At 73.3% G+C, this 43789-nt stretch carries 32 protein-coding genes and 3 tRNA genes (1 of these 35 only partly in view); 13 read left to right on the plus strand and 22 right to left on the minus strand.

All coding sequences use genetic code 11. From position 1 onward, the window contains the following. A protein-coding gene (locus ACFZB9_RS26540; protein WP_391451145.1) for a sensor histidine kinase crosses the window boundary here: on the plus strand, positions 1–664 show its 3' portion. It extends 491 nt beyond the left edge of the window; 664 of the gene's 1155 nt are visible here — the last part of the coding sequence; its start codon lies off the left edge, out of view; its stop codon occupies positions 662–664. 17 nt (positions 665–681) lie between these two features. On the opposite strand, the gene ACFZB9_RS26545 is transcribed toward ACFZB9_RS26540, so the two are convergent. Both ACFZB9_RS26545 and ACFZB9_RS26550 read right to left on the minus strand, forming a co-directional pair. Then, a complete protein-coding gene (locus ACFZB9_RS26545; RefSeq protein WP_391451147.1) occupies positions 682–1287 on the minus strand; it encodes a response regulator in 606 nt (201 codons plus the stop codon). Between the two features lie 190 nt (positions 1288–1477). After that, a complete protein-coding gene (locus tag ACFZB9_RS26550; RefSeq protein ID WP_391451149.1) occupies positions 1478–1927 on the minus strand; it encodes a hypothetical protein in 450 nt (149 codons plus the stop codon). Positions 1928–2072: 145 nt separating this feature from the next. On the opposite strand from ACFZB9_RS26550, the gene ACFZB9_RS26555 reads away from it, so the two are divergent. Next, positions 2073–2264, plus strand: a complete 192-nt coding sequence (locus tag ACFZB9_RS26555) for an acyl-CoA carboxylase subunit epsilon (RefSeq protein ID WP_391451151.1) — start codon at positions 2073–2075, stop codon at positions 2262–2264. Positions 2265–2363: 99 nt separating this feature from the next. Here ACFZB9_RS26555 and ACFZB9_RS26560 read toward each other — a convergent pair. Beyond that, a tRNA-Lys gene (locus tag ACFZB9_RS26560) sits at positions 2364–2437 on the minus strand. A 161-nt stretch (positions 2438–2598) separates the two neighbouring features. Here ACFZB9_RS26560 and ACFZB9_RS26565 point away from each other — a divergent pair. Both ACFZB9_RS26565 and pgi read left to right on the plus strand, forming a co-directional pair. Beyond that, the gene (locus ACFZB9_RS26565; protein ID WP_391451153.1) at positions 2599–4179 is read left to right on the plus strand and encodes a Na+/H+ antiporter; all 1581 of its coding nucleotides are present in this window, start codon (positions 2599–2601) and stop codon (positions 4177–4179) included. Between the two features lie 98 nt (positions 4180–4277). Then, positions 4278–5927 carry a glucose-6-phosphate isomerase gene (gene pgi, locus ACFZB9_RS26570; RefSeq protein ID WP_391451155.1) on the plus strand — a complete coding sequence of 550 codons (1650 nt, stop codon included), beginning with the start codon at positions 4278–4280 and terminating at the stop codon, positions 5925–5927. A gap of 160 nt (positions 5928–6087) precedes the next feature. Here pgi and ACFZB9_RS26575 read toward each other — a convergent pair. From ACFZB9_RS26575 to ACFZB9_RS26600, 6 genes are all read right to left on the minus strand, one after another. Next, positions 6088–6161, minus strand: a tRNA-Lys gene (locus tag ACFZB9_RS26575). A 30-nt stretch (positions 6162–6191) separates the two neighbouring features. Next, positions 6192–6818, minus strand: a complete 627-nt coding sequence (locus ACFZB9_RS26580; protein WP_391451157.1) for a bifunctional DNA primase/polymerase — start codon at positions 6816–6818, stop codon at positions 6192–6194. Between the two features lie 142 nt (positions 6819–6960). Next, positions 6961–7308 (minus strand): hypothetical protein, encoded by a 348-nt coding sequence (locus ACFZB9_RS26585; protein WP_391451159.1) that lies wholly within the window; start codon positions 7306–7308, stop codon positions 6961–6963. A 176-nt stretch (positions 7309–7484) separates the two neighbouring features. Further along, positions 7485–8990, minus strand: coding sequence for an AAA family ATPase (locus ACFZB9_RS26590; protein ID WP_391451161.1), 1506 nt, complete (start codon positions 8988–8990; stop codon positions 7485–7487). Continuing rightward, positions 8987–10678: a hypothetical protein gene (locus ACFZB9_RS26595; RefSeq protein WP_391451163.1), complete on the minus strand. Its 1692-nt coding sequence runs from the start codon at positions 10676–10678 to the stop codon at positions 8987–8989. The genes ACFZB9_RS26590 and ACFZB9_RS26595 overlap by 4 nt, the downstream gene beginning before the upstream one ends. Then, the gene (locus ACFZB9_RS26600) at positions 10675–12123 is read right to left on the minus strand and encodes a hypothetical protein (RefSeq protein ID WP_391451165.1); all 1449 of its coding nucleotides are present in this window, start codon (positions 12121–12123) and stop codon (positions 10675–10677) included. Before ACFZB9_RS26600 ends, ACFZB9_RS26595 begins: the two co-directional genes overlap by 4 nt. Positions 12124–12171: 48 nt before the next feature. Between ACFZB9_RS26600 and ACFZB9_RS26605 the strand changes: the two genes are divergently transcribed. Then, entirely contained in the window at positions 12172–12822 is a 651-nt protein-coding gene (locus ACFZB9_RS26605) for a histidine phosphatase family protein (RefSeq protein ID WP_391451167.1), read from the plus strand. A 7-nt stretch (positions 12823–12829) separates the two neighbouring features. Here ACFZB9_RS26605 and ACFZB9_RS26610 read toward each other — a convergent pair whose 3' ends face one another. Further along, a complete protein-coding gene (locus ACFZB9_RS26610) occupies positions 12830–14182 on the minus strand; it encodes a tetratricopeptide repeat protein (protein ID WP_391451212.1) in 1353 nt (450 codons plus the stop codon). Between the two features lie 610 nt (positions 14183–14792). Here ACFZB9_RS26610 and ACFZB9_RS26615 point away from each other — a divergent pair. Together ACFZB9_RS26615 and ACFZB9_RS26620 are read left to right on the plus strand one after the other, a co-directional pair. Further along, the gene (locus tag ACFZB9_RS26615) at positions 14793–15194 is read left to right on the plus strand and encodes a hypothetical protein (RefSeq protein WP_391451169.1); all 402 of its coding nucleotides are present in this window, start codon (positions 14793–14795) and stop codon (positions 15192–15194) included. A gap of 123 nt (positions 15195–15317) precedes the next feature. Beyond that, complete coding sequence (locus ACFZB9_RS26620) at positions 15318–16220, plus strand: spermidine synthase (protein WP_391451171.1); 903 nt, start codon at positions 15318–15320, stop codon at positions 16218–16220. A gap of 54 nt (positions 16221–16274) precedes the next feature. Here the strand turns inward: ACFZB9_RS26620 and ACFZB9_RS26625 are convergent, their stop codons facing one another. The 6 genes from ACFZB9_RS26625 to ACFZB9_RS26650 form a co-directional block, all read right to left on the minus strand. Further along, complete coding sequence (locus ACFZB9_RS26625) at positions 16275–17372, minus strand: hypothetical protein (RefSeq protein WP_391451173.1); 1098 nt, start codon at positions 17370–17372, stop codon at positions 16275–16277. Positions 17373–17662: 290 nt separating this feature from the next. Continuing rightward, positions 17663–18109, minus strand: coding sequence for a DUF4442 domain-containing protein (locus tag ACFZB9_RS26630; RefSeq protein ID WP_391451175.1), 447 nt, complete (start codon positions 18107–18109; stop codon positions 17663–17665). A 121-nt stretch (positions 18110–18230) separates the two neighbouring features. Next, a tRNA-His gene (locus ACFZB9_RS26635) sits at positions 18231–18306 on the minus strand. A gap of 160 nt (positions 18307–18466) precedes the next feature. Then, entirely contained in the window at positions 18467–19069 is a 603-nt protein-coding gene (gene orn / locus ACFZB9_RS26640) for an oligoribonuclease (protein ID WP_391451177.1), read from the minus strand. A gap of 374 nt (positions 19070–19443) precedes the next feature. Further along, positions 19444–21840 (minus strand): helix-turn-helix domain-containing protein, encoded by a 2397-nt coding sequence (locus ACFZB9_RS26645; protein ID WP_391451179.1) that lies wholly within the window; start codon positions 21838–21840, stop codon positions 19444–19446. Positions 21841–23162: 1322 nt separating this feature from the next. After that, positions 23163–24035 carry an HAD family hydrolase gene (locus ACFZB9_RS26650; protein ID WP_391451181.1) on the minus strand — a complete coding sequence of 291 codons (873 nt, stop codon included), beginning with the start codon at positions 24033–24035 and terminating at the stop codon, positions 23163–23165. Positions 24036–24758: 723 nt separating this feature from the next. Between ACFZB9_RS26650 and ACFZB9_RS26655 the strand changes: the two genes are divergently transcribed. Next, entirely contained in the window at positions 24759–25220 is a 462-nt protein-coding gene (locus ACFZB9_RS26655) for a universal stress protein (RefSeq protein WP_391451213.1), read from the plus strand. A gap of 466 nt (positions 25221–25686) precedes the next feature. Here the strand turns inward: ACFZB9_RS26655 and ACFZB9_RS26660 are convergent, their stop codons facing one another. The 4 genes from ACFZB9_RS26660 to ACFZB9_RS26675 form a co-directional block, all read right to left on the minus strand. Beyond that, complete coding sequence (locus tag ACFZB9_RS26660; protein WP_391451215.1) at positions 25687–26874, minus strand: acyl-CoA dehydrogenase family protein; 1188 nt, start codon at positions 26872–26874, stop codon at positions 25687–25689. Between the two features lie 175 nt (positions 26875–27049). Next, a complete protein-coding gene (locus ACFZB9_RS26665; RefSeq protein ID WP_391451216.1) occupies positions 27050–28015 on the minus strand; it encodes a hydroxymethylglutaryl-CoA lyase in 966 nt (321 codons plus the stop codon). A gap of 92 nt (positions 28016–28107) precedes the next feature. Continuing rightward, positions 28108–30495, minus strand: a complete 2388-nt coding sequence (locus ACFZB9_RS26670) for an acetyl/propionyl/methylcrotonyl-CoA carboxylase subunit alpha (RefSeq protein WP_391451183.1) — start codon at positions 30493–30495, stop codon at positions 28108–28110. 79 nt (positions 30496–30574) lie between these two features. Continuing rightward, positions 30575–32350 (minus strand): carboxyl transferase domain-containing protein, encoded by a 1776-nt coding sequence (locus ACFZB9_RS26675; RefSeq protein ID WP_391451185.1) that lies wholly within the window; start codon positions 32348–32350, stop codon positions 30575–30577. 128 nt (positions 32351–32478) lie between these two features. Here ACFZB9_RS26675 and ACFZB9_RS26680 point away from each other — a divergent pair, with 128 nt between their 5' ends. From ACFZB9_RS26680 to ACFZB9_RS26690, 3 genes are all read left to right on the plus strand, one after another. Beyond that, positions 32479–33117 (plus strand): TetR/AcrR family transcriptional regulator, encoded by a 639-nt coding sequence (locus tag ACFZB9_RS26680; RefSeq protein ID WP_391451186.1) that lies wholly within the window; start codon positions 32479–32481, stop codon positions 33115–33117. Between the two features lie 236 nt (positions 33118–33353). After that, positions 33354–37334 (plus strand): ABC transporter ATP-binding protein, encoded by a 3981-nt coding sequence (locus ACFZB9_RS26685; RefSeq protein ID WP_391451188.1) that lies wholly within the window; start codon positions 33354–33356, stop codon positions 37332–37334. 208 nt (positions 37335–37542) lie between these two features. Beyond that, positions 37543–39078 carry an MFS transporter gene (locus ACFZB9_RS26690; RefSeq protein WP_391451190.1) on the plus strand — a complete coding sequence of 512 codons (1536 nt, stop codon included), beginning with the start codon at positions 37543–37545 and terminating at the stop codon, positions 39076–39078. Between the two features lie 34 nt (positions 39079–39112). On the opposite strand, the gene ACFZB9_RS26695 is transcribed toward ACFZB9_RS26690, so the two are convergent. Both ACFZB9_RS26695 and ACFZB9_RS26700 read right to left on the minus strand, forming a co-directional pair. Further along, on the minus strand, positions 39113–40099 hold the full coding sequence (locus ACFZB9_RS26695) for an ATP-grasp domain-containing protein (protein WP_391451192.1): 987 nt from the start codon (positions 40097–40099) through the stop codon (positions 39113–39115). A gap of 189 nt (positions 40100–40288) precedes the next feature. Continuing rightward, positions 40289–41284 carry a hypothetical protein gene (locus ACFZB9_RS26700; protein WP_391451194.1) on the minus strand — a complete coding sequence of 332 codons (996 nt, stop codon included), beginning with the start codon at positions 41282–41284 and terminating at the stop codon, positions 40289–40291. A 333-nt stretch (positions 41285–41617) separates the two neighbouring features. Between ACFZB9_RS26700 and ACFZB9_RS26705 the strand changes: the two genes are divergently transcribed. Together ACFZB9_RS26705 and ACFZB9_RS26710 are read left to right on the plus strand one after the other, a co-directional pair. Beyond that, positions 41618–42568, plus strand: a complete 951-nt coding sequence (locus ACFZB9_RS26705) for an LD-carboxypeptidase (RefSeq protein WP_391451195.1) — start codon at positions 41618–41620, stop codon at positions 42566–42568. Between the two features lie 27 nt (positions 42569–42595). Continuing rightward, a complete protein-coding gene (locus ACFZB9_RS26710) occupies positions 42596–43294 on the plus strand; it encodes a nucleoside/nucleotide kinase family protein (protein WP_391451196.1) in 699 nt (232 codons plus the stop codon). The last annotated feature ends 495 nt before the right edge of the window (positions 43295–43789 follow it).

The following is a 43789-nucleotide window of genomic DNA, read 5'->3' on the forward strand; positions in this document are numbered from 1 at the left end:
CGCTCAGGAGCGGCTGCGGTTCGCCCGTGACCTGCACGACCTGCTCGGCTACAGCCTCTCGGCGATCACCCTGAAATGCGAACTGGCCTACCGGCTGGTGCCGGCACAGTCCGCCCTGGCCCAGGCTGAGTTGACGGAGATCCTGCAGACGGCGCGGCAGGCGCTGGCCGATGTGCGGGCGGTGGCCCGCGGCTACCGGGACATGTCGCTGGAGGCGGAGGTCGAGGACGCCCGCTCGATGCTCACCACACTCGGCATCCGCACCCGGGTCCGGCTGGACCACGGGCCGCTGCCGCAGAAGGTGGAGACGGTGCTGGCCACCGTGCTGCGCGAGGGGCTGACCAACATGCTGCGGCACAGCAAGGTCGAGCAGTGCCGGATCGAAGCGGTGGGACAGGGCGGGCTGATCCGGTTCTGCCTGGAGAACGACGGCACCGCCCGGGTGCCGGAGCCGCGCGATCGCGAGCAGGGCAACGGTGGCGGCGGCATCGGCAACCTCACCACCAGGGTCGGCGCGCTGGGCGGCACGCTGAGCGCGGGCCATGACACGGACGGCTGGTTCCGGCTGCGGGCCGAGATCGACCTGGCGGCGGTGCCGACGCAGACCGCCGACGATCCGGTGCTGTCCGGCGCGGGTGCGGGCGCGGGGGCCCAGTCCGGCTGACCCCCGGCCCCCGCCCGCTAGAGCCAGCCGGCCTCGCGGGCGATCCGGATGGCGTCCACCCGGTTGCGCGCGTTCAGCTTGCTGACCACGGTGGTCAGGTAGTTGCGCACGGTCCCCGCGGACAGGAAGAGCTTGGCCGCGATCTGCCGGGCCTCCGCCCCCTCGGCGGCCAGCCGCAGCACCTCCAGCTCGCGGCTGGTCAGCGGGGTCGCCTCGGTGTCCAGCGCGGCGAGGGCCAGCACCGGGTCGACCGCCCGGCCGCCGGCCGCCACGGTGCGGATCGCGGCGGCCAGTTGGGCGGGCTCGATGTCCTTCAGCAGGAAGCCGGCCACCTGGGCCGACATCGCGCGGCGCAGGTTGCCGGGCCGGCCCAGGCTGGTGAGGATCAGGGTGCGGCAGTGCGGCGCCGCGGTGTGCAGGGCCGCGGCCGCGCTGATGCCGTCCAGCCCCGGCAGGTCGATGTCCAGCACCGCGACGTCCGGATTGGTGGCCAGCGCCCGGGGGACCACGTCGTCGCCGGACCCCAACTCGGCCACCACACGCAGGTCGTCCTCCAGTTCCAGCAGCGCGACCAGCGCTCTGCGAAGCACGTGCATGTCCTCGGCGATCAAAATGTTGATCACGTTTTCCCCTCATACGACGCACTACGTCACGACGTGGTTACTACGGCGTTGACTCTAAACCCCTCGGCCGCGCGGTTGGAGGGGAAAGTCGAGCACACCAGAGGAGGTTGCGCGTCAGCTCTTCCCGGGCGGCCCACAGCGGCCCCGACGGCCCCGCGGCGGTCCGTGGCGGCTCCCGATGGCCCGCACCTCAGCGCAGCGCCGGCCGCTCGCTGCCGGTCGGCCACACCTCGTGCACCCAGAGCCCGGCCCGGCGGGTCAGCGCCGCGATCTCGGCGGGCTCGCCACCGGGCGTGCCGTCCCAGACCGCGATCAGCTCGTCCACCATGCCGACCAGCGCCCGGCCGAGGTCGTCCCCGAGCCCGCCGGCCGCGACGGGTGCCAGCCGGTGCACGGCGGTGGCCTCGCGGGCGAGTTCGCCGCGCGGCAGCGGCCCGGCACCGGCCGGCAGGATGATCTCCACCTTGCCGCCGTGCTCGCGCACCGCATGGGCGAACCAGGTCTCGGGACCGGGCCGCAGTGCGGTGACGCCGACCAGCTCGTACGGTCCGAACGTGGTCACCAGGCGCCACAGCTCGCCGCGCACCAGCAGTTCGGTCAGGTCGGAGAGCCCCTGGTACCCGGTGATTCCGACGCGCATTCTCGTGCCCTTCGGTCAGGGCCGTGCCGTCGCCCAGGATAGCCCCGGCGGGCGATCGGCGCCCGGCCCGTCAGTGCGGCGGCAGTGCTGCGGTGTTCAGGAAATCTTGATGGTTCTCCGCCCCGCGCGATGTCATGCTCGTCGGATGACCGGGACCATCACGCTGCGGGTGCTGTGCGGCAACCCCACCGCCGAGGAACTCGCCGCCGTCATCGCCGTCCTGCTCGCCCGGCCGGCGGCGCGGCAGCCGGCCGGCCCGGCCCGGCTGCCGCGCCGCCGCAGCGCCTGGCAGGCGGCCGTCGACTACCGGGCACCGGCCGCCTGGGCCTCGGTGTAGGCCGCCTCGCGCAGCCGCGCCGGCCGAGCGGGAAGCATGCCGGAAACGACTGAGGGCTCTCCTTCGCCGAAGCGAAGGAGAGCCCTCAGTACTGACAGGTGCGCCGCCAGGGACTCGAACCCCGGACCCGCTGATTAAGAGTCAGCTGCTCTAACCAACTGAGCTAGCGGCGCCTGCTGACGAAGAGAACATTACCTGGTCAGCAGCCGATTCTCCGAATCGGCCGGTGCCCCCGACGGGCCCTGGGCCGTCGGCCCCCGTCGGCGCGGCGGGGCGGGTCGCCTAGGTTTGTCATATCTACACTCGCCCTGTCCCGATAGGAGAGGATCCGCGCGTGGCACAGCTGTCCCTGCTCTTCCTGGTGCTGCTCGCCTCCGTGGTCACCATGCCGCTGGGCCGCCGCACCGGCGTTCCGCAGCCGGTGCTGATGACGGTGCTCGGCCTGGTGATGGCGCTGGTCCCGCAGATCCCCAACATCGCGGTCGACCCGGACCTGATCCTGCCGCTGGTGCTGCCGCCGCTGATCTTCGCGGTGGCCCGGCGCGCCTCGCTCGCCTACTTCCGGGCCAATCTGCGCTCGATCCTGCTGCTGGCCGTCGCCCTGGTGGTGGTCACCACCACGGTGGTCGCCGCGTCCTTCCACTGGCTGGCGCCCGCGCTGCCGGTGGCGGCCGCGGTGGCACTGGGCGCGCTGGTCTCGCCGCCCGACCCGGTGGCCGCGGTGGCGGTGGCCGGCAGCGTCGGCCTGCCCCGGCGGCTGGTGTCGGTGCTGGAGAGCGAGGGGCTGTTCAACGACGTGACCGCGATCGTGGTCTACTCGCTGGCCGTCGAGGCGGTGGTGGACGGCGACTTCTCGGTGCCGCACGCGCTGCTGCGCTTCGTGCTGTCGGCGGTGGTGGCCGTGGTGGTCGGGGTCGTGATCGGCTGGCTGGCCACCAGGATCGGCGCCCTGCTCGACGACCCCACCCAGCAGGTCGCGCTCAACCTGCTGGTGCCGTTCGCCGCCTACACCCTGGCCGAGGAGATCGAGGGCTCGGGCGTGCTGGCCGTGGTGGTGGTCGGCCTCTACCTGGCCGACCGGGCGGCGGACGCCGACGACGTCTCCTACCGGCTGGTGGGCAGCGCCTTCTGGGACATCGTGGAGACCCTGATCACCGGTGTCGCCTTCGGTCTGATCGGCCTGGAGCTGGCCACCGTGCTCAAGGACGCCGGGGCCGGCTGGCACTCGATGCTCGGCGACGCGGCGGTGGTGATCACCGTGGTGGTGCTGGTCCGGCTGATCTGGCTGCTGCCGGCCGCCTGGCTCTCCAAGCGGCTCAGCCGCGGCGAGGAGGACACCCCGCTCAGCTGGCGCGAGACCGTGGTGCTCTGGTGGTCGGGCATGCGCGGGGTGGCCACCGTGGCGCTCGCCCTGGCCATCCCGTTCACCACGCACGGCGGCCACGACTTCCCCGGGCGCGGGCGGATCGTCTTCACGGCGTTCAGCGTGGTGCTCTTCACCCTGCTGGTGCAGGGGCTCTCGCTGCCCTGGCTGGTGCGGCGGCTCGGCATCGATCCGCACCTGGACCTGCGCGAACAGAAGCAGCGGGAGCTGTGGGGCCGGGCGGCCCACGCGGCGCTGGCGCGGCTGGCCGAGCTGGAGGAGGAGGACCGGCTGCCGATCGAACTCGTGGAGAAGCTCCGGGAACGCCAGCATGACCGGCTGGCGCGGCTCTGCCCGGAGCAGTACGAGGAGGAAGAGGCGAACGAGGCCCGGCAGCGGGTCTCGCGGCTGCGCAAACTGCGCGAGGTGGAGCAGGAGTTGCTGGCCGCCTCGCGCCGCGAGGTGCTGCTCGCCCGCGGCGAGCCGGGCGCGGACCCGGAACTGGTCGACCACGTGCTGCGCGGTCTGGACCTGCGCTCGGAACGGAAATGACGGCACTGTGTCAGGTGCGGGTGGCACGACCAGCCCTGACTGTTCCGTAGGCTGTGTCCGACTGACGACAACCCGGCGCAGAGACCGAGGAGACACCTATGGCCGACGGCCGTACCCCCCTGGACCGTACCCCGCAGTGGGCCGCCCTCGGCAAGCACCGGGAGGAGATCGGTGAGCTGCACCTGCGTGAGCTGTTCGCCGCCGACCCCGAGCGCGGCAGCCGCTACACCCTGCAGGTCGGCGACCTGTACCTGGACTACTCCAAGCACCTGGTGACCGACCGGACCCTGGAGCTGCTGCGCGAGCTGGCCGAGGCGATGGACGTCGCGGGCCTGCGCGACGCGATGTTCCGCGGCGAGAAGATCAACGTCACCGAGGACCGCGCCGTGCTGCACACCGCGCTGCGCGCTCCGCGCGGCGCGGTGGTCGAGGTGGACGGCGTCAACGTGGTGCCCGAGGTGCACGCGGTCCTGGACAAGATGGCCGGCTTCGCCGACCGGGTGCGCGGCGGCGCCTGGACCGGGCACACCGGCAAGCGGATCAAGAACGTCGTCAACATCGGCATCGGCGGCTCCGACCTCGGCCCCGCGATGGCCTACGAGGTGCTGCGCTCCTACACCCAGCGCGACCTCACCGTCCGCTTCGTCTCCAACGTGGACGGCGCCGACCTGCACGAGGCGGTGCGCGACCTGGACGCGGCCGAGACGCTCTTCATCGTCGCCTCCAAGACCTTCACCACGATCGAGACGATCACCAACGCCACCTCGGCCCGGGACTGGCTGCTGGGGCAGCTGGGCGCCGGCCAGGAGGCGGTGGCCAAGCACTTCGTGGCGCTGTCCACCAACGGCCCGGGCGTGGCCGACTTCGGCATCGACGTCGAGAACATGTTCGAGTTCTGGGACTGGGTCGGCGGCCGCTACTCCTACGACTCGGCGATCGGCCTGTCGCTGATGATCGCGATCGGCCCGGAGCGCTTCCAGGAGATGCTGGAGGGCTTCCGCCTGGTCGACGACCACTTCCGCACCGCCCCGGCGGCCGAGAACGTCCCGCTGCTGCTCGGCCTGCTCGGCATCTGGTACGGGCAGTTCTTCGACGCCCAGTCGCACGCGGTGCTGCCCTACTCGCACTACCTCTCCAAGTTCACCGCCTACCTGCAGCAGCTGGACATGGAGTCCAACGGCAAGTCGGTGCAGCGCGACGGCAGCCCGGTCGGCTGGACCACCGGGCCGGTCGTCTGGGGCACCCCCGGCACCAACGGCCAGCACGCCTACTACCAGCTGCTGCACCAGGGCACCAAGGTGATCCCGGCCGACCTGATCGGCTTCGCCAAGCCGGTCGCCGACCTGACCCCCGGCCTGGTCGCCCAGCACGACCTGCTGATGGCCAACTTCTTCGCCCAGGCGCAGGCCTTCGCCTTCGGCAAGACCGCCGAGGAGGTCCGCGCCGAGGGCGTGGCCGAGTTCCAGGTCCCGCACCGCACCTTCCGCGGCAACCACCCGACCACGGTCTTCCTCGCCGAGGAGCTGACCCCCTCGGTGCTCGGCCAGCTGATCGCGCTCTACGAGCACAAGGTCTTCGTGCAGGGCGCGATCTGGAACATCGACTCCTTCGACCAGTGGGGCGTGGAGCTCGGCAAGGTGCTCGCCAAGAAGATCGAGCCGGTGCTGCTGACCGGCGAGGGCGGCGACCACCTGGACAGCTCCAGCGCGACGCTGGTCGCCAAGTACCGCACGCTGCGCGGGCGCTGATCACGGCTCCGGCCTGAGCGAAGGGGGTTCCGGGCAGCCGCCCGGGGCCCCCTTCGGCCATGTGGCAGTGTCGGGACGGCTGGGGACGGCTGGGGACGGGAGAACGGTGCGGGAGAACGCCGAAGGCCCCTCGCTCTCGCGAGGGGCCTTCGACCGTCGGTGCGCCGCCAGGGACTCGAACCCCGGACCCGCTGATTAAGAGTCAGCTGCTCTAACCAACTGAGCTAGCGGCGCCTGCTGACAGAGAAGACTCTAGCAGCGGCCTCAGGCGGAGCCAAAATCGAATACCGCCAGGGGGGCGCCCGGGCCGGCCGGGCCGTCCAGCGGCTCGTCGGCCGGCTCGTCGGCCGGCCCGGTGCCCTGTCCGGCGGCCCCCCGGGCCGCCCGCACGCAGGCCCAGAGCAGCACCCCGGCGCTCGGCAGCCAGGGCTCCCGGGTGTCCGGGGCGACGATCCAGCGCCCCGCCGCCACGCCCGGGGCGGCAGGCGGCTCCGGCGCCCGCCGCACCGGCGGCACGGTGACCGCGTCGCCCCGGCCGTGGCAGAGCAGCGGCGGAACGTCCCGGGCCCACTCCTCCCAGGCGAGCAGTGTGCGCAGCCGGGGCGCGGCACCGGGCTGGACGAAGAGCAGGGTGCGCCCCCGGTGCTCGGCCACCGGTCCACAGCCCGGGCCCGAGGACCACAGTTCGTCCAGCACCCGGCGGCCGAACAGGGCCGGCAGGCTGATCACATCGAAGGCCCGGCCGCAGGGCAGCACGGTCGGTGCCCAGGGGCGGGCCTCCCACAGTGCCCGCAGGCTGCGCGGGTACTGGCTGGCCGAGGCCAGCCAGGCCTCGCCCGCCGAGGTGAGGTGCGCCACGGACCGCTCTGATTGCTCCGTCCAGATATCCACGCGCAGCAGGGTGCGCCGAGTCGCGCCGGGCCCGCAACGAAAGCCGGATTCGCCGGACAGGGCCAGGACGGGCGGCGTACGCTTCCCCGCCGCATATGCCAGCGGCCCGGTGGGGGCCGGTACGCGCGCCCCGGCGCCGCGCTCAGTCCTCGTCGGGTCGACGCGGGCGCAGCAGACCACGGCCGTACTCGACCATCCGGGCCGCGTAGTCCGCCGTCCAGTCCGCCCGGGCCGCCACCTCGGCGGGGGTCAGGGCGTCGAACCGGCGCGGATCGGCGAGCTGGGCGGCCGCGATGGCCTGGAAGTCGGTGGCCCGCTCGGCCGCCGTCCGGAACGCGAGTGCCAACTCGGTCGATCGGCGCAGCAGTTCCGCCGGGTCCTCGATGCTCTCCAACTGGAAGAACCGCTCCGGTTCGGCGACCAGGGCATCGGGCTCGAAGAGCAGCGGAGCCGGCCGCAGGCGGCGCGGCGGGTCTTGGCGATCGGGCATGCGAGGGCACCTTTGATGACGGGGACCGGCAGCATCGCCGGTCGGCGAGTGGCCGTCGTCCGTTCGGCCGTCGTCCATTGTCGCTCGTGCCCCACCCCGGACGGAACGGTGCCAAGACAGGCGCTCCCGCGGATACCGCGCCGGGGGGCGCGTGCCCGGGCCCGCCGGACAGGGCCTTACAGGCGCACCCGGTGCTCGCCCAGGTGCTGGAGCACCTGGTAGTTGGCCTCCCAACCATCGGGGAAGTGCGCCCCGACCCGCTCCAGCAGCGGGATCAGCCGGCCGCCGATCTTCTCCTCCCAGCCGGGCGGGATCCGCACCGCGCTGCCCAGCTGCACCGGCTCGGTGGCCGGATGCTCGTCCAGCAGTTCGGGAATCCCGGCCCTGGCCACCACGATGCAGGCGTGCCGGTGGCGCGAGGCCAGCACGCAGAGCCGGCCGGTCTCCAGATGGAAGGCGGTGGCGTCCGGGCGCCCGGAGAGCGGGTGCAGCACCACCGTCACGTCGTACTCGCGCCCCTGCAGCCGGTTGGCGGTGTCCACGGTCACGGCCGGGCCCACCACCGGGTCCACCGGGACGCCGAGCGCGGTGAGCGCGGCCCGCACGGCGGCCGCCTGGTCGCGGTGCGCGGTGCCGACCGCGATCCGCCCGGGGGTCAACGGCAGCCGCCCCTGCTCCGAGCCGGCCGTGAGACCCCGGTCCAGCAGCCGGCGCACGGTGGCCGCGACCGCCGCCACCGCCTGCGGGTCGGTGCGCACGGTGCGCCGGGCCGGCAGTTCGAGCAGCGCCCAGCCGTGCTCGGCGGCCTCGTCGATCGCCGCGTCCACCGGGCCGCCGTCGGCCCGCTCGCGCGGGATCAGCAGCCGGTCGCCGGGCCCGGTCCCCGAGCGGAACGGCGTGTACGGGTAGAAGGCCTGCGAGATCAGCGGCGCCGCCGAGGCCGGCAGCCGCCAGGAGACCGGCAGCCGGTGCGGCACGATGGCCGGGTTGTGCGCGAGCAGGGTGACCACCGCACTGCTGGAGGGGTCGTAGGACAGCCCCGTCCACTGCTCGGTGCCGACCACGGTGAACGGGTCGAGCTGCCCGGGATCGCCGACGAACAGCGCCCGCTCGAAGAGCCGGGCGACGGCCAGCAGCGCGTCCGAGCGCATCTGGTACGCCTCGTCCACGATCGCGTGCCGCCAGGGCTCGACATCCTTGACCCACTGCCACTTGGCGGCGGTGGATACCACCACGTCCAGCTCCAGCAGGTCGCCCGGCTTGCTGCTCGCCGTCACGTTCGGGTGGCGCAGCGCCTCGGCCGCCGGGCGGGCCTCACCGCTGTGCAGCCGGCCGATGGTCAGCTCGGGGCTCTTGGCGGCCAGCCGGTCGACCAGGTCGTCGACCTGACTGTTCGTCTGGGCCACGATCATCAGCCGCTCGCCGGCCGCGACCAGCTCCCGGGCCGCCTTGACCACGAGCGTCGACTTGCCGGCGCCTGGGGGCGAGTCGACCACCACCCCGCGCGGCGCGCCCGGGGCCGGGTGGACGGTGGCCGCCAGGATCGCCGCGACGGCGGCGTCGGCGGCCGCCGACGGGTCGGCGGTGGCGGTGGCGATGGCCGTGGCAGCCGATAGGCCGCCGGTGGCGGGGTCAGCCGGGTCAGCGGGGCCGGGCGTCAGAAGGCTCACAGTGCTGCTCATGCCCACTCCTCCAGTCCGGAAGTCGAATTCCGGGCGGCCGACGGCGGACCGCCGTGTGTCCACGGAGTGTCGGCCGGCTCGGGCAGCGGGGCGGACTGACGCGGTGTCAACTCGAAGAGGGTGAACACCACCGTCTGCCCGGGCTCGGGCAGGCTGCCCGGCTCGGGCTCCTTGCGGCGCCCCATCCCGGTCAGCACCCGCAGTGTGACCAGGCCCGCCGCCGGGTCGAACGCCACCACCTCGGCCTTCTGCGCGGTGGGCGCCGAGGCGCGGTGCACCTCCCGGCCCGGATCGGCGTGCGGCCGGTCGCCGGTGCGCAGCGTCAGCAGCGGGCGCGGCTTGGGGGAGCGGCCGCTGGTGTCGTACTCCGGTACCACCTCGACCACCACCGCGCTGAACGCCTCACCGGCCAGCCGCCGTTCGGCCATCGCCAGCGGATCGTCCAGCGCCTCCTGCACCTCGACCCGGACCTGCTCGCGCTCGCGCTGGGCGAGCTTGCGGGCCGCCGTCACCGCGTCGTCCACCCGCGGCTGGGGCGGCTCACCGGCTGCGAGACGGTCCCGGTGGCCGGTGTAGGACCAGCGGTCGCCCTCCCAGCGCTCGGCGACGTGCCCGCCCGGCGGCAGCGTGCGCAGCAGGTCGAGCCCGTGCCAGACGTCCTGCCAGGTGGGCAGCAGGACGTCGAGCAGCAGCCGGCGCAGCTCGGCGATGCTGTGCCGCAGGGCGGCCTCGGCCTCGCGGACCGGCGTTCCGTCGCCGGCGAGGTGCTGCCCGGGGGCGCCGTGGTCGGTGGGCTGGGTGGCTTCCGCGGCCCCGATGGCCTGGACGGCCTGGGGCGCCTTGGTACTGCCCTGACGGCTGCGGGCCTGGCGCAGCGCCGCCAGTGCCGCGTCATAGCGGGCGATCGCCGGGGCCAGCAGCTTCTCGTCGAAGCGCGGATCGGTGGCCGGCCCGGCCGGCGGGTGCAGCAGCTGGCCGCGCTCGTCCCTGGCGGTCTCGGCCAGCTCGGCCTGCTCGGCGCCGGTGCGCCCGGGCGGCGGGCTGTGCCAGGCCAGCTGGGCGGCCAACTGCTGGTCCTCCAGCAGGCTCTGGCCGGTGGCCCAGTGCCGGGCCAGCAGCCCGGTCATCGGCAGCAGCAGGCCCGCGCCGGGCACCTGGGCGCGCTCGGTGAGATGGGTCAGCCAGCGCCCCAGCAGCGGCACCCGGGCCGGCGCGGGGTAGGGGCCCGGGTCCGGCTCCTCGGCCGTGCGACGGAACCGGGTGGCCCGCCCGAGCAGCGCCAGGTGCCGCACCGAGCCGGCGTTGGGCACGATCAGCTGCGGTGCGTCGGCGCACAGCTCGCGGGTGACCGGGGTCTTCTCGCCGGTGGCCGGGTCCTTCTCGGAGCCCTCGATCAGCTCGACCGCCTCGGCGAAGGACTCCAGATAGGGCAGCAACTCGTCGGCCAGCGCGGCCAGGAACTCCGCGCGGCCGTCCCGGTTGAGCGGCTGCGGCACGAAGTGCAACCGGGGCTCGGCGCGGTCGGTGCCGAGCAGCACGGCCAGTGGCGCGCCGTCCTCCGCCGCGGTGGCCAGGGGGATCAGCACCATCGGACGGTCCGAGAGGTACCGGTGCCGCACGGTGGCCAGCGGCTCGGCGTGCCCGCTGCGGATCGCCTCCAGCCGGGCGAGCGTGGTCAGCAGGCTCACCCGGACACCGCCGCCGGCTCGGCATCGGCGGCTGGCGCGGTGGCGGCGCCGGTGACCAGGGGCGGCCCGCCCAGCGCCTCGGCGCGCAGCGCGGCGGCGTACCGCAGCCGCTCGGCCGCCTCGTCGCCGTTTCCGTCGCCGTTTCTGTCGCCGTTTCCGGGGTGCCGGGTCTCTGCCCGCGCCCCCGGGCAGGCCACCGCCAGGACGCCGTCCACGGTGCGCAGGTCGCCCAGATCGGCCCGCACCCCGCGCCCCAGCTGCTCGACCGCGCCGGCTGCCCGCGCCTGCGCCCGGCAGTGGAACCCCAACTCGCAGGCCGACAGGCACTCCGGACCGTAGACGGCGGGCACGGTGTCCACCGCCGTCGCCAACTCGGCCACCGGCCTGGTGGGCCGGCCCGCGTCGTCCGGCGCGAGATCGAAGCTGATCCCGGGCGGCAGCGTGTCCAGCAACTCCTCGATCCGGGTCATCCGGGCCAGCTGGCGCCGGGTGGTGGCCAGTTCGCGCCGGACGTCGATCGCGGCGGCCACCGGCGTCTGCCCGAAGTCCTTGGGGCAGACCAGCAGGACCACGGGCTCCGGGCCGCCGGGCAGCGCGGCGGCCGGCGGCTCGGGGAAGGCCGGCCCGTGCCCGTCGTACCCGGCCGCCTCCAGCAGCGCCAGCACGTAGACCGCGGCCTGCCGGGTGGCCGCACCGACCTTCGCGGGGTCGGCCGAACCGTCCAGCACCGGGAAGGACTTGATCTCGACCACGGTGCACCGCCCGCCGTGCACCAGCACCGCGTCCGGCTCCAGGTAGGCCGGCGCGCCGGCCACGGTGAGCCGCAGCAGCGGGTGGTCGAGCAGCGTCCAGCAGTCCGGGTCGGCCAGCGAGGCGGCGACCGCCTCGGCCAGCGCCTCGGTGGTGCGCGCCGCCCGCACCGCCGGACCGGAGCGCGGCAGCAGGTCCGGGATGGTCAGCCGGCTGCCGTCGTCGGCGGGCAGACCGAGGTGCTGGCGCAGCGGGGTGAGCAGCGCCGCGCAGCCGTCGGCCTTCAGCCGGGCCTCGAAGACGGTGCCGCGGGCGATCGCGAAGGGCGAGCGGCCGAACGGCGCGGGACGGCCGAGCCGACCCGCCACGGCGCCCTTGTCCACCCCGGCGGCGTCCAGCAGGGCCCGGCGGCGGCAGCCGGGGTTGGCCGCCAGCGCGGCCAGGGCCCGGGCGTCCAGCCCGCGCTGCTCGGCGGCGCCGCGCAGGGCCGCCAGACGCGGGCCGTGTGCGTGCGGGCCGTGCGCGTGCGGACCGTGAGCGTGCGGACCGTGATCGGGGAGCGAGACGTTCATGGTGCTCGCCAGTCTCGCACCCGGTACCGACAACCCGGGCAGCACCCCGCCGGACCTCGCGCAGTGCCCGGTGACCACCGCGGCAGGGGTGTACCGGTCGGTAACCAGTGGGTAGGGAATCATGGCCAGTGCACCTACCGCTACGCCGCACCTAGTCCTCAGGAGTCCGCGATGCCCGCTCGACTGATCCTTGTCCGCCATGGTGAGACCGCCTGGTCGGCGAGCGGCCAGCACACCGGTCGGACCGACATCCCGTTGACCGAGGAGGGCCGGCAGATGGCCCGCGCCGTCGGTGCCCGGCTGCGCCGCGCGCCCTGGTCGGGGCTGCCGGAGGCCGATGTCTACACCAGCCCGCTCTCCCGCGCCCGGGAGACCTGCGAGCTGGCCGGCTTCGGCGACCGCGCGGTGGACCGGCCCGAGCTGCTCGAATGGGACTACGGCGCCTACGAGGGCCGCACCGGTGTCGACATCCGCGAGCACGACCACCCCGGCTGGCTGATCTGGCGCGACGGCGTGCCGCAGGGCGAGAAGCTGGCCGAGGTCGGCGCCCGGGCCGACGCCTTCCTCGCCCGGATCGAGGAGGACCACGGCGCCCCGCACCCCGAGACCACCACGATGCACGCCGCCGACCGCGATGTGCTGGTCTTCGCCCACGGCCACCTGCTGCGGATCCTGGCCGCCCGCTGGCTGGGCCAGGCACCGGAGTTCGGCCAGCGGCTCAAGCTCGGCACGGCGGCGCTCTCGGTGCTCTCCTGGGAGTACGGCCTGCCCGCCATCGAGATCTGGAACGACCACAGCCACCTGGACACGCTGACCGCCTGAGCCGCTGTCAGGCCGCCGCGCGGTCGAAGCCGGTCAGGAACGCCCCGACCTCGCGCACTCCCCGGAAGGGGCGCAGCCGCTCGGCCGTGTCCGCGAGCATGCCGCGGATCCGCGCCGAGCGGACGTCGCCGAGCAGCGCGACCGCCGCGCTGCCGTGCTCGGCGGCGCCGGCCAGATCGCCGCGGCCGAGCCGGTCGTGGGCCAACTCGGCGGTGTACAGGGCCCGGTTGCGCACGAAGTGCGGCTCCTGCAGCGCTATGGCCAGCCCGGCCCGCTCGCTGGCCAGGTCCCACTCGCCCAGCGCCGACCAGCACTGCGCCTCCAGGCCGGCGATCTCGGCCTCCCCGTAGAAGGACATCCACTCCGGGTCGGACTCGCTCTCGCCGCGCTCGAAGAGCGTGTACGCCCGGGACAGCGCCCGCTCGCAGGCCCCCCGGTCGCGCAGCAGCGCCCAGCCGCCCGCCTCGCGCATCACCAGCAGCGAGAGCAGCCGGTCGGAGTCCAGATGACGGGCGGCGCTCTGGCCGGCCTGGGCGGCCCGCAGCGCCTCGCGCGGGCGCCCGGCGTCCCTGGCCAGGAAGGCACTGTTGCAGAAGACATGGGCCTCCAGCGCCGAGTCGTTCGCCATCCGGGCGGTGGCCAGCGCCTCGGCGTAGAACGAGCGCGCGTCGGCCAGCCGCCGCGAGTCGTGTGCCAACCAGCCCACCGAGATGGCCAGTTCGCCGGCCGTGGACTGCAACCGCCGTTCGGTGTCGAGGCTGTACTCGCCTTCGTTGAGCAGCACGTACGCCTGTCGCAGCGACTGCCCGGCCTGCTCGAACAGGGTGTCGCCGCCGCGTGCGTCGTCGGCCAACCGGATCTCCCGGACGGCGTCTTCGACGATCTGGACGTCGGCTCCGCCGACTCTGCGCGGCGCTGGCAGGGGCTGCAGTGGGGGCAGGCCGGGCAGCGGCAGCGCGGCGGGCAGGGCGGCCGCGCGGGCCGGCGCGTCGAGGCCGAGCACGGCGGCCAGGGCGGTCGGGCCGCCACTCAGGAACGTACGGCGACGCACGTCGTCGTTCTCCTCGTCGGGATGGTGCGGGGAGAGCCGCGGGGCGGCCGGCTGGGCCGGCACGACCCCGGCGGGCGGGCGGCCGCGGACGGCCGTCCTGGGGGAGAAGCCGAGGTCCTGCAACGAACGGTCCGGCCAGATATGGCGGAACACCCGCTCGTACGCGTAGTTGGGACAGCGGATCGCGCCGGCCTCGACCCGGCCGATGTGCCGGGCGTCGCAGGAGACGTGCTCGCCGATCTCCCGTGCGGCGCGGCGGATCACGGTGGCGAACTCGGCGGGGGAGAGGTCGCCGCGCAGCTCGCGCATAGCAGTGTTGGGCCTGGGCGTGGGAGTGGTCGCGGTGGTGGTCGCGGTGGTGCTCGCGACGGTGGTCGCGGTGGTGCTCGCGACGGTGGCCACAGTGGTGGTCACCGTTGTGCTCACCGCGGGGGTCACACATGCGGGCGCGGCGGTTGTGGGGGCCATGATGCGCTCCGGGGCGAGACGGTGCTAGCCGTCAACGGGCGGGCGGCTGCGCCTCGATGGACCGAAGCGGCCCGGTGAGGCACAGATCGACAGTACCGGCTGTCATCAGGTGATCACGATGGGTTTCCGGGAAAATAGCCACTATTCAGTGGCAAATCCGACATATCTCAAGGGTTCTGCCATGAAATGCCATGGCTTGCTGTAGGAAGCCCCGTGGCTAATCCGGGCTCGGTTCCGTTGTGTTGATATCGGGCGGCCGCTGGGGTCGGCTCCCCGATGCACCACCCATCCATCGTTCAGCTTCAGTAGCCATTCATACCATCAGTTCACTTCTCTCACTGACAGCCCCTCAGTCTGTCCTGTACGAGGGGAAGTTCGACGGCGGCCGGTCGAACGTGGGGGAAAGCGGACGTGAGCGGCGCGAGGAGCGAACCGAACCAGGAGGGCCCACATGATGGTCACCGGGATGCCGCAGTTCCGTACGTTCCTCACCGGGGAGGTGTCACGCCGCCGCGCGGGCGGGAAGCGCTGTGACACGGTCATCGTGCCGCTGCGGCTCGGCCTGGAGACGCTCGACATCCTCAGGCTGCGCCGGGCCTGCGGTTCGGTCGCCCAGGGGGCGGGCGGCGCCAGCGTCAGTTTCCTGGTGCCGGCCAGTACCGCCGAGCTCTGGCATCTGCCCGGTACCTGCTGTCTGCCGGGCGCCATGCCGCTGGCCGCCACCGACCCGCGGTGGCTGGTGCCGCCCGCCGGCGCCGAGGCCGCCGTAGCGCCCACCGACCCCTGGGTGCTGCGCTCGGCACTCTGCGAGGCCGCCCGCACCCTCACCGCGAGCGGCCTCGGTCCGTTCTGAGCCGGGCACTCCCCGCGAGCGCCTCCCTGCTGTCACCCGCACGCCCGTTCCACATCTGCAGTCCTCCCACCTGCGCCCCTCCCACCTGCGCGTTCGCCCGGCGGCCGGGAGATACTTCGCTCCATGGGACGAGAGCAACGAGCCCCCCGCAAGCGTTCGACCACCCCCGAGGAGCCCGCCACCACCGGCCCTCGCTCGCACCGCACCGAGTTCGGCCTGGCCGAGCTCATCCCCGACCGTGACCACCCGCAGGCCTGGTCACTGCTGCTGGACGGCGCCCCGCAGTCGCACGTCGACCTGGGCGACCCGACCCGGCTCGCCTTCGAGTACCAGCGCCGACTCGGCCACCTCGTCGACCTCGCCGCCGCGCCCGGCAAGCCGATCCGGGTCCTGCACCTGGGCGGTGGCGCGCTGACCCTGGCCCGCTACACCGCCGCCACCCGCCCGCGCTCGCGGCAGCAGGTCGCGGAACTGGACACCGCGCTCACCGAGTGGATCCGGGCCGAACTCCCCACCCCGCCCGGCTGGCAGATCAAGGTCCGCGGCGGCGACGCCCGGGCCGTGCTGGAGCGCGCGCCCGAAGCCGGCGCCGACCTGGTGATCGCCGACGTCTTCGCCGGCGCCCGGGTACCCGCGCACTGCACCACGGTGGAGTTCGTCACCCTCGCCGCCCGCGCGCTCGCGCCCGGCGGCCGCTACGCCGTGAACATCGCCGACGGTGGCGCACTGGCCTTCGCCCGTTGCCAGGTCGCCACCCTGCTCGCGGTCTTCCCCGAGGTGGCGCTGATCGCCGACCCCGCGGTGCTGCGTGGCAAGCGGTTCGGCAACCTGATCCTGGTCGCCTCCCACGCCCCGCTGCCGATCACGGAGTTGAGCCGCCGCACGGCCACCGACGCCGGCCTCGCCCGGCTGGAGCACGGTCGCGAACTCGCTGCCTTCACCGGCGGCGCCCCGGTGGCCACGGACGCGTCGGCGGCCCCGTCGCCCGCACCGCCGCCGGACACCTTCAAGCACGTGGGGCGCTGACTCGGCGGTGTCGGTGCACGCGGTGTCGGTGCACGCGTGTCAGTGCACGCGGTGTCAGTGGCCGCGTGGCAGTCCGCGGTGCTTGTACATCGCGGCCCCCGTCAGCAGCAGGCCGGCCGCGATCGGGATCAGCACCGCGTCCTGTGATCCGGTCGCCGCGAGTGGCTCGGCGGAGGTGGTGCCGCCCTGGGCCGCGGTCCGGCTCGGCGCATTCGAACCGGACCGGCCTGCTGCCGTGGCCCCGGCTCCGGTGCCCCCGGCGATCGCGTTCGGCCCGCTGACGGAGGCCGAACGCCCGCCGTCCCGTGAGGCGGTGAGCTCCACCGTGTGGGCGGAGGCCGCGAGCCCGGACAGCCCGTCAACCGTTGGAGCCCCCGCGCGGACGCCCGCGGAGCCGACGCCCGGGGCCCCCGCCGCGGTGCTCCAGCCGCCCGCCGGGCCGCCCTCGCCCTGGGGCGTCGCCCCGGTCGCCGACAGTCCGCCGCGCGGCAGCGGCAGACGGGGGAGTGTGCCGCCCCGCCCGTTCGCTCCGCCCCATTCGTTCCCGCCGGCCGACGGGGCGCCCGGCCCGCCCCCGGTGCCCGAGCGCGCGTCCTGCGGGGAGCGGCCCTGTGGTGGCACGGACGGCAGCAGGACGGCCGCGATCGCGAAGGCGTCGGGCACCGCCGTCGATGCCTGCCCGGGCAGCGGCAGGTCGCCGGCCCGGATCCGGCTGTGCAGTAACTGACTGACGCCCCCGGTCCCGTTGGTCGCGCCGGTGGCCGTTCCGGTCGCGGTGCCGGCGGCCTCGCCGAGCCCGGTCGAGCCGAGGACGCCCGAGCCGTTCGGCTCCGCCGTCTGCGCCGTGCCGGGGGCCCGGATCGGTGTCGACCCGTCGGTGAGCCCGGCCGGCGGGGCTCCCGAGCCGCCGCCCGGTGCGGGGCCCGGTCCCGGGTCGTTCGGCGCCAGCCCGGGCGTGATGCGCCGCCCCGACGCCGATGCGGTGCCGCGCACCTGCGCACTGGTCGTCTCGACCGCCCGGATCGGTTCGACGGCCCGGATCGGCTCGACCGCCGGGCCGACTGCTGCGGCGTGCCCGGCGCCGAGACCCAGCGCCAGCCCCCAGACCTGCGCGAGCACCGCACCGGCGGCCGCCAGGGCGCGGGCGGGCAAGCGCCGTCCGCTCCGTCCCCCGCGCTGTGCGGGCAGGACCGCCGCCGACCGTGGGGCGGGCGATGGCTCGGGCGCGGGGAACGGATGATTGGCTCGCACGTGAGGGGAGAACGAGCCCGACCGGCGGAAGGTCACGCGGAAGGCTGACCCCGGCGCGGCCGAACGCGCCAGCGGCGGCGATTTCCAGCCGATCTGACGCCAAGTCAGCGCCAGGGGGCGCGCGGCGCCGCGAGCGACCGGTCAGGGGTGCCCGCGGCGCGGCCCAGCGGCGCCCGAATGCCCGGTGTGGCTCAGGAGTTGGGCCGCAGCGTCCAGAGCACGCTCATCTCACCGGTCACCGCGCCGTCCGCGCGGGTGATCTCCACCGTGACCGGGAACTCCGGGCGCAGGCCCGCGTCCAGCTCCGCGATGATCTCCGCGATCGGGCGCCCCAGCGTCGCGGTCGCGGTCACCTCGCCCTTCGCCAGCTTCTTGTAGGCGATCTGCGCGCTGACCGCGAGCGGCACCGCCCGCGAGAGCTGGTCGCCGAAGGCCGCCAGCACGATGCACCCGCTGGCGGACTCGCCCAGCGTGAACATCGCGCCGGCGTGCGGGCCGCCCACGTGGTTGTGGAAGTCCGGCTGGTCCGGCAGCCGCAGCACGGCCCGCTCGGGGGTCGTCTCCAGGTACTCCAGGTTCAGCGTCCGGGCCATCGGGACGGTGGAGGCAAGCAGCTGGCCGATCGTGGGTGTCGTCATGGGCGCTATGTTACTTGTCGGTAGCCTGCGATGGCAGGGGGTCCTGGCGCCGATCCGGGGGATGGTCACCGGAAAACGACTGAGGGCCTGATCTCCGACTGGAGATCAGGCCCTCAGTTACTGGGGTGAGTGACGGGACTCGAACCCGCGGCCACCTGGACCACAACCAGGTGCTCTACCAACTGAGCTACACCCACCATCTGTCCGGCGCGTTCCCGCGCTGACAGGAAGAACTCTACAGGATCCGAGAGGGTGCTCGCGCCAGGGTTTCCCGGCCTCACCAGGTGGGCGGCGGTGGCCCGATGCCAGAGGTGACCTGGGCCACAGCGCCGGAGTCGCGGTGGGTGGTGCCGGGGCTCAGTCCGACGACACCTGGTGCTTCGCCGCGATCTCGCGAGCCGCGTCGCCGTCCGGGCCGGGCTGCGGGACGAACACCGTCTCGCGGTAGTACCGCAGTTCGGCGATGCTCTCCCGGATGTCCGCCAGCGCCCGGTGACTGCCGCCCTTCGGCGGGCTGTTGTAGTACGCCTTCGGGTACCAGCGGCGGGCCAGCTCCTTGATCGAGGAGACATCCACGATCCGGTAGTGCAGGTGGCCCTCCAGGGCCGGCATGTCCCGGGAGAGGAACCCGCGGTCGGTGGCCACGGAGTTGCCGCACAGCGGGGTCCGCCCGGCCTCCGGGGCGTGCCGGCGGACGTAGTCGAGCACCAGCTGCTCGGCCTCGGCCAGCGTCACCCCGTCGTCGAGCTCGTCGAGCAGGCCGGAGGCGGTGTGCATCTCGCGTACCACCTCCGGCATGGTCGCGAGCGCCTCCTGCGGCGGGCGGATCACGACGTCCACGCCCTCGCCGAGGATGTTGAGCTCGGAGTCGGTGACCAGCGCGGCCACCTCGATCAGCGCATCGCGATCGAGGTCCAGGCCGGTCATTTCACAGTCGATCCATACCAAACGGTCGTTCACATGACTCACCCTACGGTGCGAGTCCACCGCGTGGGCAGCGCCGTGGCCGCCGTCCTGCCCGGCGCCGCGCCCGCCTGGTCGGCCGGCAGGGCTTCGGCGGACGCGGCACCGGGGGCCTCAGCGGGGCAGCGGACCGGGACCACGGACCGGGACCACGGACCGGTTCGCCGGCCGGGCACCGTGCGGTTCCTCGCCCCTGACGGTTCCTGGCGGTTCCGCGGTTCCGTGGCGGATCCTCGGTCGGCCCGTCGGGTGGGGTTGCCCGGGCAGCCGTGTGCCGCGGCCCGTCGTCAGCCGGACGACGGGCCGCGGCACACGGCCACTTCGCCCTGCGGCCGACCGGGGTCCCTGCGGCGAATCCTGCCGGAGAGACCTTAGTCAGCCTGGCTGTCGGCCTCCGTGTCCACCGCATCGACCGCGTCGGTGAGGTCCAGCCGGGACGGTGCGGCCGCCGGCGGTTGGGCGTGACGCTGCTCCGGCCCGCCCGGAGCGGCTTCCCCGGTGAACGCGCCACCAGGGCGGGCCGCCGGATTCGGGAGGCCGTACCTGCTGCCCGTGCCACTGCCCGTGCCACTGCCACTGCCGGTGCCGCGCCGGGCGGCGGGCTGCTGACTGCCCGACAGCCCGGAGCGCTCCGCTCGCTCCGACCGGTCCGCCATGCCGCGACCGCCCGTCGGGCGGGAGCCGCCACCGGGCAGGCCCAGGCTGCCCGGCACGGTCCGCCCGCTCCGCTCGGCAGCGGCCCGCTCGGCAGCGAGCCGATCGGGGGACAGGCGATCCAGAGCGGAACGGTCCGCGGATTGGCGTTCCGTGGCCGGACGTTCCGCGGCCAGGCGGTCTGTCGTCGGGCGGTCCGTCGTCGGGCGCTCGGCGCGATGGCCGCTGCCCGCGCCCCGTGCGCTCGGCTGCGAGTGGCCGTCCTCCGCCACCGCGTGCTCGACCGGCCGCGGCGGCCCGGCCGGACCGCGTCGGGTGGCGGGCCCGGGCTGCGGCGGAACCAGCGGCCGTATCCGGTTCTTGCCCGGAGGCGGCAGCGCGCCGGGCGGCACGCCCCGCCCGGTCGCGGCCGACCCGTTCACGCCAGGCCGGCCCGCGCCGCGGGGAGCGCCGGTTCCGGCCGGGCCCTGGACCGCACCGCTGTCGGCCGGTCCGTGGCCCGGAAGTCCACCGTAGCCCTTCCCCGCGCTCTTCCCGGCCGCGGCGGTGCCGCCACCGGCGAGCGGGCCGGTGACGCCTGCCTGGCCGCCCTGGCCGTTGGGCGTCCCGGTGACCGGGCCCGCCGGTCCGGCGGCTGCGCCGCCCGGCGCACCGCTGCCCGACGGGCCGGCGCCGCCCCCGGCAGCCGTGAAGCCCCCGGCAGGCAACGCCGTCCCGGCGGCGAGGCCGGTGACGCCGCCGCTCGTGGTGCCGAGTGCGCCGGTACCGCTGCCGAAGCCCGCGCCGACCGCCGGGGAGCCAGGGCCGCCGGTGGCCCCCGTCGCCCGCTCTGCGGTGCGGTCTCCGCCGCGCTCCGCCGAGGCGCCCTGCGCGGGCACGCCGACGACCGGGCCGGGCCCCGGGCGGCGAGCCCGGTAGCTGGTCCGGTAGGCGGCGGGCGAGACGCCGAGCTGGCGGCGGAAGTGACCGCGCAGCGCGACCGGCGAGCGGAACCCGCAGCGCCGGGCCACGTCGTCGACCGAGAGCTCGGAGGTCTCCAGCAGCCGCTGCGCCTGCAGCACCCGCTGGGTGATCAGCCACTGCAGCGGTGCGCTGCCGGTGAGCGTGCGGAACCGGCGGTCGAAGGTCCGCCGACTCATGTACGCGCGTGCCGCCAGCACCTCGACGTCGAACTGCTGGTTGAGGTTCTCCAGTGCCCAGGTCACCACCTCGGCGAGCGGGTCGTTGCCGATCTCCTCTGGTAATGACTGATCGATGTACTGCGCCTGACCGCCTCCGCTGCGGCGGTTGGGCACCACCAGGCGGCGGGCCAGGGCGTTGGCGGCCTCGGCGCCGTGGTCGCTGCGGACCACGTGGAGGCAGAGGTCGATGCCGGCGGCTGTGCCCGCCGAGGTCAGCACGTCGCCGTCGTCGACGAAGAGTTCACGCGGGTCGACGTGCACCCGCGGGTACCGCTTGGCGAGCGTCGGCGCGTACATCCAGTGGGTGGTCGCGGGCCGGCCGTCCAGGAGTCCGGCGGCGGCCAGCACGAAGGCGCCGGTGCAGAGCCCGATGATCCGCGCGCCCTCGTGATGGGCCTTGCGCAGGGCGGCGATCGCCTCCACCGGCGGCGGCTGCGAGATCGAGCGCCAGGCGGGAACCACGATGGTGCCGGCCCTGGCCAGCGCCTCCAGACCGAACGGGGCGGTGAGGGTCACACCACCCGTGGTGGTCAGCGGTCCGTCCTCGCCCGCGCAGACCAGCAGCCGGTAGCGCGGCACACCCGCGTCCTGGCGGTCAACGCCGAAGACCGAGAGCGGAATGGAACTCTCGAAGATCGGCGCCCCGCTGAAGATCAGTACGGCGACGGTCTCACGCCGTCGCCGCCCGGCGAGCTTGCGCGGTGCGACGCCGACGGCGGTCGCGCCCGAGCCGCTCGCCGCGCCGGGGCCGGGTGCCCCGCCCAGTGCACTGCCGCTCACGCCGCTGCCGCTCAGAGCGCCACCACCAAGTCCGCTGCCCCCCAGGCCGCTGCTGCCGAGCCCGCTGCCGCCGAGACCGGTCGGTCCGCCGAGGCCGCTCGGGGCCAGGTTGCCCAATCCGCCGTGGCCGGTCGGCCCCAGCGGTCCACCCAAACCGCCACCGAGACCCAAACCGCCACCGAGACCCAGACCGCCGCCAAGACCCAGACCGCCACCGAGCCCGGAGCCGCCACCGATACCGGAACTGACGAGGTGTCCGCCCAGGGAGTCGCCGTCGTTCGAGCCCCCACCAGGAACTGACGCCGCGCCACGTCCCAGGCCGCCCCCGGCCGTACGGCCGCCGGAAGCGAGGGGGAGGCGAGGGGTGGAAGGAGAGCGGGGCGCTGCTGACGGCGGGGTGAGCGAAGCCGACGGGGTGAGCGGGGCCGCACCTCTCGGTGCGTGGCCAACATGGCCGGCCGGGGACTGGCCGCTGTCAGGACCTGTCTCGCTCCTGCTCACCCTGTTCAAGGCGCCCAAGCCCCCTCGGTGGTGTGGTGTGGTGATGCGGCACTGCTCAACAAGATCGAATCTACTGGGTGCACCGTCGCCGTTGTGACAAGTTCACCATCCGACGCTATGTCGACATGGCAATTTGGCGTGATGCATTCGATCACGAAGCGTGGCACCCGTCGACCCCTCTGGGAAGGGGGCGGGCACGCCGGTGGCTGGTTGCGGTACGGCGGATCCCTGGGAGGAGCGGATCGTTGACCTCCTGAGGCGCTGTTGCCTGGAGGTATCTCCAACCGCAGTCGCCTGAGCCAAAACTGACTGAAAATAGGCGTTGCGGAGTTGGGGCGCGCGGTGTCCACGTGCGCCTGGTGGGCCGGTGACGAGCGCCCCGGTCGGCTGCCGGGCCCCGGTTCGCCGGGCGATCGCCGCCGCTCGGACCGCGTCCCGCTCGTCCTCCCACTCGCCTGCGCGCCGCCGGGGCCGGCTCGAACAGGCCACGTGGCGTCGGGGCCCCGGGTGGTCGACGGGGTAGTCGGCTGGATGATCCGTGGGCTGTCGGCACGGGGACCACCGGGGCGGGGGTCGGGTAGTCGGCCGGGCCGGTGGATGACGCGGCCGGGTGACCGGTGGTCCAACGGCGGTGATTCCAGTGGAATTCGCGCCCGACGCCCGGGGCAGCTCCGGATTTCGGATCACTATTTCCTGATTGATCGATCATGCACGCCATGATCTCCGTAGCCGAACTGACAGTAATACGAATAACCACTCGATGCCGTCCCTCCTCCCTATCCATCCCCTTCACTCTCCCCTGTCGCAGAGTGTTGCTGTTCCCACGCCGGCGATTGCCCGCCGCTCATTCCGCGGTGCGTTGCGCCGCGCTCCGGAGGTCCGTCCACCGCCGTGAGCGCTTCCGCACTCGAACGTCGGCTGCGCTCCGCGATCGCTCCTTTTCTCTCCGTCCACAGTTGGACGGCTGCCGCGTCTCAGCCGGCGATGACCGCGACGGCGCCGGCCCCCGCGGCGTCGCGCCCGGGCAACCGCTCAAGCAGCACCGGGACGGATCCGCCGCCCTCCCCGGCCCCGCGGGCCCACCGGGCGGTGCCCGGCACCACCTGGGCGCTCCTCCTCTTCTGTACGTCCTTCTGTGCGGCCACCCCTGCCGCTGCCCCCGTCGTCGCGGTGGCCGCTCCCGCCGTTTCCTCGGCCAGGACCAGGGCGATGGCCTCCGGCAGCGTCGAGGCGCTGTGCGTGGGCCGGTAGGCCTGCTCGGACCACGGGCGGCCATGGTGCAGCCAGACGCTCCGCAGGCCTGCCGCGGCCGCGCCGGCGATATCCGCGGGCGCGTGGTCGCCGATCACCCAGGCGTCGGCGGTCCAGTCGGTCCAGGGGCCGATGCCGCAGCGCTGGGCGGCTGTCTCGAAGATCAGCGGGTCCGGTTTGGCGCAGCCGGCCTCCTCCGACACCACCCAGGCGTCGACCAGCGAACCGAGCCCGGTCCGGCGGATCTTCGCCAACTGGGCGGTGGTCCCGCCGTTGCTCACGATGGCGATCGTGCAGCCTGCCGCCCGGGCGGTGCGCAGCGCCCGGAGGTGGGAGCCGGGGCAGCGGATATGAGAATTCATCCCCCGCCGGTAGTGCGCGAGCAGGCCCTCCAGGGACAGGTCGAGGCCGTAACGGCGTCGGGTGGCGCCCAGTACCGTGCTCCGGGGGACGTAGCCGCCGCCGTCCATGACGGTGAGCCAGCCCAGGTCGCCGGGCGGGAGCCCGAACTCCCCGAGAAAGCCCTCGGCCCAGGCCTGGAAGGCGGCGTCGCGCGGGAGCAGGGTGTTGTCCAGATCGAGCAGCAACAGCGGCATGGCGTGCATGCTGCCAGTGCGGGCTCCCGGGAGGAAGCGTGCCTGCCCAGTGGAGGCCTCAGGCAGCACATTCATCTCACCAACCCCAGGAGTCCCCGAAGTTCGTGCCGCTGGTGTGTGGTCGACCTGTTGCATCGGCCGACTCCGTCAGGCAAGCTCCTGGGAACCACGCGAGGGCGGGGCGTGAGCTGGCTGTTGCGGGGCGCGTTCTGATTACCTCGCGCCGCTGCCATTAGCGGGATCGTTGTCATACTTCGCCGCAATGGCTGGGCGACTACGCTCGCCCGTCGTACTCTGAAAGGAACAGGTCACTTACGGTGCCGCTCGGCCGCAACCGACCACGTGCCAATGAATGGCCTGCCGCCTGGGCAGCGCTGTCCTTCCTGTCGGCCCATCTCACTCGAAGAGTCTCGATTCATGGCCGGTTTTGAGTCTCCCGGATCTGCGGACCCGTTCCGCATTCTCGGCGCGGCGGATTTCTCCTCCACGGATTCGCTGTTCGATTCCACCTGGTGTCGGCAGTCCCCGCCGACACCGCAGTCACGTCCCGGCGGCGCAATGGCGCGCCGGGTTTGGCCCAAGCCACGGCAGCGTCGCGAGGAGTCGGCGGCAGCTGCGGCGGGGGGTTCGGATGGTGCAGGTACCGCACCTGGCGCCGGTGAGGATGGTGGAGGCGACGTGAAGTCCCGGCACTCCAAGCAGACTGTTCCGCTCGGCGGGCAGGTGCCCGACGTGCAGCCCGAGTCGGTCCGGCCGTGCGATCCGGCGTTCCAGCACGGTGTGGTGGTCGGCTTCGACGGCTCGCTGTCCAGCGAGCGCGCGCTTGCCTATGCGGTGGGCATGGCTCGGCGCTCCCACTGCGGCCTGGTCATCGTGCACGTGGCCAACCGCCTGCCCGCCACCGTCTGGGCCGGCTGTGAGCCGCCGGTCTTCGTCGACCTGCCCGACCACCGGACCGAGGTCCTCGGCCTGGAGCTGGCCTGCGCGGATTTCCTGGCCGGCGTGCCCTGGATCCTGGTCGAGCGCGGGGGCGACATCTGCCATGAGATCGAGGAGGTCGGCAAGGAGTACGCCGCCGACGCGATCGTGGTCGGTACGACGCACGGCCTGCTCGGTCGCCTCTTCGGTTCGGTCTCGGGCCGTCTCGCCCGCCGGGCCAACCGCCCGGTGATCGTGATTCCCTGAACTGGGCTCAGCTACGGCGATCGGGGTCGGATACGCGTCCCACGTTCGCCTGATCGCGTTCTCGTCCTGGCCGGCGACCTGGCACCTCGGTCGTCGGTCCACGGTCTTCCTCGGTCACCGGTCTTCCTCACGGTGCCGACTGGCCCCATGGCGGGCGTTCACCGCGCCGCGGCGCCCAGGGTTGCTGCCCGTATGGCCAGCCGATATTCCGTCATTTCCGCATGCCGACAGGCGGCGTCATGGAGCGGTGCGCCGTGCTGCCCCTCGAATCGCGCCCTCGAATCGCGCAGCTGTCACCGGACGGGACTGGTGGCGGGGTGGTCGAGCGGCCCTGTCAGGGCGTTCTGACGAAGGATCACCGCTCGACCGTCCACCAGCCGTCTCAGCTACCAGCTGTCCCAATGGGCCGACCGCCTGCCCGGGGCGGTCCGTGTGCTCCTGGCCGGCCTGCTCCTGGTGGCCGGCTTCAGGAGGACATTCCCAACTCGCGGGCGATCAGCATGCGCTGGACCTCGGAGGTGCCCTCACCGATCTCCAGGATCTTGCTGTCGCGCCAGAAGCGGGCAACGGGGTATTCGTTCATGAAGCCGTAGCCGCCGTGGATCTGGGTGGCCTCGCGGGCGTTGTCGACCGCGGCTTCGGAGGAGTAGAGCTTCGCGATGGCGGCCTCCTTCTTGAAGGGCTCGGCGAGCAGCAGCCGCGAGGCCGCGTCCCGCCAAGCGAGGCGTGAGAGGTGCGTCCGCATCTCCATGTCGGAGATCTTGAACTGGATCGCCTGGTTGGCCCCGATCGGGCGGCCGAAGGCGCGCCTGGTCGCGGCGTACTGGAGCGACTGGTCGACGCAGCCCTGAGCAAGGCCTGTGGACAGAGCTGCGATGGCGATGCGGCCCTCGTCGAGGATCCGCAGGAACTGGGCGAAGCCGCGGCCGCGCTGGCCGAGCAGGTTGGCCTCGGGGACCCGGCAGTCGGTGAAGGACAGTTCGCGGGTGTCGGAGGCGTTCCACCCGACCTTGGAGTACTTCTTCGACACCTGGAACCCGGGGGTGCCGACAGGGACGATGATGGAGGAGATCTCACGCTTTGACGAGCCCTCGCCGCCCCCTTCACTCGAACGAGCGATCGGTTCGGTCAGGGCGGTCACGGTGACCAGGCCGGTGATGTCGGTGCCCGAGTTGGTGATGAAGCACTTCGTGCCGTTGATCACCCACTCCCGAGTGGCCTCGTCGAACCGGGCCGTGGTCCGGGTGGCGCCCGCGTCGGAGCCGCCCTCGGGCTCGGTCAGACCGAACGCGCCGAGCATCTCGCCCGAGGCGAGCTTCGGCAGCCACTCGCGCTTCTGCTCCTCGGTGCCGAAGCGGTAGATCGGCATCGCGCCCAGCGAGACGCCGGCCTCCAGGGTGATGGCCACCGAGGAGTCCACCCGGGCGAGTTCCTCGAGGACCAGGCAGAGCGCGAAGTAGTCGCCCCCCATGCCGCCGTACTCCTCCGGGAACGGCAGGCCGAACAGGCCCATCCGCCCCATCTCCTTGACGATCTCGTACGGGAACTCCTCCCGCTCGTAGAAGTCACCGATCGTCGGGGCGATCACGTCGGCGGCGAATTCGGCCACCGTGCGGCGCAGTTCCTCGTACTCGGAATCCAGTCGGTGGTCGATCATCTGATCCTCCAGTGGTTCGCCCGGGCGGATGGTCCGGGCGCAGAGTGGTGCGAGGGGCGGAAACGAGTGCCACGGGCGCGCGTTGAGAGCATTCGCCGGCGCGTGGCAGAAGGGTGCGCCGACCAGCGCCACCAGCACTCGGCAAGGTGACGCCTGGTCGGTGATGAACGTGTCAGTCGGTCGGTGTCGGGCTTCCGGTCGGTCCGGCCAGCGCCTGCACGGCGCGCGAGGGGCTGGGGCGGCCGAGCTTCCCGGCCAGCCAGGCGCTGGTGCCGGCGAGTGCCGCGAGATCCACGCCGGTCTCGATGCCGAGGCCGTGCAGCATCCAGACCAGGTCCTCGGTGGCGAGGTTCCCGGTGGCACTCTTCGCGTACGGGCAGCCGCCCAGTCCGCCGGCCGAGGAATCGACCACGGTCACGCCGTGGCGCAGTGCGGTGAGCGTGTTGGACAGGGCCTGCCCGTAGGTGTCGTGGAAGTGGACGGCGAGCCGCGCCACCGGCACTCCGGCCTGAGTGAACGCCGTGAGCAGCTCCGCCACCTGGCCGGGCGTGGCGACGCCGATGGTGTCCCCGAGGCTCAACTCCGTGCAGCCGAGGTCGATCAGCGCTCGCCCGGCCTCGACCACCTGCTCGGGCGCGACCGGCCCCTCCCAGGGGTCGCCGAAGCACATCGACAGGTAGCCGCGGACCGTGAGGCCGTGCTCGGTCGCCCGCCCGACCACCGGGCGGAACATCTCCAGCACCTCGGCCATCGAGCGGTTGAGGTTGCGCCGGGCGAAGGTCTCGGTCGCGCTGGCGAAGACGGCGACCTCGTCGGCACCGTGCGCCAGTGCGCGGTCCAGGCCGTGCTCGTTGGGGACCAGCACGGGCAGCCGCAGCCCGGGGTACTGCGTCCGAAGCTCGGCCAGCCGGGGCAGCAGCTCCTCGGCATCGGCCAACTGGGGGACCCACTTCGGGTGGACGAAGCTGGTCGCCTCGATGGTCCGCAACCCGGCGGCGGCGAGTCGCGCGATGAACTCGGCCTTCACCTCGACCGGGACCAGGGCGCTCTCGTTCTGCAGCCCGTCGCGGGCGCCCACCTCGTGGATGCGCACCCGGGCCGGCAGCGCCGGGTCCCTGACCACACTGGGCAGGCCCAGGTCGAGCGCGCTCGGATCGCCGGCCGGCTGCGCCGTTCGGGTGGTTTCCGCGTTCTGGTTTCCGGTCGGGTCCGCTGTCACCTGATCGGCGGTCATGAGTTCACCTCTGCGGATTCGTCGGCCTCGGCGGACTCCTCGGGGAGGACGACCGCGAGCAGCTGCTCCATCGCTACCGTGGCGCCCGCCACGGCGTGCAGTTCGCTGACCACGCCGTCGTGCGGCGCGGCGATCACGTGTTCCATCTTCATGGCTTCCAGGACCATCAGTGCCTGCCCGCGCCGGACCACGTCACCGGTCGTGGCCTTGACCACGGTGACCGTGCCCGGCATCGGCGCGGTGAGGGCCCCGTGATGGGTGGCGGTGGCCGAGGCGCGGTCGGCCACTGGGTCGTACGGGTGCACCGCCCAGCTGTCGCCGCCGATGCCCAGCCAGAGCAGCGGACCGCCGCCGGGCGACGGAGCGGAGTTGTCGGTGGCGTGCGCGAACGTGGTGCGCAGGCCGTCGACGGTGAGGGCGAGATCGGTGGCACCGAGCACGGCGCGGGCCCGGCGGATCGGTCCATCACCCAGACGGACCAGCAGATCCGGGAAATCACTTGAAGAGGTGTCGGTGGCCTCCACTACGGTGTCGGCACTGACAGGTCGTACTCGTACCGACACCGGCTCCTGCCCGGGGATCCGCAGTCGGTGCGTCGTCCAGGCCGGCTCGCCGGCCAGGCGCCAACCGGAAGGGAGCGAGAACGGGTCGGTCCAGCCGTCGGGGGCGACGGCGGGTGTGAGCCCGAGGTGCCGCACGAGTGCCGCGGCGATCAGTACGGCGTCCGGTGCCGTGGGCGCGGGCGGAAGCCCGTGGCCGGAGGCGGCGGCATCGGCCGCGGAATCGACGGAGCCGACCGCATCGGGGTGCTGCTGAGAGGTCCCGGCCTCGGCGGGTGCCACGGGAGCGTTCTGCACCGCCCGGTCGCCCGGTTCGACCAGTAGCTCGGGGTGCTGCTGGACGAGCCGCTCGACCAGACCGGTGTCGAGCCGCCCGGCCACCACATCGGGGTGGGCGAGAAGTCGGCGCAGGAAGCCGGCATTGGTGGTGATGCCCAGGATCCGGGTGTCCGCGAGGGCGGTGCGCAGCCGCAGCAGTGCCGTCGCGCGATCCGGGCCGTAGGCGATCACCTTGCCGAGCATCGGGTCGTAAGCGCTGGTGACCGCGGTGCCCGCGGTGAGTCCGGAGTCCACCCGGATCCCCTCACCACGCGGCTCGTCCAGCAGCAGGATCCGGCCGCCGGTCGGCAGGAAGTCCCGCGCGGGGTCCTCCGCGCAGATGCGAGCCTCTACGGCATGACCGAGAAAGGAGACGTCCGACTGGGCGAACGACAACGACTCACCAGCGGCAACCCGCAGTTGCCACTCGACCAGGTCGAGACGCTCGGCGGCCGGTGCCCAGCCGGCGGGCGTCCCGTCCGGGGCCGGGCGGGTGATCGCGACCGCCAGCTCGGTGACCGGGTGCTCGACCTGGAGCCGGGTGTTCATCTCCATGAAGAAGAACTCGCGGACCGCGTCCGCCCCGTCCTCACCATCCTTGCCCGAGGCTGTAGTTGCCTGGTGGGCGGGGGCGATCCGGTCGGGGTCGTCACCGGGCACGATGAACTCCACCGTGCCGGCGCCGGTGTAGCCGCAGGCCTCGGCGGCTCGGACGGCGGCGGCGCCCATCGCGGCCCGGGTCCGCTCGTCCAGCAGAACGGAGGGTGCCTCTTCGATCAGCTTCTGATGACGGCGCTGCAGGCTGCACTCGCGCTCGCCGAGGTGCACGGTGCTCCCGTTGGCGTCCGCGAGGACCTGCACCTCGATGTGCCGTGGGCGGTCGACCCAGCGCTCCAGCAGCAGGGTGTCGTCACCGAAGGCGGTGCGGGCCACCCGGCGGGCGGCGGCGAGCTCGGCGGGCAGCTCGGCCGGGTCGCGGACCAGCCGCATCCCCTTGCCGCCGCCGCCGGCGGACGGCTTGATCAGCACCGGGTAGCCGATCTCCTCGGCCGCGCGGATCAGGTCCTCGTCGCTCGTCGCCCCGCCCCGGCTGCCGGGCACCACGGGGACGCCGACCGTGCGGACGGCCTCCTTGGCGTTGATCTTGTCGCCCATCAGCTCGACCGCCTCGGCGGGCGGGCCGATGAAGACCAGTCCCGCCTCGGCGCAGGCGCGGGCGAAGCCCGGGTTCTCGGCCAGGAAGCCGTAGCCGGGGTGGATGGCCTGGGCTCCGGTGCGCAGCGCCGCGGCGATGATCTGATCGCCGCGCAGGTAGGTCTCGGTGGCGGAGCTGTCGCTCCGGTCGGCCGGCCCGAGGCGGACGGCCAGGTCGGCCTCGCGGACGTGCCCCGCGTCGGCGTCGGCGTCGCTGTACACGGCGACCGACCGGATGCTGAGCCGTCGCAGGGTGCGGATCACCCGCACGGCGATCTCACCGCGGTTGGCGACCAGGACGGTGTCGAACATAGGAGGCGTTCCTCCGGGACGAGGGGAGTGGTGCGAGGGAAGACGATCAACGGGAGGTGACCAGGGGCTCACCTCCGGCTCACATCCGGAACACGCCGTACGGTGCGGGTGGCGCGAGCGGGGCGTTGGCACAGGCGGTCAGGGCGAGGCCGACCACCGTGCGGGTGTCCATCGGGTCGATCACCCCGTCGTCCCAGAGCCGCGCGGTGGCGTAGTACGCGTTGCCCTGACGCTCGTACTGCTCGCGCACGGGCCGCTTGAACTCCTCCTCGGCCTCGGTGGCCCACTCCTCGCCGCGTGCCTCGAACTGGTCGCGGCGGACGGTGGCGAGGACCGAGGCGGCCTGCTCGCCGCCCATCACGGAGATCTTGGCGCCCGGCCACATCCACAGGAAGCGGGGCGAGTAGGCCCGGCCGCACATCGAGTAGTTGCCGGCCCCGTACGAGCCGCCGATCACCACGGTCAGCTTCGGGACCCTGGTGCAGGCCACTGCCGTCACCATCTTCGCCCCGTGCTTGGCGATGCCGCCCGCCTCGTACTGGCGGCCGACCATGAAGCCGGTGATGTTCTGCAGGAAGAGCAACGGGATGCCCCGCTGGTCGCACAGCTCGATGAAGTGCGCGCCCTTGAGCGCGGATTCGGCGAAGAGCACGCCGTTGTTGGCGACGATGCCCACCGGGTGGCCGTGGATCCGGGCGAAGCCGGTGACCAGGGTGGCGCCGTACTCGGCCTTGAACTCGGCGAAGCGGCTGCCGTCGACCAGGCGGGCGATCACCTCGCGGACGTCGTAGGGCGTGCGCGGGTCCACCGGCACCGCGCCGTACAGCTCGGCCGGATCGACGGCCGGGGGCTCGACCGGTGCGAGCGGCCAGGGCTGCGCGCTGCGCGGGCCGAGTCCGGACACGATGGTGCGCACGATGTCGAGCGCGTGGCCGTCGTCCTCGGCCAGATGGTCCGTCACACCGGAGGTCCGGGAGTGCAGTTCGCCGCCGCCGAGCTCCTCGGCCGTCACCACCTCGCCGGTCGCCGCCTTCACCAGCGGCGGGCCGCCGAGGAAGATCGTGCCCTGGTTGCGGACGATCACCGCCTGGTCGCTCATCGCCGGGACGTACGCGCCGCCGGCGGTGCAGGAGCCGAGCACGGCCGCGATCTGCGGGATCCCGGCGGCCGAGAGGCGCGCCTGGTTGTAGAAGATCCGGCCGAAGTGGTCGCGGTCGGGGAACACCTCGTCCTGCATCGGCAGGAACGCGCCGCCCGAGTCCACCAGGTAGACGCAGGGCAGCCGGTTCTCCAGAGCCACCTCCTGGGCCCGCAGGTGCTTCTTCACCGTCATCGGGTAGTAGGTGCCGCCCTTGACCGTGGCGTCGTTGGCGACCACCACGACCTCGCGCCCGGCCACCCGGCCGATCCCGGCGATCACGCCGGCCGCCGGGGCGGCGCCGTCGTAGAGGCCGTCGGCGGCCAGCGGGCACAGCTCCAGGAAGGGGGAGGCGGGGTCGAGCAGCGTGTCCACCCGATCGCGCGGCAGCAGCTTGCCGCGGGCGGTGTGCCGGTCGCGGGCCTTGAGGCCGCCGCCGAGCGCGGCGGCGGCGAGCTTGCCGCGCAGCTCGGTGACCAGCGCCTGGTGCGCCTCGGTGTTCGCCTGGAAGGCGGCCGAGCCGGCGTCGACCGTGGAACGCAGCCGCGGCGCGGGAGCGGCAGCGGCGGACGGTGACGCGGCGTGGCCGGCCGCGGCGGCTGATAGCGGGCCGGGCGGCGGTGAGCCGGCCGGACGCGTGCCGGCCGCCGCCGCTCCCGGGGTTCCGGCGGGCTCCCAGGGGTGCGGGGAGGTGTAGCCGGGGGTCGACAGGGCCATCCCAAGAGCTCCTTGCTCCAGGAACCCGCGGACGCGGGAGCCGGTGGGCCCCGCGCCGCCAAGTTAATGGTGGTTAACTCCTGCCGCCAGGTTAACCATCGATAACCTCCCTGTCTACGATGGACCCCATGTCGAACGTTCCGGTGGCTCCCGCGACCTCTCGCCGTGACCAGATCCGCCGGGAGGCGGCTCGGCTCTTCGCGGCGCGCGGCTTCCTGGGCGTCGGGGTGGACGAGATCGGCAAGGCGGTCGGGATCAGCGGCCCGGGTCTCTACCGGCACTTCTCCGGCAAGGAGGCGATGCTGGCCGATCTGTTGGTCGGTATCAGCGAGCGCCTGCTGGAGGAGGGGAGTCGCCGGGCCGATACTCCGGGTGGGCCGCAGGCCGTGCTGGACGCGCTGATCAGTGGACATGTCGACTTCTCGCTCAACGATCCGGACCTGATCACGCTGCACGATCGTGAGCTGCTCCACCTCAAGGAGGAGGACCGCCGACGGGTGCGGCGACTGCAGCGCGGCTACGTCGAGCTCTGGGTGGAAGCCGTCCGGGCCGCCTTCCCGGCGTTGGCCGCCGCCGAGGCCGAGTCGGCCGCGCGGGCGGCGGTGCACGCGGTGTTCGGGCTGCTCAACTCCACCCCGCACAGCATCGGCCGACCCGCTCCCGGCGACCGCGCCGGCCTGCTGCCGCCCGCCGAGCTGGCGACGCTGCTGCACCGCCTGGCCCAGGGGGCCTTCACTGCCGCCGCCGACGGCTGGTCGCGGGCCTAGCCGAAGCCGGCCGCCGGCCGCCGGCCGCTCGCGCCCGGCGTACGACCTACCCGAATGGACGTAGGCCGAGCGCCCTGCTTCCCGTCCGCCGTGCGACCGGTGCGCCCCCGGCCTCCGAAAGAGCAGGCTGTCCGGGAAGGAAAGTCGACGTCAGGCCGTTGGTTGCTGCCAGGTCCGCTTGGTAGCGCCGATACGTCGTGGACGACCGCCTCATGAAATGGTTAGTATCCCTAAATATGCCTGAGACTCATGGCTCCACCAGGGAGATACCCGCGGCACCCGCCAGTACGGCCGCGAGTCCCGCCCCCACAGCCCCCAGCACCCCCGCCCCTTCGGCCGCCCAGCCCCCTGCCGACGCCTCCGCCACCGGCTGGCTGCGCCGCCTGACCTCCTACTGCTGGCGCTACCGGCGCAACTTCCTGCTCTCCTTCGGCGCCTCGCTCGGCGGCATGGCGGTCACCGCGATCGTCCCCCTGATCACCAAGCTGATCATCGACGACGTCATCACCACCCACACCCGCTCCCTCGCGCCGTGGGCGATCACCCTGGTCGTGGCCGCAGTACTGGTCTTCGGCTTCACCCAGATCCGCCGGTACACCGCCGGTCAGCTCGCGGTCGACGTCCAGCAGGACCTGCGGGTGGAGCTGTTCCGTTCGCTGACCCGGCTCGACGGCGCCCGCCAGGACCAGCTCGACACCGGCCAGGTGGTCAGCCGGGCCAGTTCCGACCTGCAGTTGGTCAACGGCCTGCTGTCGATGCTGCCGATGATGACCGGCAACCTGCTGCTCTTCGTCATGTCGATCATCGTGATGCTCTGGCTCTCGCTGCCGCTCACCCTGGTCGCCCTGGTGATGGGGCCGCTGCTGTGGTGGGTAGCGATGCTCAGTCGCAAGCGCCTCTTCCCGGCGACCTGGGCCGCCCAGCAGGAGGCCGCCGCGGTGGCCGGCGTGGTCGACGCGGCGATCGGCGGCGTCCGGGTGGTCAAGGGCTTCGGCCAGGAGGCCCAGGAACTCGACAAGCTGGAGGGCGCCTCCCGCACGCTGTACGGCGCGCGGCTGCGCGCGATCCGGCTCAACAGCCGCTTCAGCCCGGCGATGCAGGCGATCCCCGCGCTCGGGCAGGTCGCCGTGCTGGCGCTGGGCGGCTGGCTGGCGGTGCGCGGCTCGGTGACGCTGGGCACCTTCGTCGCCTTCTCCACCTACGTGGCCCAGATGACCGGCCCGGTCCGGATGCTGACCATGGTGCTGACCGTCGGGCAGCAGGCCCGCGCGGGCGTGGAGCGCGTCTTCGAGCTGATCGACGAGCGGCCGCTGGTCACCGACGCCCCCGACGCCCGTCCGCTCCGGTCGGCTGAGCAGGAGCAGCGCGTTCCGGCGCTGGAACTCGACCGGGTCGACTTCCACTACCAGGTGTCCTCGAAGGCCGCGGCTGATCCCGACAGCGAGGCGGCTGCCCCCATACCCGTGCTGCGCGGCCTCAGTCTCAAGGTCGCGCAGGGCGAGACGCTGGCCGTGGTCGGGGCCTCGGGCTCGGGCAAGTCCACGCTCGCTCAGTTGATCCCCCGGTTCTACGACCCCACCGCGGGCACCATCCGGCTCTATGGCCAGGACCTGCGCGAGGTCACGCTCGACTCGATCCGGTCGGTGGTCGGCATCGTGCCCGAGGACAGCTTCCTCTTCTCCGACACCGTGCGCGCCAACATCGCCTACGGCCGCCCGGCCGCCACCGACGCCGAGGTCGAGGCGGCCGCCCGTGCCGCGCAGGCGGACGGCTTCGTCCGCGAGCTGCCGGACGGCTACGACACCACGGTGGGGGAGCAGGGCCTGACCCTCTCCGGCGGCCAGCGCCAGCGGATCGCGCTGGCCCGCGCGATCCTCGCCGACCCCAGGCTCCTGCTGCTGGACGACGCCACCTCGGCGGTCGACCCGAAGATCGAGGCCGAGATCCACGAGGCCCTGCGCACCGTGATGGTCGGCCGGACCACCGTCCTGATCGCGCACCGCCGCTCCACCCTGCAGCTCGCCGACCGCATCGCGGTGCTGGACCACGGCCACCTGCTCGACCTGGGCACGCACGACGAGCTGGTGGCCCGATGTCCCCAGTACCGGGCCCTGATCACCGACCCCGAGGCGCTGGCCGGTCACCGTTCCCCTGCCCCTGCCCCTGCCCCGGCCACTGCCACCGCCAGCGCGACCGCCCCTGCCACCGCCACCCGCGAAGCCGTCCCCGGCGCACCGGCGCTCCCCAGCACCCCGGCGGTCGTGGCCGCCCCGGCTGCCGGCGCCGCGCCCACGCGGAGCACGGTCCGCTCGCTGTCCAGCCGCTCCGCCGACCCCGAGCTGCTCGCCCGGGTCGCGGCGCTCGCCCCGGCCACCGACACCCCGGACGTCCCGCTCGGCACCGCCTCCGCCGGCGACCCGGACTTCTCGCTCGGCCGCCTGCTCAAGCCGTTCCGCCCGGCTCTCGCGCTGGCCTTCGTGCTGCTCGCGCTCGACGCGGGCGCCGGCCTGGTGGTCCCGGTCCTGATCCGGCACGGCATCGACGACGGCGTCTCCAAGGGCCTGATGGCCGGCGTCACCGCCGCTTCGCTGACCGCCCTGCTGGTGGTCGTGCTCGACTGGCTGGTGCAGAGCGCCGAGAACAGGGTCAGCGGCCGCACTGGTGAACGCGTGCTCTACACCCTGCGGTTGAAGATCTTCGCGCACCTCAACCGGCTCGGCCTGGACTACTACGAGCGCGAGCTCACCGGCCGGATCATGACCCGGATGACGACCGACGTGGACGCCCTGTCCAGCTTCCTGCAGACCGGCGTGGTGACCGGTGTGGTCAGCCTGCTGACCTTCGTCGGGATCTTCGCGGCCCTGCTGATCATCGACGTCGGCCTGGGGCTGACCGTCTTCACCGTGCTGCCGGTGCTGGCCATCGCGACCGTGGTGTTCCGTCGCAAGTCCACCGCGCAGTACCAGGCCTCGCGCGAACTGATCAGCGCGGTCAACGCCGACCTGCAGGAGAACGTCTCCGGCATGCGCATCGTGCAGGCGTTCCGGCGCGAGGCGGACACCGTCGCACGGTTCATCGAACGCGGGCAGGCGTACCGGCAGGCGCGTATCCGGGCGCAGTTCTACATCTCGCTCTACTTCCCGTTCGTCCAGTTCCTGTCCAGCGTCGCCGCCGCGCTGGTGCTGATCGCCGGCGCCTCGCGGGTGGATGCCGGGACCCTCACGGTCGGCGCGCTGGTCGCCTATCTGCTCTACATCGACCTGTTCTTCGCCCCGGTCAACCAGCTCTCGCAGATCTTCGACGGCTACCAGCAGGCGGCGGTGGGCCTCGGCCGGGTCCGCGAGCTGTTGCGGACCCCGACCAGCACGCCGCAGGCCGCCGAACCGGTCCCCACCGAGCGGCTGCGCGGCGAGATCCACTTCGACGGCGTCAGCTTCGCCTACAACGGTGGTGGCGAGGGCAACCCCGACGTGCTGACCGGGATCGACCTGCGGATCCCGGCGGGTCAGACGGTCGCGCTGGTCGGCGAGACCGGCGCCGGCAAGTCGACACTGGTCAAGCTGGTCGCCCGGTTCTACGACGCGACGGGCGGCGCGGTGCGCATCGACGGGACCGACATCACCCGCTTCGCCCTGGCCGACTACCGGCACCGGCTGGGTGTGGTGCCGCAGGAGGCCTACCTCTTCGCGGGCACGGTCCGGGACGCCATCGCCTACGGCCGGCCCGGGGCCACCGACGCGGAGGTCGAGCTCGCGGCCAAGGCGGTCGGCGCGCACGACATGATCAGCACACTGTCGGACGGCTACCAGCACGAGGTGGCCGCTCGCGGCCGCAACCTCTCCGCCGGGCAGCGGCAGTTGATCGCGCTGGCCCGGGCCGAACTCGTCGACCCCGACATCCTGCTGCTCGACGAGGCCACCGCCGCCCTCGACCTGGCCACCGAGATGGCGGTCAACAACGCCTCCGACCGGCTGCGCGACGGTCGCGACGACCGCCCGGGCGGCCGCACCACGCTGGTCATCGCGCACCGCCTGACCACGGCCGAACGGGCGGACCGGGTGGTCGTGCTGGACCACGGCCGGGTGGTGGAGGACGGCACGCACGGCGAACTCCTCGCGGCCGACGGGACGTACGCCAGGCTCTGGCGGGCGTTCATCGCGCAGGGACGGCCCGAGCCGGCGCACGCCGAGTCCGTGCACGCCGAACTGAGCGGCTGAGTCGACTGGTTGAGCCGGGTGATCAGTCACAGTCGCAATCGTTCGATTGCGGATCGATATCGCCCGTAGGCCAACCAGGGTGACATGAGGTCCTCGGGGCGTCTCCTGATATCCGGGTGGCGCCCCGAGTGGTAGACAGGCGGGGCGACCGCGCGGACAGCGGTCTGCGCCCCCCTGGTACCACCCTCAGGTCGAGAGGCCCCTGCCCATGTCTTCGCGCGCTCGCGAGGCGGGGCGCAGCACTGCGCACCACGCTCCAACCCCCCACTTCGACTCGGACTCCGCGTCCGGCCCGGTCACCGAGGCGATCCCGCTGCCACCCCTGGTGGCCCTCTTCGCGGTCGGCTACCTGCCGGCCTATCTGCTCCCCACCATCGTCGGCCGCCTGGGCGGCGAGTTCGGCCTGACACCCACGCAGGCGGGCGGCGTCGGCAGCGCCCTGCTGCTCGCCGCGGGCGGCACCGGGCTGACGCTGGCCGGCCGGGTCCGCAGGCTCGGCCCGGTCCGGTTGGCCAGGGCCGGGCTGGTGCTGCTGGTAGCGGGCTTCACCATCGCGGCGCTGGTGCCCAGGGGCTCGCTGGTGGTACTGGTCGTGGGCTGTCTGGTCGGTGGGATCGGGGCGGGGACGGCCTCCGCCGTGGCCGGCACGAGTGTTGCGGCCGCCGCCGATCCACACCGGGCCACCGTGCTGGGCCTGCTTGCCACCTCCACCATCGCGGCCGGGCTCTATCTGCTGCTGCCCTGGCTCGGCGCCGCGCACCCGATTCCGTACCTGGCGGTGGCGCTGCTCGGTCTGCTGGCGCTGCCGCTGACGACCTTCTCACCGCGGCCGTCCGGCACGGTCGCGGCCACAGTCCCGTCCGGCACGGTCCCGTCGGAGGCCGTCCCGTCCGGCGCAGACCTGCCGGAAGCAGTCGCGGCCACCACAGTCCCACCGGAAGCAGTCCCGCCCGGCACCGGTACACCGGCCGCAGCCCCGCAGGCCGCGTCCGCCCAGCCCGCCAGGCACCGACTGCCGCACCGCACCGCCGGTCTGATCATGGCATCGACCATGGTGCTCTGGGCGGTCGCGCAGAATGCGCTCTGGGGCGTCAGCGGACAGATCGGCCGCCGCCTGGGCCTCTCGGAGCGGGACCTCGGCCTGGTCTTCGCCCTCGCGCTGGGCAGCGCGCTGCTCGGCGTGCTCGCCTCGGGCGCGTTGGGCACCCGGTTCGGCCGGGCGCTGCCGATCGGCCTGGGCACCGCGGCGATCGCGGCCTGCGTGGCGCTGAGCGCGGGCGCCAGGTCAGTGGCCGGGTTCGCGGGCGGCGAGGTGCTCTGGAACGCGCTCTACCCCTTGGTCCTGAGCTACCTGATCGGGTTGGCGGCCGCACTGGACCCCGCCGGGCGGTGGACGGTCCTGGTCGGCGCGGCCACCACGCTGGGCGGGGCGGCCGGTCCGCTGACCGGCGCGACGCTCTTCGTCCAGCTCGGCTGTCCGCTGCTGGCCGCCGTGCTCGGCGGCACCCTGCTGCTCACCGCGGTTCCCCTGGTGCTGCTGGCCCGCAGCTTCGGCGCACCGTCGGCGGCCCGGTGCCCGGCGCAGGGCGAGGCGCTCGCCCTGGTCACCTCGATCCCGGCCCAGCGGGCCGCTGACCCGGCTGTGGGTCCGGCCGTCGATCCGGCTGCCGGCACGGCTGCTGATTCCGCTGCCGGTCCGGGCGACGAGCAGAGCGCGGGGCCGGCCGCCCCCAACGCCGCCTGACGGCCCGTCCGGTGCCTGCGCCGCCGGCCGATCCTCAGGTGGAGATCAGTGAGGAGAGCAGCCCGGAGACCTCGGTGCCCCGCGGCAGGTCGCTCACCTGCCCGTCTCCGACCTCGACCACCATCCAGCCGCCGCCGTCCGCGCGCAGCGCGAGGTCGGTGGTGACGAACCGGCAGCCCAGCGCCCGGACCAGGGAGCGCACCTGAGTCAGGTCGGGGGCGGGGAAGACCTCAGGGGTGTCGGGGTGCGGCCCGGTCAGCACCGGCTCGCCGTCCACCCACCAGACGCGCGCCTCGGCGGCCGGTCCGTCGCCGTGCGCCGGCCGCTCGCGACCGGCCGCCGGTCTCACCCGTGCGCCGTTCGGTCTGGCGGGCCCCCATCCACCGCCGACGATCGGCTCCTCCTCTTCCTCGTCCGCCGAGCCGGCCAGGGCAAAGGCGTGGAACCGCCGCAGCACCACCCCGCCGGCCAGGAACTCGCCCTGCAGCTCGACGAACCGGTCCACCACCCGGGCCACCGCCGGCAGGTCGGCGAGCTCGGGGATGAAGCATGCCTCGTGCCATTCGTGCTTGCGGGACTTCACGAAGTCCTTGACGATCGCCGGCCCCTTTCCGCCCAGCCGTGCCACCGCCGTGGCGAGTTCGGCCGGTCCGTGGGCACCGGAGAGCCAGACGCTGTCCGGGGTGGCCCCCTCGAAGGTGCTGTACCAGCCGGGCAGCTCGTGGGCGGTGGCGTAGGCGGCCGCGCTGGTCAGCAGGTGGCAGCCGCGGTCGGCGAGCGCGCGGACGAAGGCGGCATACGCCGGCACCGGCAGCATCCAGCCGCGGTACCAGGCGGGCCCGGTGCCGTCCGGCACCCGGCGGACGCCCTCGGCGGCGTCCCCGGCGAGCAGCGCGTCGTGGTTCACCAGCGCGGTCTCGCCGCCCAGCCCGCGAACCAGTTGGGCCTCGTAGGAGTAGTGCGGGTCGACGCGCCGGGGGTTCAGCGGATCCTGGGGCAACAGGATGGTCGGGGCTGGCATGGCCCACAGGGTAGCGGCGTGTCGGGCTCCTGACCGGGGGTTTGACCACCCCGCGCGTCGGGCGCGCGGTGAACAGGCGCGCCGGGGAGTGCGTCAGGAGAAGTGGCGAGCGCACCAGCGCTCAACTGGCACGCGGTGTGCGCCGAGCGCGATCCGGTAGTGGAGTGCGCGCCCACCGGTGGGGCGTGGTCAGCCCCGGCGGCGCCGGCCCGAGCCGTGGTCCGGCGCGACCTGCCAGTCCCGGGGCCGCAACTCCCGGTCGTGCAGCGCCTCCGTGTTGATCAGCACGGTCAACTCGGCCCGGGCGAGGTCGTCATAACCCAGGCCGGTGGCGTCGAGCAGCAGCTCCGTGGGCACCGAGATCGCGATCGACGGCCGCCAGGAGGGCAGGACGGCCAGTGTGGTGCCCCGGCCCACCCGGATCAGCTGGGCGGTGACCCGGCGCCAGCGCTGCCCGTCCAGCCGCTCGGCCGAGGAAGGGACCGGACGCGGGCCGCCGATCAGGATCCCCAGCGGCGCCTCCGCCCCCGAGGCCCCGGCCAGCTCGTCCAGCTCGACCGCCCCGTCGGCGTCGGCCGCTGTCGCGGTGCCGGCGTCCGACGCGAACGTGGCCGGCCCGGTGGCCGCCGCGGTGCCGTAGTCCGTCATGCCGGGCACGGAGTTGACCGATGCGCCGCCGCCGGGGCGGGCGGCCAGCCGTCGCGGGGGTGAGGGGCGGCGGATCCGCGGGCGCGGGCGGGCACTGGAGGGGCGCCAGCCGTCGTCCGCGCCGGCGGAGATCCCCGGCTCCTCGTCCGCACCCCCGGGAAGCTCGCCCGTCAACCCCAGCCGCTGGGCCGGTACCGCCCCTGCCTGCCCCGTCCCGTCCGCAGCCGGTCGCGGCCGGGCGGCCGTGGTGTCGACTCCGGCCAGCGTCAGCAACTGCTCGACCTCGGCGATCGACTGGTGGCTGGCCGCCGCCAATTCGTCCAGATCGGCACCCTGTTCGTAGGCGGACCGTAGCCGCGAGGCGAGCCCGGCACGCAGGTTCGCCGTGGTCGCGGCGCCGGGGTCGTGCCGCTTGGGCTCCGCCGCCGGTGACGCCTGGCGAGGCGCGGGGGGCGGGCAGACCTGTGACGGCTCGGCCGTCGCCTCACCGGCCGGGGGCTGGTTCGGTGTGTCCATAGGTATGAACGACGAGGTCATCGGTGAGGTCCTCCGGTGTACAGTCCGCCCGAATCCTGCCGTACCGGAGGGTGAACGTCCATGGGACCCTGGGATCAACCGCATACGTCCGACTGATGTCCGGTAACGGAACCGCCATGGCGCCGACGGCGGTTCGCCAAGTCTTCTGACATAGAACCAAACTGACGTGTCATCGGTCACATCAGTCACAGGATTCTCATCCAGGCGCGGCCCTTTGAGCAGGTCACGGCGCCCAGCGCGCCACAATGAGGATGAACACACGACCGCACGGCCGAGTGTCACCGCCACGCCGGCCGAGTGCCACCGCCCCGCCACCGGAAGGACGGACGGACCATGGCCACGCCCGCTCACCCGCCACTCGGCCTGACCCGCCCCCGCAAGCTGATACCCGGCGACCGGGTCGCCGTGATCGCCCCCAGCGGTCCGATCGACCCGGACCGACTCGAGGCGGGCTGCGCCGTCCTGCGCTCCTGGGGCCTTGCACCCGTGCTCGGCGCGCACGTCCTGGACCACCACCCGCGGCTGCGCCACCTCGCGGGTACCGACGAGGACCGGGCCGCCGACTTCCAGCAGGCCTGGCTCGACCCCACCATCGCCGCCGTCCTCTGCGCCCGCGGCGGCTTCGGCGCCCAACGCGTCAGCGACCTGCTCGACTGGGACGCGCTGGCCGCCGTGCCGCCCAAGCTCCTGATCGGCTTCAGCGACGTCACGGTGCTGCACGAACAGCTCGCGGGCCGGCTCGGCCTGGCCTCGCTGTACGGGCCGATGGGCGCGGCCTCCTCTTTCATCGCCGACCCGGCCACCGCCGAGCATCTGCGCCGCACCCTCTTCGAACCCTCCGCTGTGCGCACCCTGACCGGACCCGAGGCCACCCCTCTCGTCCCCGGCCGCGCGCACGGGATCACCGCCGGCGGCTGCGCCTCGCTTCTCGCGGTGGAGCGCGGCACGCCGGGCGCCCGCCCCTCCTTCGCCGGCACGATCCTGCTGCTGGAGGACGTCAACGAGCACCCCTACAGCATCGACCGCATCCTCACCCAGCTGCTGCGTTCGGGTGCCCTGGAGGGGATCAGCGGAGTCGCCCTCGGCTCCTGGGCCGGGTGTGGCGCCCCCGAGCACCTGCGTGACGTCTTCCTCGAACGCCTCGGCCCGCTCGGCGTGCCGGTCCTCTGGGAGCTCGGCTTCGGTCACGGCCCGTCCACGCTCACCGTCCCGCTCGGCCTGCCCGCCGTGCTGGACGCCGACGCCGGAACCCTCACCCTTGACCTGCCGGCCCTCACCGACTGAGCCGGTCCAGCCGATCGAGACGGACGTATGAGCGTGCACCAGTCCAGCACCACCCCGCAGGAGCAGCCCGCCACGCGGCCCGCCGACCTGGCGGCGGAACTGCTCGCCGCGCTGCGCACCGCCCGCCCCGGTGGGCGGACCCTGCTCGGCCTGACCGGTGCCCCCGGCGCCGGCAAGTCCACGCTCGCCCGCTTCCTGGTAGCCGAGGCGAACCGGGCCCAGGGAGCGGGGACGGCCGCGTACGTCCCGATGGACGGATTCCACCTCTCCAACACCCAGCTCGACCGCCTGGGCCTGCGTGGCCGCAAGGGCTCGCTGCCCAGCTTCGACGCCCGCGGCTACCTCGCCCTGCTGGAGCGGCTGGCCGCCGACCGTTTCCATGACATCTATGTCCCCGACTTCGACCGCGCGCTCGACGAGCCCGTGGCCGCCCGGCATCTGGTCACCCCCAGCACCCGGCTCATCGTCACGGAGGGCAACTACCTCGCGGCCGATGCTCCCGACTGGTCCAAGGCCCGCTCACTGCTCCAGGAGGTCTGGTACCTGGACGTCGACGACGAGCTCCGTACCGATCGCCTGATCCGCCGCCACCAGGAGACCGGTCGCGATGAGCTAGCGGCGCGCGAGTGGGTCGCCTCGAACGATCAGCCGAACGGTGAGTACGTGAAGCTGAGCCGTGCGCGCTGTACCCGCACCATCCGGGTGGCCGAGTTGCCGCAGGCCTGAACCAGGCGTAGTGTTCCCTAGTCGCTCGGCAGGGAGCACCGGACACGCATCGGCGCGGACGGTCCCGGGGCGGCCACTCTCCTGAAACACCATTTCCGACATGAAATGTCGGTCGTTGGCGCGTCGCTTTTCGCACGCTTCTGCGGCTGGCTTCTTTTGTCGTGCCGGTATTTCGGCGGGTGGGCCGGATTCGCTTTTCGGAGCGGGGCTGGGCTAAAGTTCAACACGTCGGACAGGCCGTCAGGTCGGTTACGGCGAAGGCCTCTTGAGGCCGAGCGGTGCGGAAGACCTGGTAAGGTTGGAAACACCGAGAGCGAGTCGGGAAACGCCGAGAGGCGGGTCTGATAAGCTCGAAGAGAAGAAAGAACGAAGCGCCCGGAGAGCTTGCGAGAGCGGCTTGAAGGAAGCGTCCGTTCCTTGAGAACTCAACAGCGTGCCAAAAGTCAACGCCAGATATGTTGACATCCCCGGCCTCGATCGTCTGATCGGGGTTGG

The sequence above is a fragment of the Kitasatospora sp. NPDC008050 genome, assembly GCF_042957465.1.
Taxonomy (GTDB): Bacteria; Actinomycetota; Actinomycetes; order Streptomycetales; family Streptomycetaceae; genus Kitasatospora.

Coding starts and splice junctions, on each gene's coding strand:
- ACFZB9_RS26690 (WP_391451190.1), top strand. CDS start 37,543: ATGTCTTCGCGCGCTCGCGAGGCGGGGCGCAGCACTGCGCACCACGCT.
- ACFZB9_RS26620 (WP_391451171.1), top strand. CDS start 15,318: ATGGGACGAGAGCAACGAGCCCCCCGCAAGCGTTCGACCACCCCCGAG.
- ACFZB9_RS26585 (WP_391451159.1), bottom strand. CDS start 7,308: ATGCCCGATCGCCAAGACCCGCCGCGCCGCCTGCGGCCGGCTCCGCTG.
- ACFZB9_RS26615 (WP_391451169.1), top strand. CDS start 14,793: ATGATGGTCACCGGGATGCCGCAGTTCCGTACGTTCCTCACCGGGGAG.
- ACFZB9_RS26630 (WP_391451175.1), bottom strand. CDS start 18,109: ATGACGACACCCACGATCGGCCAGCTGCTTGCCTCCACCGTCCCGATG.
- ACFZB9_RS26700 (WP_391451194.1), bottom strand. CDS start 41,284: ATGACCTCGTCGTTCATACCTATGGACACACCGAACCAGCCCCCGGCC.
- ACFZB9_RS26685 (WP_391451188.1), top strand. CDS start 33,354: ATGCCTGAGACTCATGGCTCCACCAGGGAGATACCCGCGGCACCCGCC.
- ACFZB9_RS26695 (WP_391451192.1), bottom strand. CDS start 40,099: ATGCCAGCCCCGACCATCCTGTTGCCCCAGGATCCGCTGAACCCCCGG.
- ACFZB9_RS26555 (WP_391451151.1), top strand. CDS start 2,073: ATGACCGGGACCATCACGCTGCGGGTGCTGTGCGGCAACCCCACCGCC.
- ACFZB9_RS26705 (WP_391451195.1), top strand. CDS start 41,618: ATGGCCACGCCCGCTCACCCGCCACTCGGCCTGACCCGCCCCCGCAAG.
- ACFZB9_RS26680 (WP_391451186.1), top strand. CDS start 32,479: ATGTCGAACGTTCCGGTGGCTCCCGCGACCTCTCGCCGTGACCAGATC.
- ACFZB9_RS26605 (WP_391451167.1), top strand. CDS start 12,172: ATGCCCGCTCGACTGATCCTTGTCCGCCATGGTGAGACCGCCTGGTCG.
- ACFZB9_RS26670 (WP_391451183.1), bottom strand. CDS start 30,495: ATGTTCGACACCGTCCTGGTCGCCAACCGCGGTGAGATCGCCGTGCGG.
- ACFZB9_RS26550 (WP_391451149.1), bottom strand. CDS start 1,927: ATGCGCGTCGGAATCACCGGGTACCAGGGGCTCTCCGACCTGACCGAA.
- pgi (WP_391451155.1), top strand. CDS start 4,278: ATGGCCGACGGCCGTACCCCCCTGGACCGTACCCCGCAGTGGGCCGCC.
- ACFZB9_RS26650 (WP_391451181.1), bottom strand. CDS start 24,035: ATGCCGCTGTTGCTGCTCGATCTGGACAACACCCTGCTCCCGCGCGAC.
- ACFZB9_RS26610 (WP_391451212.1), bottom strand. CDS start 14,182: ATGCGCGAGCTGCGCGGCGACCTCTCCCCCGCCGAGTTCGCCACCGTG.
- ACFZB9_RS26600 (WP_391451165.1), bottom strand. CDS start 12,123: ATGATTCCCTACCCACTGGTTACCGACCGGTACACCCCTGCCGCGGTG.
- ACFZB9_RS26590 (WP_391451161.1), bottom strand. CDS start 8,990: ATGAGCAGCACTGTGAGCCTTCTGACGCCCGGCCCCGCTGACCCGGCT.
- ACFZB9_RS26710 (WP_391451196.1), top strand. CDS start 42,596: ATGAGCGTGCACCAGTCCAGCACCACCCCGCAGGAGCAGCCCGCCACG.
- ACFZB9_RS26675 (WP_391451185.1), bottom strand. CDS start 32,350: ATGGCCCTGTCGACCCCCGGCTACACCTCCCCGCACCCCTGGGAGCCC.